This window comes from Streptomyces sp. NBC_00727, from assembly GCF_045161745.1.
Taxonomy (GTDB): Bacteria; Actinomycetota; Actinomycetes; order Streptomycetales; family Streptomycetaceae; genus Streptomyces.
This window is the reverse complement of sequence record NZ_CP108981.1, coordinates 3,835,155-3,890,853: the sequence shown is the minus strand read 5'-3', so window position 1 is coordinate 3,890,853 and position 55,699 is coordinate 3,835,155. Positions and strand designations below refer to the sequence as shown.

The window sequence follows — 55,699 nt, the reverse complement described above, 5'->3', positions numbered from 1 at the left end:
CAGACCAGGACCAGCAGGGCGGAGAAGAATGCCTCAAGCACGGGGGGCTCCTCGAACGAGCGGTATGGCGGCATACAGGGCCGAGCCCCAGCGTAATGGGTGGGGACCGGCCCTGCCGTCCCGGGGCGTCCGGGGCGGGTCAGCCCAGGAGCTGGTTCTGCAGGATGACCGTCTGGTGGAACGGGATCCGGGGCGTGCTGCCGGCGCCCTCGCGGGACTGCGGTCGGGTGCGCGGCCATCCGCCAGAGCTAGGTGGGAACGGTGCGGTCCCGTCGGACGTGGTTTTCGTGTACGCACCCACTCCGGTGGATGGCCGTCGCGAGGTCGGCGAGCACCAGCACGACGGGCAGGGCCGCCAGGGTTCGCCCGCCGCACCCGGCCCTTCCCTGCGGGAGCGGGCTCAGAGGCGGCGGTGGGCTCGCGACCGTGGTCTCGGGCTCGATCATGTTGGCCTTGACCTGCGCTTTCTTTCGTTGTCAGTGAGGGCTGTTACGTTGCGAATCATGGCGACGAAAGCAGCGGCAGGGCAGAGGGCTGGGCATGCCCGGTACACCTACCGGCTGCGCGTGTCGTCAACTGCGCTCGCCCGGCTGGAGGGTGAGTGGGCGCGGTGTCGGTGGGTGTGGAACGAGTGCGTGGCGATGTCCCGCAAGGTTCACGGCCTTAACCACGATGCTGCCGAAAAGATCACGTGCGGTCCGGCAGAGCTCGACAGGTTACTGACCGAGGCCCGGGCGTCGATGGCGTGGTTGCGCGCGGGCGCTTCGGTGCCGCAGCAGCAGGTCATCCGTGACTTCGCCACGTCCCGGTCCAAGGCGGTCAAGGACATCAAGGCGAAGGTGCCGGTGCGGCGGCGGGCCGGGATGCCCCGGATCAAGCGCAAGCGGGATGCGCTGTCCACACTGAACTACACCCGGCGCGGGTTCCGTCTGAAGGACGGCCGTCTCCACCTGGCGGGCGGCATCGTCCTGACGGTCGTCTGGTCTCGCGACCTGCCGTCCGTACCCTCCAGCGTGCGCATCTACCGGGACAGTCTGGGGCACTGGTACGCGTCGTTCGTCGTCACCACCGAGATCCAGTCGCTCCCCGCCACAGGGCGCGTGCTGGGTGTGGACTGGGGTGTCAGGGAAACCGCCACCACCACATCCGACGCCCACGACTTACCCCACCCCGGCCATGGGAAGAGCGCGGCGCGGAAGCTGGGGCGTTATCAGCGGATGGTGGCCCGCCGCCGCCCCGCGCGCGGGCAGGCGGCATCCAAGGGCTACCGCAACGCCCGACGGCAGGCCGCGAAGGTGCACAAGAAGGTGGTCCGGCAGCGGCAGGACACCGCCCGCAAGTGGGCCAAGGCGGTGGTCCGCGACCACGACGCGATCGCCGTCGAGGACTTCCGCCCGAAGTTCCTGGCGAAGACCAGCATGGCCCGCAAAGCTGCTGACGCGGCGATCGGCGCCACCAAGACCGCCCTGATCGAGATGAGGCGTAAGCACGCACGGGATATTCGTCTCGTGCATCCCGCGCATACCACCATGGACTGCGCGTCGTGCGGAGCGAGAACCAAGCACGCACTTCCCCTTTCGGAACGTACCTACACCTGCACCGCATGCGGAGCCGTGTCCCCGAGGGACAAGAACTCCGCCCGCGTGATGCTGGTCCGGGCTGGTCTCAACCCGGCTGGTGCCGATCGTGTAAGAGCCGGCGGACCGCAGGTCCCCGGCCAACGTGAGCCAGGAATCCCCGCCCCTCGGGGCGGGGAGGATGTCAAAGGCGCTCCAGCTGTCGCTCGGCCGGCGTCCGGATGTCCTTCTTACTGATCGGCGCGCTGTCGTAGATGTGGATGTCGACCATGACGTCGCCCCGGCTGAAGATCGCCCTGGCCTGGTAGAGAGGCAGGTACCCGGCCTTGCGCTCGGCCGGGAAGAGGTAGTAGCGGCCCTCGGCGCTGCCCTTGATCGCGGCGCCCTCGTTGCCGGCACCACGTTTGTCGGGCATGTACGAGCGCTGGTCCTCCGCCTGCGCGGCGGCAGCGTCGCCCGAGCGGAACTGCACCAGGTACACGTCGGCCGCGCGGGACTCGCCCTTCTTCCAGGACGTGCCCGCGACCCGGCGCAGGCCCTGGTCGAGGAGGTCGCTGTACATGTACTCCTCGGATTCCGTTACCCGCGCACACAACTGACCCACAGGTTCGCGGTGGGGTTGTGCGGGCGCCGATTACAGTTCCGTATATGCCGAAGAAGCTCGTGATCAAGGTGACCGCAGGTGCCGACTCCGCCGAGCGCTGCTCCCAGGCGTTCACCGTGGCGGCGGTGGCCGTCGCCAGCGGGGTGGAGGTTTCGCTCTGGCTGACCGGGGAATCCGCTTGGTTCGCCCTGCCGGGGCGCGCCGCCGAGTTCGAACTGCCGCACGCCGCGCCGCTGCCCGATCTGATCGAGTCCATCCAGGCGGGCGGCCGGATCACGCTGTGCACGCAGTGCGCGGCCCGGCGCGACATCACGGAGGGGGACGTCCTGGACGGCGTCCGGATCGCCGGGGCGCAGGTCTTCGTCAGCGAGATCATGGCCGACGGTGTGCAGGCGCTCGTCTACTGAGAGGCCCCGGGGAGCGCCGTTCTCAGCCGCGCCGCTTCCGGCCGTCCAGCTCGTCCCACCACGCGTCGGACTCCGGATCGCCGGTGGCGCCACCGGCCTTGCCGGGCCGTCGCGTCTCACCGGCCGGGGGCTCCTGCCGCCCGCCGGGCTCGTCCCACCAGCGGTCCTCCGGCCCCTTGCGGTTGCCGACCATCGCGGCGACGGGCGGGATCACCATCGCGACCACACACATCGCGATGGCGGCGGGCATCGACCAGAGCCTCACGAAGGCCCAGGCCGATACGAAGAGGACGAGGCAGACGCCCATCAGTACGAAGTAGGCGCGCCGGCGTCGGCGGTACATGAGTCCAGCGTAGGCCCGATCGGCCCGCTCGGCCGTCCGGGAAAACGGAATCCTCGTCCGGGCAGCACGAAGGGCCGTACCCGCGCCAGGCAAGCGTCCAAACCCCCTGGGGTACGGCCCTTCGGCCGGTCGTCGGCTGTCGCCGACGGCGGTGCTAGGTGCCGCGACCGGCAATGTTTGCTCCGTGAGGAGCGTCGTCCAGTGCGTGCGATCGCAAGGCGGCCGAGAGTCCTTGGATGGGGTCTCCCCTGCTCGTCAAGAGCTTGGGGAAGGAGCTACCAGAACTCTCGGCCAACGCGGCGAGCGTGCGTGCTGGGCGGCGCGACGGGGCAAAGCTTGCCGGGAGGGGCGCTAGACGGCGATGGCCACCTCGGCCAGGCCGCCGGTCTGCGCGACGACCGTGCGGTCGGCGCTGCCGCCGGGGACGAGCGCGCGGACGGTCCAGGTGCCCTCGGCCGCGTAGAAGCGGAACTGGCCGGTCGCCGAGGTCGGGACCTCGGCGGTGAACTCGCCGGTCGAGTCCAGCAGACGGACGTAGCCGGTGACGGGCTCGCCGTCGCGGGTCACGCTGCCCTGGATGGTGGTCTCACCGGGCTTGATCGTCGAAGCGTCGGGGCCGCCGGCCTTTGCTCCACACATGGTGTTCAGTCCTTCTGGTCTGGGGTCGTGCCGGTCCGGGACGTACGGGTTACTTGTTGGCGCCGAGCTCGATCGGCACGCCGACGAGGGAGCCGTACTCGGTCCACGAACCGTCGTAGTTCTTGACGTTCTCCTGGCCGAGCAGCTGGTGCAGCACGAACCAGGTGAGCGCGGAGCGCTCGCCGATGCGGCAGTAGGCGATGGTGTCCTTCGCCAGGTCGACCTGCTCGGCCTCGTAGAGGGCGCGCAGCTCGTCGTCCGACTTGAAGGTGCCGTCGTCGTTGGCGTTCTTCGACCACGGGATGTTGCGGGCGCTCGGTACGTGGCCGGGGCGCTGCGACTGCTCCTGCGGGAGGTGGGCCGGGGCGAGCAGCTTGCCGCTGAACTCGTCGGGCGACCGCACGTCGACCAGGTTCTGGGTGCCGATGGCCTTCACGACGTCGTCGCGGTAGGCGCGGATCGACTCGTCCTGCGGCTGGGCCTGGTACTGCGTGGCCGGGCGGGACGGGATCTGGTCGCCGTCGACGAGGTCGCGGGAGTCGAGCTCCCACTTCTTGCGGCCGCCGTCGAGCAGGCGGACGTCCTGGTGGCCGTAGAGCTTGAAGTACCAGAAGGCGTAGGACGCGAACCAGTTGTTGTTGCCGCCGTAGAGGACGACCGTGGTGTCGTTGCCGATGCCCTTCGCGGACAGCAGCGCCTCGAAACCGGCCTGGTCGACGAAGTCGCGGCGGACCGGGTCCTGGAGGTCCTTGGTCCAGTCGATCCGGATCGCGTTCTTGATGTGGTTCTTCTCGTACGCGGAGGTGTCCTCGTCGACCTCGACGATGGCGACCTGCGGGTCGTCGATGTGGGCCTCGACCCAGTCGGCGTCTACCAGGACGTCACTGCGGCTCATTGTGTTTCTCCTCCGGGGCAGTCTGCGGCGAGATGGTGCACGGGTCGTGCGTGATGCGGATGTGCGGGACGCGGGCCGGGCCCACGAGCACGGGCGACATGCGGGACGGCCCCGACGTGCGGTCGAAGGGCCTGGGAACGCGGGAAACCGGACGTCCCGCTCAGACAGTGCGACAGAGCATGGCGGCGACGCGGCACAGGTCCACTGCCCGCCGCTTCGTGAGATCCGCCTGGCCACCCTGGGGGAGGCCGCTAATAGAGCACTGCATGGGTCCGATCGTAGGGACGTACGGGCGGACATGTCACCGTTGTGTCGCATCCTGAGACAGGATCGTCCGCATTCCGGGACGGGCGCCGCCGCAGGTAGAGCCCGGCGCAGTCGCGCGAGGCGTCGGAGCGGTCGGGCATCTGCGGACCGGACCGGCCCGTCTCACTATGTGGCGGGGCCGCCTGCTCCCTACCCGCTCACGGGCCCGGTCATCCCGCCAGGCGCACGTCGGTGCCGGTCACCGAGATCTCCAGGCCGTCGGCGGTCGGCTGGATCTTCTCCAGCTTCAGGCCGTTCGGCAGCCCGCCGACCTCGCGCTCGAAGTCGGTCTTCTCGCGGACCAGCTTCTCCAGGCCGGGGATGCCCTCGCCAGGGACCTTGTCCGCGTGGACGCGGACCGTGTGGCCGTCGACCAGGGTGACGGTGGACAGCACGCTGCGCGTGATCGGGCGCCCCAGGATGTCGACCGACCCGGTCACCTTCACCTTGCCCTTGCCGCCGTACTCGACCGCGACGCCGTCGCTGGCTGCCTTGGTCAGGTCCTCGTACGAGATGACGGCCGTCCCGGTGGCGCGGGTAGCGGTGGCGCCGGAGAAGCCGTCGGTGAGATGCACGTCGTGCAGTTCGGCGTCCATGGTGGAGATCCGCAGCGAGCGGCCGGCGGCGTGGGTCTCGATGCCGGTGATGCTCACGTCGACCTCGTCGAGCGACGATCCGGCGACCTGGGTGAGGAACGGGAAGCCCTTGATGGAGACGTCGGTGGAGCCGATCTGCGCGCCCGGGACCTTCACCCGGTCCTCGACCTGCGACTCGGCGACGTACACCGCCACCCGGTCCACGGCGACGAACACCGCCACCAGGATCGCCAAGACGACGGCCGATATTCGCAGTGCACGCATGCCTGTCCTTCCCCACCCTGCCGTCCGTACGGACCCCCGGGGCCCGCGGGCCTCCTGTCGGCCGCACGGCACGTCCCCGCGTGATCGACGCGCGAAAGCCCCCCAACGGTTCCCCGTGGAGGGCTTCGCCATGCGCATGGAACGGTACGGATCCGAGCGGTACGGGACTACGTCAGCACGCGCCCCAGCAGATAGACGGCCGGCGCGGCCGCGGTCAGCGGCAGGGCCACACCCGCCGTCATGTGGACGAAGCGTGACGGGTAGTCATAGCTCGCCACCCGCAGCCCGATCAGCGCGCAGACCCCGGTGGCGAGGCCGAGCAGCGCCCCCTTCCCACCCAGGTCGGTGGCGGCGCCCGCCAGCGCCCCCGCCCCCGCCGCGACGGCCAGTGCCGCCACGACGGAGACCGGCCCGGGCAGCGGCAGCGCCCGTACGAGCACGGCACCGGCCACGGCGAGCGCGCCCACCGTCACCGCGTCCGGGACGGCCGCGAGGTGTCCGGCCGCCAGCACCGCGAGCGCGGCGGAGGCGACGGTGGCCATCAGGCCCTGCATCCGCTCGTCGGCCCCGGCCCGGCTGCGCAGCTGGAGGACCACCGTCAGCAGCACCCAGACGCCGAGCGTGCCGATGATCGCGGCCGGACCGTGCTCCCGCCCAGCCGCGAGGAGCGCCACATCCGCGACCAGGCCGCCGGCGAAGGCCAGCGCGATGCCCTGCCGGGCCGGCCACATGCCGTTGAGCCGGAACCAGCCCGCCGCCGTCACCGCCTGGAGCAGCACCAGCGGCACGGCCAGCGCGTACGAACCGATCGCCGCGCCGAGGGCGAGCAGCAGCCCGAGCACCGCGGTGATCGCGGCCGGCTGGATTCCCGGCGCGATGACCGGGGAACGCCCCTCGGCCCGGGCGCGCTGCGCGTCGGTGATCCGGGCGTTGCCCAGGGTGGTGGGCGCGCTGTACCCGTCGTCACCGGCCGGAGCGACGGGCGCCGGGGCGGGCGCGGGCGCGGGCTCCGCGTGGACCTCGGGCGGCAGCGGGTACGAGCCGGTGCCGGGAGCGGCGCTGTGCTGCGGCACGGGGTGGTCCCCCTGCGGCGCGGGGTGGTCCCCCTGCGGCACGGGGTGGTCCCCCTGCGGCGCGGGCCCGTCCGTCCGCCGGACCGTCGGCTGGTACTGGGTGTCCCAGGTCTGGCCCTGCCAGGTCTGGGTGGCGCCCTGGTCCGGCTGCCCGGCCGAGGTGTCCGTGTACCCCTGCCCGCCGTACGCGGGGCCCCCGTGGGAGGGATCGCCGTACGCCTGCTGCTGCGGGTACGCGTCCTGCTGCGGGTAGCCGTACTGCTGCGGCTCCTGGCCCTGCGGGTACGGGTGCTGCTGCTGCGGGTCCTGGCCCTGCGGGTACGGGTGCTGCTGCTGCGGGTCCTGTCCGTACCCGTACTGCGGCTGCTGCTCCGGCCCCGGGTAGTACGGATGCTGCTGATCGTTGCTCATGTGCTGCGGTTCACCCTCCTGCGAACGGCGGGAGCACCTCGACCGTGCCGCCCTCGGCAAGGCGTACGGTCTCATGGCTCCGGGTCCCGACGGGGTCGCCGTCGATGAGGAACGAACACCTTCGCAGGACGCTGCTCAGCTCGCCGGGGTGCCGCTCGCGCACCGCGTCGAGCGCCTCCTTGAGGGTCGCGGCGGCGTACGGCTCCTCCGCGGTCCCGGCCGCGGCCTTGGCGGCTGCCCAGTAACGGATCGTTCCCGCAGGCATGGCGGCGCTCCTTTCGTTCCGTCCGGTCGGTGCCCGTTCGGGGGACACCGGCGGCCCATCATGGTTCACCGTCGCACCGCCCAGTCGGCGATGCGGGTGAGCAAGGTCTCGTCGGCCGCGTTCTCCGCGTGCCCCATTCCGCGCTCAAGCCACAGCTCCGCCGCGTCGCCCGCGGCGGCGGCCAGCATGCGGGGGTGGTCGAGCGGGAAGTACGGGTCCCGGTCGCCGTGCACGATCAGCAGGGGCGCCGGGGCGATCAGGGCGGCGGCCGCGACCGGGGGGAGCGGGACCGGGTCCCACGCCTCGCGGTGGATGCGGGTGCGGAAGCCGTAGCGCCCGACCAGCCGGCCCGTGGGGCGGGTCACCATCCAGTGCAGGCGGCGCATCGGAGCCGTACCGCGGTAGTACCAGCGCGCCGGGGCGCTCACGGACACCACCGCGTCCGCGTGCGCATCCGTACGCGCCCCTGTGCGCCCCCCGCGCTCCGCAACGCTCCCGGCGGCCCCGCCGTCCCCGGCGCCCGCTCCCCGGCCCCCGCACAGCGCGCCGTGCCGCAGCACCACCGAGCCGCCCATCGAGAAGCCGACCGTCACCACGCGCCGGTGCCCGAGCGAGCGCGCCCAGGCGACCGCCGCCGCCAGGTCCAGCACCTCGCGGTCGCCCACCGTGGACAGCCCGCCGGACCTGCCGTGACCACGGAAGGAGAAGGTCACCACCGCCGCGTACCGGGAGAACGTGCGCACCGCCCGCCGTACCGCCGGGCGGTCCACCGAACCGGTGAATCCGTGCGCGACGACGATCACCGTGTCCGCCGCGTCATCCGCCGTACACGGGTCGTACACCGCCTCGATCCAGGTCCCGTCATCCGCCCGCAACGCGGCCCGTACCGGACCCCTCGTGACGGAGCGAACAGAGGAATCCGGAATTCTCCCCTCGGACACAGAACTCATGTGGGCTATTCTCCTGTGAAGAGGATCCGGGCAAAGCAGCCCCCGGGTCCTTTTGTGCTTTCCGGACGTTGTTACGGCGACGTTTCGACAAGCTCAGCGGGACACCAATGTACGAAGCAGAGCCGCATACTCCCCCGGGTCCGGCCCGGGAGTGCCCCTCTCGCAGGGAACGAGGAGGACCGACGTCATGGGCGAGCCAACCGTGCACGATCACCGACCGACGAACCGGGCAGGTGGGCGGCGATGAGTTCCCTGCTGCTCCTGACGAATGCCCTCCAGCCGTCCACGGAGGTGCTTCCCGCGCTCGGCCTCCTGCTGCACAGCGTGCGCGTCGCACCCGCCGAGGGCCCCGCGCTCGTCGACACCCCCGGTGCCGACGTCATCCTCGTGGACGGGCGCCGCGACCTGCCCCAGGTCCGCTCCCTGTGCCAGCTGCTGCGGTCCACCGGGCCCGGCTGTCCGCTGATCCTCGTCGTCACGGAGGGCGGGCTCGCGGCCGTCACCGCGGACTGGGGCATCGACGACGTGCTGCTGGACACGGCGGGCCCCGCCGAGGTCGAGGCGCGGCTGCGGCTGGCGACCGGCCGGCAGCAGATCACCGCCGACGACTCCCCGATGGAGATCCGCAACGGTGACCTCTCCGTCGACGAGGCGACGTACAGCGCGAAACTCAAGGGCCGGATCCTGGACCTGACCTTCAAGGAATTCGAACTGCTCAAGTACCTGGCCCAGCACCCGGGCCGGGTCTTCACCCGCGCCCAGCTGCTCCAGGAGGTCTGGGGCTACGACTACTTCGGCGGTACGCGCACGGTCGACGTGCACGTACGGCGGCTGCGCGCCAAGCTCGGCCCCGAGCACGAGTCGCTGATCGGCACCGTGCGGAACGTGGGTTACCGCTTCGTCGCTCCGGAGAAGGTCGAGCGGGCGGCGGAGGAGGCCAAGGCGGCCGCGCGAGCGGTCCCCCGTTCGGAGCAGTCTCGCATCGTGGACGTTACGGAAGAAGCCCCGGTCCGGCCCGCCAAGAGGTAGTTCCATCCGCGTAGACTGCCGCGCGTGGCCAAGGTGACGCGGGACGATGTGGCGAGACTGGCGGGGACGTCGACCGCAGTGGTCAGTTACGTCATCAACAACGGACCCCGGCCGGTCGCCCCGGCCACGCGCGAGCGGGTGCTCGCCGCGATCAAGGAGCTGGGCTACCGGCCCGACCGGGTCGCCCAGGCGATGGCCTCGCGGCGGACCGATCTCATAGGGATGATCGTGCCGGACGCCCGGCAGCCGTTCTTCGCGGAGATGGCGCACGCGGTCGAACAGGCCGCCGCCGAGCGCGGGAAAATGGTCCTCGTCGGCAACTCCGACTACCGCGACGAGCGCGAGGTCCACTATCTGCGGGCCTTCCTCGGCATGCGGGTCTCCGGCCTGATCCTCGTCAGCCAGGGCCCCAGCGAGCGCGCGGCGGCGGAGATAGAGGCGTGGGACGCCCGGGTGGTGCTGCTGCACGAGCGGCCCGAGGCGATCGACGACGTCGCGGTCGTCACGGACGACATCGGCGGCGCCCAGCTCGCCACCCGCCACCTCCTTGAGCACGGCAACGCGTACGTGGCGTGCCTCGGCGGTACGGAGGAGACCCCGGCGGTCGGCGACCCGGTCGCGGACCACGTCGAGGGCTGGCGGCGCGCGATGCACGAGTCGGGCCGCTCGACGGAGGGCCGCCTCTTCCAGGCCCCCTACAACCGCTACGACGCCTACCAGGTGGCCCTGGAGCTGCTCTCGGGCCCCGACAGGCCGCCGGCCATCTTCTGCGCGACGGACGACCAGGCCATCGGCGTGCTGCGGGCCGCGCGCGAGCTGCGCATCGACGTGCCGGGCGAGCTGGCGGTCGCGGGCTTCGACGACGTCAAGGAAGCCGGGCTGACCGATCCGCCGCTCACCACGGTCTTCTCGGACCGCCCGGCGATGGCCCGGGCGGCGGTGGACCTGGTCCTCGACGACTCGCTGCGGGTGTCGGGGTCGCGGCGGGAGCGGCTGAAGCAGTTCCCGTCGGCGCTGGTGGTCCGCCGCTCGTGCGGCTGCGGCGAGCCCGCGGGGCGAACACTCTCGTAGGCTCCTTATATCGGGCATACGAGGTTCTGCCGGGCTTCTCAGGGCGCCCTCACGCTCCTCTCATCTTGGCCGGACAGTCTCACAGACATGACAGAGAGCCAGCGCCCGAGCGGCGAGTACCCGATGTACCCCTCGTACGGCAACGGCGACGCGGCCTACCCGCCGCCGCCGTCATACCAGCCCGTCCAGCCGGTCTTCCCGGCCCCGACGGACCCCGGGCCCGCCGCCGAGCCGCCCGCCGCCCGGCGCCGGGTCCGCAGGCCGGTCGCGCTCCTCGCGGCGGTGGCCATCGCGGCCGCGATCGTCGGCGGCGGCACCGCCACCGTTATCGGTCAGCTCACGGACGACGGCACCGCGACCACCGCCGGGGGCGGCGTCGTCCCGGGCACCACCGTCTCGCAGAGCAGCAAGGGCACGGTGGCCGGTGTGGCCGCGGCCCTCTCGCCCACCATCGTGGAGATCGGCGCGACCTCCACGGCCGGCCAGTCGACCGGGTCCGGGGTGGTCATCACGTCGGACGGCGAGATCGTCACCAACAACCACGTCGTCGCGGGCGCCTCCCAGATCAAGGTCACCCTGAGCACCGGCAAGACGTACACCGCCGACGTCGTCGGCACCGACGCCGACAAGGACCTCGCGCTGATCAAGCTCCAGGGCGCGAGCGGCCTGAAGACCGCGACCCTGGGCGACTCCTCCAAGGTCGCCGTCGGCGACGAGGTCGTCGCGATCGGCTCGCCCGAGGGCCTGACCGGCACCGTCACCAGCGGCATCGTCTCCGCGCTCGACCGGGACGTCACCGTCGCCAAGGACGGCGACAGCGGCCAGGAGCAGGAGCAGCAGGGCGGCGGCCGCCAGTGGCCCTTCGAGTTCGGCGGCCAGCAGTTCAACGGCGACACCGGCGAGTCCACCACCACGTACAAGGCCCTCCAGACCGACGCCTCGCTCAACCCGGGCAACTCCGGCGGCGCGCTGATCAACATGGACGGCGAGATCATCGGCATCAACTCGGCCATGTACTCGGCGAGCTCGGCGAGCGGTGGCAGCAGCTCCACCGCGGGCAGCGTCGGCCTCGGCTTCGCGATCCCGGTCAACACCCTGAAGGCCGACCTCGACACCCTGCGCGCCGGCAACGGCTCCTGAAGCGTGCCGGGCTGAGAAACTGGGGCCCGCCGCGCCCCGGCCCCGTACCGAATGAGAAGAGGACGAGACAGCGATGAGCCCCGCCGATGACGATCCGCAGCGCATCCTGATCGTCGACGACGAGCCCGCCGTGCGCGAGGCCCTGCAGCGCAGCCTCGCCTTCGAGGGGTACGGCACCGAGGTGGCCGTCGACGGACTCGACGCGCTCGCCAAGGCGGAGTCGTACGCCCCCGACCTCATCGTCCTGGACATCCAGATGCCCCGCATGGACGGCCTGACCGCCGCGCGCCGCATCCGCTCCACGGGCACCACCACGCCCATCCTGATGCTCACGGCCCGGGACACCGTCGGCGACCGCGTCACCGGACTCGACGCGGGCGCCGACGACTACCTGGTCAAGCCGTTCGAGCTGGACGAGCTGTTCGCCCGCATCCGCGCGCTGCTGCGCCGCAGCTCGTACGCGGCGGCCTCGGGCGGCCCCGTCCCCGACGACAACGTGCTCTCCTTCGCGGACCTGCGCATGGACCTGGCGACTCGCGAGGTCATGCGCGGCGACCGGCGCGTGGAGCTGACCCGTACCGAATTCACCCTCCTGGAGATGTTCCTCGCGCACCCGCGCCAGGTCCTGACCCGCGAGCAGATCCTCAAGGCCGTGTGGGGCTTCGACTTCGAGCCGAGCTCCAACTCCCTGGACGTCTACGTGATGTACCTGCGCCGCAAGACGGAGGCCGGCGGCGAACCGCGCCTCGTCCACACGGTCCGGGGCGTGGGGTACGCGCTGCGCGCGGGCGGGGGCGAGGGGTGACGGGGCCGCTGCACCGGTTCCGCGCGCTTGCGCTCCGCTCCCGGCTCGCGCTGCTGGTCGCCACGGCGGTGGCGGTGGCGGTGGCGGGGGTGGCGGTGGCTTGCTGGTTCGTGACGCGGGAGCAGTTGGAGGGCCGGCAGGACGAGGCGCTGCGCAACACGTCGGTCGACGAGCGCTACCTCACCAGCCTGTACGGATACTGCCTGGGAACCGGCCAGCAGCTCCCCCGCACCGATTCCGGTCTCACCGTCCAGCTCATCGATGCCCAGGGCACGGTCTGCATCGATCGGTCCTACGCGGCGCTTCCGGTGACCAAGGCGGACTTGGCGGTGGTCAACCGGGAGCAGCTCACGGCACTGCACTCCGCAACCACCAAGGGCGGGGTGAACATGCGCGTGTTCACCAAGCAGGCCGAGGTGAAACAGCCCGGTCGGCCGGCCCTGGAGCTCGGCGTCTCCTTCGCACGCCCCATGAGCGAGATCGACAAACCCCTCTCCACCCTCGCCTGGGTCCTCCTCCTCGTCTCCGGCATCGGCGTAATCGGCGCAGGCGCCGCCGGCCTCTGGGTCGCCCGTTCCGGCCTGCGCCCCGTCGACGAGCTCACCGAGGCCGTGGAGCACGTGGCCCGGACCGAGGACCTGACCGTCCGCATTCCCGTCGAGGGCGAGGACGAGATCGCCCGCCTGTCCCGGTCCTTCAACTCGATGACCGCCTCCCTCGCCACCTCCCGCGACCGGCAGGCGCAGCTCATCGCGGACGCGGGCCACGAGCTGCGCACCCCGCTCACCTCGCTGCGAACCAACATCGAGCTGCTGGCCCGCAGCGACGACACCGGCCGGGCCATCCCGCCGGACGACCGCAGGGCGCTGATGTCCTCGGTCAAGGCGCAGATGACGGAGCTGGCCGCGCTCATCGGCGACCTCCAGGAACTGGCCCGCCCGGACGCCGCCCAGCCGGGCCCGCTCCAGGTGGTGGCCCTGCACGACATCACCCGCGCCGCGCTCCACCGCGCCCGGCTGCGCGGCCCCGAGCTGACGATCACGGAGGACCTGGCCCCCTGGTACGTACGCACCGAACCGGCGGCCCTCGAACGGGCGATCGTCAACGTCCTGGACAACGCGGTGAAGTTCAGCCCGTCCGGCTCCACGATCGACGTGGTGCTGCACCGGGGCCGGCTCACGGTCCGGGACCACGGCCCCGGCATCCCCGCCGACGAACTCCCCCACGTCTTCGAACGCTTCTGGCGCTCCCCGTCCGCCCGCCAGCTCCCGGGCTCCGGCCTGGGCCTGTCCATCGTGGCCCGTACGGTCCAGCAGTCGGGCGGCGACATCACCCTGTCCCCGGCCCGGGGCGGCGGCACGGAGGCGGTGATCAACCTCCCGGGAGCACCGCAGCCGCCGCCGGACGGGGCGCAAGAGTAATCGGACTCCACAGCCTGCTCCGGTGACCACCCCTCCCGGGGCAGGTCGCGTGGAGATCCCGGCCGGTCACCGGTCAGCCCAGGTCATCGAACTCGCCCTCCTTCGCACCGCCGAGGAACGCGCGGAGCTTGGCCGGGGTCGTGCGGATGACCGTGTCCGGGTTGTCGCTCTCGCGGAGGAGTATCTCGCCGTCGTGGGCGGCGAGTTCGAGGCAGTTATTGCCGTCGGCTCCCGACGACTTCGATGACTTGCGCCACTGGATTTCCATGATCCTCACACCCTCACGCTCTGCGCGACTTCGCGGATGAAGTCCCGCGATTTCTCCGGATCGAGGGACAGCCTCTCGACCCGGTCCAGCGCGGCCCGGTAGTTCACGAGGCGGACCTCGGCGTCGATGAACGCGGGCCCCGTCGCCGTGTCGGTCTGCACGGTGTCGAGCTGCGGGACCGGGCCGTGGACGTATTGTGTCGAACTGCCGACCTCCGGGAAACCACCGGCCGCGAACGGGATCACCCGGACCATGACGTTGTCGCGCTCCGACTCCTGCAACAGGTGGCGGAGTTGCCCCAGCGCGACACCGGCTCCGCCGTACGTCATCCGCAACGCGGCCTCATGAACCAGGAACGTACACGTCGGCGCCCCCACACCGTCCAGCACATCGCGGCGCCTCAGTCGGTGCGAAAGCAGGCAACGGAGGCGTTCCGGATTCGGAGTCGGCACCGCCTCCGCGAACACAGCTCGGGCGTACTCCTCGTTCTGCAACAGCCCCGGCATATACATGATCTGCACCGAACGGATGGCCGTGGCGTGATGCTCCAACTCCGCCAAGTCCAGGGCGCCATCGGCCAGCTCACCGCGGTAGTGCTCCCACCATCCGCTCATACGTTCCGCAGCCATGGCAGCAAGGGCGTCGACGTACGCGGCGTCCGGGCACTCGTAGCTGTCGGCCCAGGCCCGCACGCGCTGAGGACTCACCCCGAAGCGTCCGGACTCGGAGTTACTGATGACGGTGCGGTCCGCTCCCACCCGCTCTGCAGCCTGAGCCAACGTCAGGCCTGCATGCTCCCTGATTCTGCGCAGCTCGGAGCCCAGGCGGCGCTTCCGCACCGTGAGCAACTTCCTTGGCGGCATCAAGCCCTCCCCGCAACGAGTCTCAGCGTTAACCGCACCCAAACGACCTGAGGCTCGTTAACGAAAATATCTGAGGCAGTACCACTAGTTATACGCCGAACGCCTTCGCGAGTCACCGCGTAGCGCCCCGACGACCTGAAGTACCCCTGTGTCAGCGTCCCTTGTGGGACGCACCCGAACTCCACGGACACCACCAGGGACAACGAGCAGCGCGCCGGTTCGAAGCGCACTATCCAGAGAGAACGCCATGACCAGCGCAAACGCCACCGCACCACACCCTCAAAACGGCGAGAGCTACCGGCTCTCCCTGCCCAACACCGCGCGCTCGGCCGCGATCGCCCGCGACTTCGCCACCTCGCTGCTCACCGGCAGCCCGCACGGCGGCATCGTCGACGACGCCCGGCTCTGCGTCACCGAGGTGGTGACCAACGCCCACCGCCACACCCGCACTTCGCTGATCGGCGTCCATGTGACCGTGGACCCGGAGCACGTGACCTTCGCCGTCTCCGACGACAGGCCCTGGACCGTGCCCCCGGGGGCCGGTCCACTCCGTGGGAGGCCGAGCGGCGGCGAGCGGGAGGGCGGGTGGGGGCTCTTCCTCCTGGAGGAGCTTGCCTCGGCATGGGGTTCCGACGTCTGCGGATGCTGCGACCCGCGCCACAAGACCGTGTGGTTCACGTTCGCCGCGCAGGCGGGTGTCTCCGCCTGACGCCCCTCCGCGCGCCGGGCTGAGACCGGCGCGCGGCAGTCCACGCCCCCCGACCCACCGGCAGGCCCGCCCGGCCCGCCCCGCTCCGACGGAACCTGATGCGCCGCACCACCGGCGCGGCCCCGCGCCGCGCTCCTTCGCCATGCCCGCAACCGGCGTGGACGCCCGTCCCCCGTAACGCGCAGGAGGTCGACACGACCGCTGCCCGGCATGCCCGGCCGCACGCGTGGCTGCCCGCCGTGACGTGGCTGATCAGCGCCGCTCTGCACCCCCGCGCGACCGCGACCACCCTGGCCGTGGCCCGGGATCTCGCGGCCCGGATGGACTACCGGCTGGGATTCGTGCTGTACGACCTCGAAGGCACGGCCGCCCGGTGCGGGGTGTCGACCGCGACGGTGAAGCGGCATGTCCGGGTCCTGCGTGAACTGGGCGCCCTGGCGTGGCGCCGACACGGCACGAAGCGGAACCTTCGGCTCCCGGGCCGCCGGTACACAGCCACGGCCACGATCTACGCGGCGACGGTCCCGGCCGCGTACGACGACGCGATGGGGCACCGGCTCGACGGCGCCGGGTACCGGGCCCGGGTGGCCGGAGTGACGGACGAGGGGCGAGCGCTCGCGGTGAAGGCCGCAGCCCGGCAGCATCCACAGTCTGTGGACAACGGGCGGCGGGGTAAGCGTAGTTGTGCCGGGCCTGCACCCCATTCTTCTGGGCGCCACCACGACGTACCTGTCTTGGATCCGGACGGGCGCTTCAACTACACCTCGCGCGTACCCGCACCGCGCGCGAGGGCGACCGCGCGCAGGAGGCCGGTGAGCGGCCGGGGGCCGGCACGACGGAGGCCGGCACAAGTGGCCCGTGACATCGCCCTCGCACGGCAGGTCCGGCCGCTCGTCGGCTGGGTTCAGCCGGAAGGACTGCGCCGTCTGGCGTTCGCGCTGCGCCCGCTGATCGACCGGGGCCTGGAGGCCCGCGACATCGCCGCCGAACTTCTCGGGATGGCGGTCACCTGGCGTCCCGGGCGACCGGCCGCGTACATCGCCGCCGCTCTCGCCCGGGACCGGGCCGCGCCCCCGGAGGACGAACCACGGGCCGACCCCGCCTCCCACCAGGAGTGGCAGCGGTGGCTGAACAGCCGCCGGACCGACACCCCGGCGCGTACGGACGACGACCGCCGCCACGCGCGGCTCTACGCGTGGGACCGGTGGTACGAGGTGGCCGCCCACTACACCGACGATCCCGACGACGCCCTGGACCTCTACGGGGCACGGCTGTGCGGCTACGCCGTCTCTCGTGCCGCACGCGCCACCGGCTCATCGGCATGACGCGGAAGGGGGCACGGCACGGGCAGGGTCTGTCAGGTGGCTCCCGGGCTCCGGCCTGGGCCTGTCCATCGCCACCCTCGCGTGATGTTCGACACAGGGAAATCGGTCGGCCCGAGGGCAACTGCACCCTTTCGCGATGTCTGTCCTCGCCCGGTGGGGGCGAGGCGGCCGACGCTGCGAACATATCTCCCGGCCGTGTCCGACCGGACTCATACGCTCTTCACAGCCGCACGCGTGAACAAACCGCTGTGGCCCGCACGTCCCCAGAACTTTTCGGTTCTCCGGAACGACACCAAGGGATCATGTGAAGATTCGCCGCGTACTCGCGACCGCCGTGGCCGTCGCCGTCACCACCCCCGCCGCGCTCCTCTCTGTCACCCCGGCCTTCGCCGACTCCAAGCCGGCTGCGGAGGCCCAGGCCAAGCCGACGATCGAGGAACTCGAGAAGGCCGCCGCCGAGGCGCAGAAGGCCTATGACAAGGCCGTCGCCGCGCAGAAGGCCGGTTACGAGGTGCTGGAGGCCGCCCTGTCCCCCGAGGCCCCCCTCGCCGCGGCGGCCACGGCCGCCCGTCAGAAGGCCAAGGACGCCGCTGCCGCCAAGACCGCCGCCGACCAGGCCGTCACCGACGCCAAGGCCGCGCTCGCCGCACTGCCCGACACCGCGACCGACGCCGAGCGGACCAAGGCCGAGAAGGCCGTCACCGACGCCGAGACCGCGGCCGCCACCGCGGCGACCGCGAAGGCCGACGCCGACACCAAGGCCACGGAGGCCGGCACCGCCTCCGACGACGCCCGCGTCGCCGCCGCCCGCGCCTACAGCGTGCTGCAGAAGGCCGTGGCCGACGCGCTCGCCGTCAAGACGGCCGCCGACGAGGCACTGGCCAAGGCCCGTGAGGAGGAGGGCGGTCCGGACTGCGTGCCCGCGAACCTCCGCGCCACCGTGACCGGCCTGCCCTCCTCGGTCGTCGCCGGCACGAGCGCCACCTTCTCGCTGAGCGTGAAGAACGGCACCACGCAGACGCTCGACGCGGTCACCACGTACGCGTACGTCCACACCACCGACGCGAGCGGCCTCAAGACCACCGACGGGTACATGCGTCTCCAGTGGTCCACCGCCGCGTCGCCGAAGTGGCACGCCGTCGCCAAGGACCACCGCATCGGCCTCGGTGCGCTGAAGGCGGGCGCGCAGACCGACGTCAAGCTCCGTCTCACCGCAGACGCCAAGGCTCCGGCCGGCAACGGCGTCGTCCTCACGTCGGCCGAGTACGTCAACAAGGACGGCTCCTGCGGCGGCGCCCCCGGCATGGACACGACCGCCTTCACGGTCAAGGCCGCGGGCTCGGGGACCGGCACGACCGGCGGCACCGGCACAGGCACAGGCACAGGCACAGGCACCGGAGGCTCCACCGGTGACGCGGGCTCCACCGGCACCTCCGGCACGACCGGGTCCACCGGGTCCACCGGCTCGACCGGCTCCTCCGGGCAGCAGGCGCAGGGCTCGGCGGCCGACGACGCGTCCACCGGCGGCGGGCTCGCCTCCACGGGCTCGTCCGACGCCACCGTCCCGCTCGGCATCGCGGGCGCCGCGGCTGTGGCGCTCGGCGGGGCGGCCGTGTTCGTCGTCCGCCGCCGCCGGGCCGGCGCGGAGGCCTGAGCAAGCGTGTAGGCAGCAGAAGGGGGAGGGGCTGCGGACCGGTTCGACCGGTCCGCGGCCCCTCCCCCTTCTGCTGCGCTGCTATCGCTACCGCACGACCGTGATCCGGTCCGTCGCCGGCGGGGCCAGCGGCGCCGAGGCCGTGGAGTGCGCGGCCAGGTAGGCGTTGAACAGGTCCAGGTCGGAGGCGCCGACCAGCTTGTTGGTGCCCGCGCCGAGCGCCGCGAAGCCGTCACCGCCGCCCGCCAGGAACTCGTTCATCGCGACGCGGTACGTCTTGCCCGGGTCGATCGCCTCGCCGTTCAGCGCAATCGTGTCCGTGACGACACGGGCCGCGCCGGACTTCGTCATGTCCAGCGTGTAGGTGAGGCCCTTCGAGACCTGGAGGATCTTCGGGCTGGCCTCGTTGGAGCCGCTGACCTGCTGCTGAAGGGCGCTGACGAGCTGCGCGCCGGTCAGGTCGACGACGTTCATCATGTTGGTGAACGGCTGCACGGTGAACGCCTCGCCGTACGTGACGACGCCGTCGCCCTCACTGCCGGACGCCTTGTGCACCAGGTCCGCGCGGATGCCGCCCGGGTTCATGAAGGCGACGACCGCCCCGCCCTTGTCCGCCGGGGCCAGGCCCTCCAGCTGGGCGTCGGCGATCAGGTCGCCGAGCGGCTTCTCCAGGGCCGTGGAGCCGCGGCCGTTGATGTCCGCCGAGATGTAGCCCTGCGGCCGGTTCGAGATCGGCGCCGCGAGGGTGTTCCAGCGGGCGATCAGGTCCGTCATGTCCTTGGCCGGCGTCTGGTCCCGGCTGACGAGGTGGTTCGCGGAGACCGGGTTCGAGGGGGTGGAGCCGTGGTGCTTGGAACCCTTCTTGCTGCTCCCCTTCACCGCCGTACGCACGATGTCGCCGGTGCGGCGGTCGTACGTGAGCGTCGTGTCCGTGTACAGCCGGCCGAACGAGGCGGCCGACGTGACCAGGCGCGGGTTGCCCGCCGGGTCCGGGATGGTGCAGACGTACGCCTGGTGGGTGTGGCCCGTGACCAGCGCGTCGACCTTCGGCGTGATGCCCTTGGCGATGTCCGTGATCGGCCCGGAGATGCCGTCACCGGCGCCGGGGCTGTCGCAGTCGTAGTTGTACGACGCCGAGGCGGGCGCGCCGCCCTCGTGGATGAGCGCGACGATCGACTTCACGCCCTGGCGGTCCAGCTCCTTGGCGTACTTGTTGATCGTCTCGACCTCGTCGTGGAACTTCAGTCCCTTGACGCCGTTGGCCGTCACGATGTTCGGCGTGCCCTCCAGGGTCACCCCGATGAAGCCGATCTTGACGCCGTTCTTCTTCCACACCGTGTACGGCTTGAGGATCGGCTTCCCGGTCTTCTCGGCCGTCACATTCGCCGCGAGGTACGGGAAGTCGGCGCCCTCGAACTTCTTGCCCTTCTCGTAGCACCCCTCGACCGGGTGGCAGCCGCCGTTCTGGAGGCGGGCCAGCTCGACGGCGCCCTCGTCGAACTCGTGGTTGCCGACGCTCGTCACGTCGAGGTCGATCTTGTTGAGCGCCTCGATGGTCGGCTCGTCGTGGAAGAGCCCCGACAGCAGCGGGCTCGCGCCGACCATGTCGCCGCCGGCCGCGGTGATCGAGTACGGGTGGCCCTTGCGGGCGGTGCGCAGCGAGGAGGCGAGGTACTCGACGCCTCCGGCCGGGATCGCCTTCGTCGTGCCGTCGGCCTGCGTCTCGGTGACCGTACCGGCCGAACCGGCCGGCGGCTCCAGGTTGCCGTGCAGGTCGTTGAAGGACAGCAGCTGTACGTCGACGGTACGGGCCGGCGTGTGGTGCCCGTGGCCGTGGTCGTGCCCGTGGCCACGCCCGTGGGCGCCGGAGGGCACGGCGGCGACCAGCGCGCCCACGGTGGCGAGACCGGCCGCGGCGGCGAGCACCCGCCGGGACGCGCGGTTCTTCTGCGGAGTCGCTGACATCGGTCCCCTTGTGAATTCAGCGGGTGAAGTACGAGCCGCAGCCTAGAGTCAACGCGCGTAGCGCGACAGATGTACGGGGTTACGAACTGGTTGCCAACCGGTGCGGGCCGGAGACGCTTACGCTCGGACACATGACGACAGACGTACCCCTCCCCGCCCCCGGACGCGAGATCCAGACGCTCGACACCCTCTCCCCCGACCAGGCCGCGGCCGTCTCCGACCTGCTCGCCGAGGCCGCGCGGTCCGACGGCCGGCAGGCCGTATCGGAGCAGGGCCGTCTGCAGCTGCGGGGCGGACAGCGGGACGGCGTACGGCACTTCCTGCTGTCCACCGGAGGCGTGCTCGCCGGGTACGCGCAGCTGGAGGACACCGACCCCGTGGAGGCGCCGGCCGCCGAGCTGGTCGTCCACCCATCGCACCGGGGCCACGGCCACGGCCGCGCGCTCGGGGCCGCCCTGCTCGCCGCCACCGGGAAGCGGCTGCGGGTGTGGGCGCACGGCGGGAAGGCCGCGGCGCGCCACCTCGCCCAGGTCCTCGGCCTCTCCCTGTTCCGGGAACTGCGCCAGCTGCGCCGCCCGTTGAACCCGCTGAACCTCGCCGAGCCGGTCCTCCCCCCGGGCGTCACCGTCCGCGCCTTCGTCCCGGGCGAGGACGACGCCGCCTGGCTCGCGGTGAACCGCGCGGCCTTCGCCCACCACCCCGAGCAGGGCTCGCTGACCCAGCGCGACCTGGACGACCGCAAGGCGGAGCCCTGGTTCGACCCGAAGGGCTTCTTCCTGGCCGAGCGGGAGGACGGCGCGGGCGGCACGGAGCTGATCGGCTTCCACTGGACGAAGGTGCACGCCCAGGAGCAGCTCGGCGAGGTGTACGTGGTCGGCATCCGGCCCGACGCGCAGGGCGGCGGCCTCGGCAAGGCCCTCACCGCGATCGGCCTGCGCCACCTGGCCGCCGAGGGGCTGCCGACGGCGATGCTCTACGTCGACGCGGACAACCCGGCGGCCCTCGCCGTGTACGAGCGCATGGGCTTCGTGACGCACGAGGTCGACCTGATGTACCGCACGGAGTCCTGACCCCTCCTCAACTCCATCCGGGGCGGCGCCGCTTGACGCCGCCCCGTTCTTACGTCACCCTTTCACTACTCAATTAGTGAAAGGGTGAAGATGGCAGAGTCCGCGGCAGTCGAGTTCCGCATCGACCGGCGCAGCGGCGTCGCCACGTACCTCCAGATCGTCCAGCAGACCAAACAGGCCCTGCGCCTGGGACTGCTGGAGCCCGGCGACCGGCTGCCCACCGCCCGCGAGGTGGTCGAGGCCACCGCGATCAACCCGAACACCGTGCTCAAGGCGTACCGCGAGCTGGAACGCGAAGGGCTCGTCGAGGGCCGCCGCGGGCTCGGCACCTTCGTCACCGGGACGCTCGGCGGCGCGGCGGCCGCCGACGACTCCCCGCTGCGCGCCGAACTCACCGCCTGGGCGGGCAGGGCACGGGCCGCCGGTCTCGACCGGGACGACGTGAGCGCGCTCTTCACCGCCGTACTGGACAGCACATTCGAGGGGGACCAGGACCGATGACAGGAACAGCGCTGGAGGCCGACGGCCTCGGCATGAGATACCGGGGCAGGCGGGGCGGCTGGGCGCTGCGCGGCTGCGCGTTCCGGCTCCCGGCCGGCGCGGTCTGCGCGCTCGTCGGCCCCAACGGCGCCGGCAAGTCCACCCTGCTCGCCCTGGCGGCCGGCTTCCTGCGGCCGGCCGAGGGAACGATCCGGGTGCTGGGAACGACGCCCGGCGAAGCCCGTGCCCGGATGGCGTACGTGGCCCAGGACAAGCCGCTCTACCCGCAGTTGACGGTCACCGAGACGCTCTGGGCGGGCGCCGAACTGAACCCCGGCCGCTGGGACCAGGACGCGGCCGGCCGCGTCGCCGAGCCGCTGCCTGCGAACGCCAAGGTCCGCGAGCTGTCCGGCGGCCAGCGCACCCGCCTCGCCCTCGCCCTCGCACTGGGCAAACGGGCCGAACTCCTGCTCCTCGACGAGCCGATGGCCGACCTCGACCCCCTCGCCCGCCACCAGCTGATGGGCGTCCTGATGGCCGAGGCCGCAGAGCACCGGACCACCATCGTGATGTCCTCGCACATCCTCGGCGAACTGGAGGGCGCCTGCGACTACCTGCTCCTCGTCGACGGCGGCCGCGTCCGCCTCGGCGGCGAGACGGATGACCTGCTCGCCGCCCACGCCCTGCTCACGGGCCCCGTCCGCGACCTGGCCCCGCACACGGTGGTGGAGTCCCGCACCGCGGGCCGCGCGCTCACGGCGCTGGTCCGCCCGGAAGGCGCGGTGGACCCCGCCTGGGACACGGCCGAGCCCTCCCTGGAGGAACTGCTGCTCGCCCACCTGCGCTCCCCGGAGGCCCCCGCGCTGCTCACCCCGAGCGCGACGATCCGCGAGGCGGTGGCGGCATGAGCGCGCTGAGTCTGCGGAGCCCGGAGCGGGTCGTCGTACGGATGCAGCGGCGTTCCCTGTGGGCGGGCGGCGCACTCGTGGTCCTGGGTATCGCCTTCGTCATCGGGCTACGGATATGGGTCGCCTCCTCGCCAGAGAACTGCGCCGACGGCGACACCACGCGCTGCGGCGACGGCACCTACCTGCCCACCTACGCCCGCACCGCGACCCAGACCTATCTGTCGGGCGGGGGGACCGCCCTCCTGGTGCTCTCCGTGCTCATCGGAGTCTTCGTCGCGGGCCCGCTGATCGCCCGCGAGCTGGAGAGCGGCGCGTTCCGCTTCGCCTGGGCCCAATCGGTTTCCCCCGCCCGCTGGCTCGCGGCCCGGCTCGTCCTGCCGGCGCTCCTGGCGACCGCCGGCACGGCCGTCCTGGTGCTCGTCTACCGGTGGGCCCGGTCGGGCGTCCTCGGTGAGGCGCCCACCGAGCTCGGCTGGTCCGAGAACGGTGTCTACCCCGCCCTCGGCCCTGTATCCCTCGCCTACGCCCTGTTCGCCGTGGCCGTCGGCGCCCTGTGCGCCGTCCTCGTACGCCGCACGCTCCCGGCCATGGCCCTCACGGCCGTCGTCCTGGGCACGGTCATGTACGGCTTCGGCAAGCGCCGCTACGAGCTCTGGCCCACGGTTCGCGGCCTCGGCGACACCCCCTGGCCGGGCGGCAGCGCCTGGAACATCGAGTCGGGCATGCTCACCTCCTCCGGCAAGGAGCTGTACTGGAAGGACTGCTTCACGCGGGACACCGTGGGTCCGGACTGCCTGCGGGACCAGGGCGGGGTCACCGGCTTCGTCGACTACCACCCCACCTCCCATTTCTGGCCCCTCCAGCTCGCCGAAACCGGCATCCTGCTCCTCCTCGCCGCAGCCGCAACCGCCCTCGCCTTCCGGGTCCTGCGCCGCTACCACGCCTGAGGCGTTCCAAACCCGCCCGGGGCCCCGGCCCCGGGCGGGACCGCCACACACGGTCACCCACCGCTTCCCGCACGTCATGTCGTCGTAACCGGGCATTCAGACGGCCTTGCGACCCTCGCAGGATGCAGCCAGCTGTGCCGACCCCCCGCAACGGCCGAGATCCAGGCAGGACGCGCCCCGACCGCGCCGCCTCCGCGATCTCGTCCACCTCCGACGCGCCTACAAAGCGCTCCGCGCGGAACAATGGGTCCATGAGCCAGCAGCCCAGCTCCGAGGTCCCGGTCCAGCCCGCCGCCCAGCCCTCCGTCGGCACCCTCGCCGCACACCGGCCGCACGCCGTCGCCTCCGCCTCCTCACGGGAAGCCGGTCTGTCCACCGCCGCCGACTTCGACCCCGACATCGACGCCGACGCCGACGCCTACGAACCCGAGGCCGACGGGGACGAGCTGCCACAGGGCCGCTTCCTCGACCGGGAACGCAGCTGGCTCGCGTTCAACGAACGGGTGCTCGAACTCGCCGAGGACCCCACGACGCCCCTGCTGGAGCGGGCCAACTTCCTGGCGATCTTCGCGTCCAACCTGGACGAGTTCTTCATGGTCCGGGTCGCCGGCCTGAAGCGCCGCATCGCGACCGGGGTCGCCACCCGGTCCGCGTCCGGCCTCCAGCCCCGCGAGGTGCTGGACCTGATCTGGACCCGCTCGCGCGAACTCATGGCCCGGCACGCGGCCTGCTACCAGCAGGACGTCGCCCCCGCCCTGTCCGACGAGGGCATCCAGCTGATCCGCTGGCCGGAGCTGACCGAGAAGGAACAGGCCCGCCTGTTCACCTTCTTCCGCCAGCGCGTCTTCCCCGTCCTCACCCCCCTCGCCGTGGACCCGGCGCACCCCTTCCCGTACATCTCCGGCCTCTCGCTGAACCTCGCCGTCGTCGTACGCAACCCGGTCAGCGGCCACCGCCACTTCGCCCGGGTCAAGGTGCCGCCGCTGCTGACCCGCTTCCTGGAGGCGTCGCCGCAGCGCTACGTCCCCATAGAGGACGTCATCGCGGCCCACCTGGAGGAGCTGTTCCCGGGGATGGAGGTGCTGGCGCACCACATGTTCCGGGTCACCAGGAACGAGGACCTGGAGGTCGAGGAGGACGACGCCGAGAACCTCCTGAAGGCCCTGGAGAAGGAGCTCATGCGGCGCCGCTTCGGCCCGCCGGTCCGCCTGGAGGTCGAGGAGTCCATCGACCCGTACGTGCTGGACCTGCTGGTCCGCGAGCTGAAGGTGTCCGACGCCGAGGTCTACCCGCTGCCCGGGCCGCTCGACCTCACCGGGCTGTTCGGCATAGCGTCGCTGGACCGGCCCGAGCTGAAATACCCCAAGTTCATCGCCGGCACCCACCGCGACCTCGCCGAGGTGGAGTCCGCGTCCGCGCCGGACATCTTCGCCGCGGTGCGCGAGCGGGACGTCCTGCTGCACCACCCGTACGACTCCTTCTCCACTTCCGTCCAGGCCTTCCTGGAACAGGCGGCGGGTGACCCGGACGTCCTCGCGATCAAGCAGACGCTGTACCGGACCTCCGGCGACTCCCCGATAGTGGACGCCCTGATCGACGCCGCCGAATCCGGCAAACAGGTACTCGTGCTCGTCGAGATCAAGGCCCGCTTCGACGAGCAGGCCAACATCAAGTGGGCGCGCAAGCTGGAGGAGGCGGGCTGCCACGTCGTCTACGGGCTCGTCGGCCTGAAGACCCACTGCAAGCTCTCCCTCGTCGTCCGCCAGGAGGGCGACACCCTGCGCCGCTACTCGCACGTCGGCACCGGCAACTACCACCCGAAGACGGCCCGGCTCTACGAGGACCTCGGCCTGCTCACCGCCGACCCCCAGGTCGGCGCGGACCTCTCCGACCTCTTCAACCGGCTCTCCGGCTACTCCCGCCGCGAGACCTACCGCCGCCTGCTCGTCGCCCCCAAGTCGCTGCGCGACGGCCTGGTCGCCCGCATCACCAAGGAAGTCACGCACCACCGGGCCGGCCGCCCCGCCTACGTGCGGATCAAGGTCAACTCGATGGTCGACGAGGCGATCATCGACGCCTGCTACCGGGCCGCCCAGGCCGGCGTCCCCGTCGACATCTGGGTCCGCGGCATCTGCGCGATCCGCCCCGGCGTCACCGGCCTCTCCGAGAACATCCGGGTCCGCTCGGTCCTCGGCCGCTTCCTCGAACACTCCCGGGTCTTCGCCTTCGGCAACGGCGGCGAACCCGAAGTCTGGTTCGGCAGCGCCGACATGATGCACCGCAACCTCGACCGCCGCATCGAGGCCCTGGTCCGGGTCACCGACCCCGCCCACCGCGCCGCGCTCAGCCGCCTCCTGGAGACCGGCATGTCCGACACCACCTCCTCCTGGCACCTGGGCCCCGACGGCGAGTGGACCCGGCACTCCGTGGACGCGGACGGCAAACCCCTGCGGCACGTACAGGAAATGCTCATTGACGCCCGGAGGCGCCGGCGTGCGACGCCCTGACCAGCAGACCCAGGCCGCCGCCCCGGCCCACGCGCCCGGCACCACCGGCGTGAGCGCGGCGGCGGTACTCGGCCCCTACCTGCGCACCCAGGCCGCGGACTTCCTGCGCAGCCTGCGCCTGCACCGCGAGAGCACCGCTCCCACGAACGCCGGCTCCCGCGCCGCCGACCAGGCCGCCACCGCGCTGCGCCGCTCCTCCCGCCGGATCGGCTCCGCCCTGCGCACCTTCCGCACCGCGCTCGACCCGCTCTGGGCCGAGCAGCTGCGCACCGAACTGACCTGGCTGTCCGGCACCCTGGCCCGCGAGCACGCGTACGCGGACCGGCTGGCCCGCCTCCTCGAAGCGCTGCACGGCCTGTCCGGCGACCCCGTGCTCCCCGCCGCCCGCGCCTCCGGCGACTCCGCGGGACAGGGCCGCCCCGTCCTCGGCGTCGGCGCCGCCCGGGCCGGCGCCCTGCTGGAACGGCAGCTCACCCTCGCCCGGACCCGCGCCCACTCCGCCGCCCTCCAGGCCCTCGGCTCCGCCCGCTTCCACGCGGTCGCCGACTCCGTCGCGCTGCTCGCCTCCGAGGTCCCGCTCTCGCCCGCCGCGGCCGGCCCCGCCCGCGAACTCCTCGGCGAACCCGCGGACCGGGCGGAACAGCGGCTGCTCGGGGCGGTCGCCGCGCTGCCCCCGGACGAGTCGGCGGAGCCGTACAACGAGGCGCACGACGCGCCCTGGCACCAGACCCGGCTGCTGCTGCGGCTGCACCGGTACGCCCACGAGGTGGTGCACGGCGCCCCCGACCCGGTCCTGGCCGCCCCGGTCCACGCCCTCGACCTGCACCGGGACGCGGCGGAGGCGGCCGGCGCGGCGGCCGCGGCCGCCCGCACCCCGAGGATCGCCCCGGCGACCGCGTACGCCCTGGGCGTGCTCCACGCCGACCAGCGCCACGAGGTCGAGGCGGCGCGCGCGGTGTTCCGCGAGAGCTGGGCCTGCGCGACGACGGGCGCGGCCCGGTCATGAGCGGCACGGTGCGGGCGGCGGGCTGCGTGCTGTGGCGCCGGCCGCCCGCGTCCACCGGGGGCGTGGAGCTCTGCCTCGTACACCGGCCGCGTTACGACGACTGGTCCTTCCCCAAGGGCAAGCTGAAGCGCGGCGAGTCCCCGCGGGACGCGGCGCTCCGCGAGGTCCTGGAGGAGACGGGCCACCACTGTGTGCCGGGGGCCGTGCTGCCCATGGTCCGGTACGTCGCCAACGGCCGCCCGAAGGAGGTCACGTACTGGTGCGCCGAGGCCACGACGGGCTCCTTCACCCCGAACGACGAGGTGGACGCGGTGCTGTGGCTGCCGCCGGACACCGCCCGTGCACGGCTGACGCAGCCGCGCGACCGCGAGGTGCTGGACGCGGCGCTGAAGACGCTGCCGGAGGCGTAGGACCCGGAACCCAAGGGCCCGCCACGGTTCACCCCCCGTTCACCCACCCCCGTCAACCACGTCACCTGTTCTGCCTAATTTCAGACCTACCGGGTGCAGCGATCAGCCACTGCACCGCCCGCGTCGCACGCCGCCCGCAAGCAGCCGCGGCGGCTTCTGGAAGGAACACCCGAAAGTGAAGCTTCAGCGCAAGAACCGGCTTCGTGCCACCGCGCTCGGTGCCCTCGCCGTCTCCGGCGCCCTGGTCCTCACGGCGTGCGGTTCGGACGACAACAGCGGCGAGACCTCCGCCACCGGCGGCAACAAGACGAAGGCCGCGTCCAACGTCAAGTGCGACGGCGCCAAGGGCCAGCTGCGCGCCTCCGGCTCCAGCGCGCAGAAGAACGCCATGGACCTCTGGGTCAAGGAGTACATGGCCGCCTGCTCCGGCGTGGAGATCAACTACAACTCCTCCTCGTCCGGCGAGGGCATCGTCGCCTTCAACCAGGGCACCGTCGGCTTCGCCGGCTCCGACTCGGCGCTGAAGCCCGAGGAGGTCGCCGACTCCAAGAAGATCTGCAAGACCGGCCAGGGCATCAACCTCCCGATGGTCGGCGGCCCGATCGCGGTCGGCTTCCACCTCGAAGGCGTCGACAGCCTGACCCTGGACGCCCCGACCCTCGCCAAGATCTTCGACACGAAGATCAAGAAGTGGAACGACGAGGCGATCGCCAAGCTCAACCCCGACGCCGAGCTGCCGGACAAGGCGATCCAGCCCTTCCACCGCTCCGAGGACTCCGGCACCACGCAGAACCTCGGCAAGTACCTCGGCGCCGCCGCTCCGCAGGACTGGAAGTACGAGGCCGAGAAGAAGTGGCCCGCCCCCGGCGGCCAGGCCGCGTCCGGCTCCTCCGGCGTCGCCTCCTCGGTCAAGCAGGTCGACGGCTCCATCGGCTATTTCGAGCTGTCCTACGCCACCTCTCAGCAGCTCTCCACGGTCGACATCGACACCGGCGGCTCCGCCCCGGTCAAGGCGTCCTCCGAGAACGCCTCCAAGGCCATCGCCGCCGCCAAGGTCAAGGGCACCGGCAAGGACCTCGCGCTCGACCTCGACTACACCACCAAGGCCGACGGCGCCTACCCGCTGGTCCTCGTCACGTACGAGGTCGTCTGCGACACCGGCAACAAGGCCGACACCCTCGGCACCGTCAAGTCCTTCCTGACCTACACCGCCTCGGCGGACGGCCAGAAGCTCCTCACCGAGGCCGGCTACGCGCCGATCCCCGAGGAGATCAACGCCAAGGTCCGCGAGACCGTCGCCGGCCTCTCGTAACCAGCGGTACGACACACGACGCAACCGGCGGCCGGTCCGGAACACCCCTCCGGACCGGCCGCCACCGCCCCTCCGGTGCACCGCCGCCAGGGGAGCCCCGGCTCCCCCACACAGACCGGAAAGACCATGGCTTCCACCACACCACAGATACAGACCCCACCGGCAGGGCGCTCCCGCCCCCGGTCCACGGGCCGTGCCGGCGACCGGATCTTCCTCGGCCTCTCCCGCGGCTCGGGCATCCTGCTCCTGGTGATCATGGCGTCGATCGCCGTGTTCCTCAGCTACCGCGCCGCGGTCGCCATCTCCGAGGACGAGGGCAACTTCCTCACCACCTTCGACTGGAACCCGGCCGGTGACCCGCCCGTCTTCGGCATCGCCGTCCTGCTCTTCGGGACCGTCGTCAGCTCCGTCATCGCGATGGTCATCGCGGTCCCGGTTGCCGTCGGCATCGCCCTCTTCATCTCGCACTACGCCCCGCGCAAGCTGGCCGGCGCGATCGCGTACGTCATCGACCTGCTCGCCGCGGTCCCCAGCATCGTCTACGGCATCTGGGGCGCCCTCGTCCTCGTGCCGTACCTGGAGGGGCTGAACCTCTGGCTCGACCAGTTCTTCGGCTGGACCTACGTCTTCGAGAAGACCGAGATCGGCGTCGCCCGCTCGCTCTTCACCGTCGGCATCCTGCTCGCGGTCATGATCCTGCCGATCGTGACCAGCGTCAGCCGCGAGGTCTTCCTCCAGGTCCCCCGGACGAACGAGGAGGCCGCGCTCGCCCTCGGCGCCACGCGGTGGGAGGTCATCCGCCTCTCCGTGCTGCCCTTCGGCCGCTCCGGCGTGATCTCCGCGTCGATGCTGGGCCTCGGCCGCGCGCTCGGCGAGACGATGGCCGTCGCCACCGTCCTGTCGCCGAACTTCCTGATCTCGCTGCACGTGCTCAACCCGGGCGGCGGGACGTTCGCCCAGAACATCGCCGCGAAGTTCGGCGAGGCCGACGCGTTCGGGCGGGACGCCCTGATCGCCTCCGGCCTGGTCCTCTTCGTCCTCACCCTGCTGGTCAACGGCGCCGCGCGGCTCATCATCGCCCGCCGCAAGGAGTACTCGGGGGCCAACGCATGAGCCACGCCACCACCGTCCAGGACATCCCGACGCCCGCACCGGCCGCGCCGAAGCCAGGCCTCAGCACCCGGTCCCTGCCCCGCCTCGCCCCGCTCGGCTTCGCCGTCGCCGCGATCGCCCTGGGCGTCGGCCTCAGCCTCGCCGCCGGCTGGCAGAGCCGTGTGCAGTGGGGCCTGATCTCCGCGCTGCTCTTCCTGGTGATCTCGTACGTCACCACCAGCGTCGTCGAGAACCGGCGCCAGGCCCGGGACCGCCTGGCCACCAGCCTGGTCTGGGTCTGCTTCCTGCTCGCCGTCGTCCCGCTCGCCTCGCTGCTCTGGACCACCATCAGCCGCGGCTCCGAGCGACTCGACGGCTACTTCCTGACCCACTCGATGGCCGGTGTCCTCGGGCCCGAGGCCAGCGGCGGCGTCTACCACGCCCTGATCGGCACCCTGGAACAGGTCGGCATCGCCACCCTGATCTCCGCCCCGCTCGGCCTGCTCACCGCCGTCTACCTGGTGGAGTACGGCAAGGGCGCGCTGGCCAGGGCCGTCACCTTCTTCGTCGACGTGATGACCGGCATCCCGTCCATCGTGGCCGGCCTCTTCATCCTCTCGATCATGCTGATCGCCGGCCTGGAGCCGTCCGGCCTCATGGGCGCGCTGGCTCTGTCGATCCTGATGATCCCGGTCGTGGTCCGCTCCACCGAGGAGATGCTCAAGCTCGTACCGAACGAGCTCCGCGAGGCCTCCCTCGCCCTCGGCATCCCGAAGTGGCGCACCATCCTGAAGGTGGTCCTGCCGACCGCGATCGGCGGCATCGCGACGGGCGTCATGCTCGCCATCGCCCGCATCGCCGGGGAGACCGCGCCGATCATCCTGCTGGTCTTCGGCAGTCAGCTGATCAACACCAACCCCTTCGAAGGCGCCCAGTCGTCACTGCCGTTCTACATCTACGAGCAGTACAAGATCGGTGAGGCCGCGTCCTACGACCGCGCCTGGGCAGCGGCCCTGGTCCTGATCGCCTTCGTCATGATCCTCAATCTGGTGGCCCGCGGCATCGCCCGCTGGAAGGCCCCGAAGACGGGCCGTTAGGTCCGGGAAGCAGCAGTGATTCAGATGGCCAAGCGCATAGACGTCAGCGGACTGTCGGCCTACTACGGCAGCCACAAGGCGATCGACGACATCTCCATGACCGTGGAACCCCGCTCGGTGACCGCCTTCATCGGCCCCTCCGGCTGCGGCAAGTCCACCTTCCTGCGCACCCTGAACCGGATGCACGAGGTCACCCCCGGCGGCCGCGTCGAGGGCAAGGTGCTCCTGGACGACGAGAACCTGTACGGGGCCGGCGTCGACCCGGTCACCGTGCGCCGCACGGTCGGCATGGTCTTCCAGCGCCCGAACCCGTTCCCCACCATGTCGATCTTCGACAACGTGGCGGCCGGCCTGCGCCTCAACGGCTCGTACCGCAAGAGCGCCCTCAACGACATCGTCGAGAAGTCGCTGCGCGGGGCGAACCTGTGGAACGAGGTCAAGGACCGGCTGAACAAGCCCGGCTCCGGCCTCTCCGGCGGCCAGCAGCAGCGCCTGTGCATCGCCCGCGCCATCGCGGTCGAGCCGGACGTGCTGCTGATGGACGAGCCGTGCTCCGCCCTCGACCCGATCTCCACCCTCGCCATCGAGGACCTGGTCGGCGAGCTGAAGGAGCGGTTCACGATCGTCATCGTGACGCACAACATGCAGCAGGCGGCCCGCGTCTCGGACCGGACGGCCTTCTTCAACCTGGCGGCGGTCGGCAAGCCCGGCAAGCTCATCGAGATCGACGAGACGGAGCGCATCTTCTCCAACCCGTCGGTCCAGGCCACCGAGGACTACATCTCCGGCCGCTTCGGCTGATCCGCCCGGTCCCCCCGTACGGCCTTGGGGTGCTGCATGGCGGTGCCACCACAAGGCGAAAAGGGTCCGCCCCGCACTCCCGAGGGAGCGCGGGGCGGACCCACGAAATCAAGCCTGTCCGGCTAGCCGAACATCAGGTAGACGACCCCGTAACTCGCGGCGGCGACGAGCGCCGCGGCCGGCATCGTGATGAACCACCCGAGGATGATGTTCTTCGCGACACCCCACCGCACCGCGTTCACCCGCTTCGTGGCGCCCACACCCATGATCGCCGAGGTGATCACGTGCGTGGTCGAGATCGGCGCGTGGAAGAGGAACGCCGAGCCGAACATGATCGACGCACCCGTGGTCTCCGCGGCGAAGCCCTGCGGCGGGTCCAGCTCGATGATCTTCCGGCCGAGCGTACGCATGATGCGCCAGCCGCCCGCGTACGTACCCAGCGACAGCATCAGCGCGCAGACGAGCTTCACCCAGACCGGGATCGGATCGCTCGGGGACTCCACGTCGGCGATGACCAGGGCCATCACCACGATGCCCATCGTCTTCTGCGCGTCCTGCAGACCGTGCCCGAGCGCCATGCCCGCGGCCGAGACCGTCTGCGCGATACGGAAACCGCGCTTGGCCTTGTGCGGGTTGGCCTTCCGGAACATCCACATGATGGCGACCATCACCAGATAACCGACCACCAGGCCGATCACCGGGGACACGAACATCGGGATGACGACCTTGTCCAGCACCCCGTCCCAGTGCACCATCGTGCCGCCGGCCAGCGCCGCGCCGACCATGCCGCCGAACAGCGCGTGCGAGGACGACGAGGGCAGCCCGAAGTACCAGGTGATCAGGTTCCAGATGACGGCGCCGACGAGCGCGGCGAAGAGGATGCCCATCCCCTTGTTGCCCTCGGGCGTCGCGATCAGGCCCTCACTGACGGTCTTGGCGACCCCGCTGCCGAGGAACGCGCCCGCGAGGTTCATCACCGCCGCCATCGCCAGCGCCGCACGCGGCGTCAGCGCCCGCGTCGAGACCGACGTGGCGATCGCGTTCGCCGAGTCGTGGAAGCCGTTGGTGTACGTGAAGCCGAGCGCGACACCGATGGTCACGATCAGTACGAAGGTGTCCACGTGGTTCAGGACTCCTTGACCGCGATGGTCTCCACCGTGTTCGCGACGTGCTCGAACGCGTCGGCAGCCTCTTCCAGCACGTCCACGATCTGCTTCAGCTTCAGCACCTCTATGGCGTCGTACTTGCCGTTGAAGAGGTGGGCGAGCAGCTTGCGGTGGATCTGGTCGGCCTGGTTCTCCAGACGGTTGACCTCGATCCAGTACTCGGTGAGGTTGTCCATCGTGCGCAGACCCGGCATGGCCTCGGCGGTCAGCTCGGCCGCCCGTGCCAGCACCTCGACCTGCTGCTCCACACCCTTCGGGAGCTGGTCGATCTGGTACAGCACGACCAGGTCGACGGCCTCCTCCATGAAGTCCATGATGTCGTCGAGCGACGACGCGAGGTTGTAAATGTCCTCACGGTCGAACGGCGTAATGAAGGAGGAGTTCAGCTGGTGGAAGATCGCGTGGGTGGCATCGTCCCCCGCGTGCTCCGCTGCCCGCATACGCTCCGCGATCTCGACTCGGGAGGCAGAATCCGCCCCGAGCAGTTCCATCAGGAGTTTCGAGCCCGTGACGATGTTGTCCGCGGATGCGGAGAACATGTCGTAGAAGCTCGTCTCCCTGGGGGTCAGACGAAAGCGCACGTGGGGTCCTCGGGGTGCTTTGGATTCGGTCAGGCTGATGCTAGGCGCATCATCCGGCCACGGCTAACCGGCATTCTTCAGTGTCGCGCATCAGGCACAGTGATCAGCACGGGACCCCGGTCACGTTTCAGCTGAATTCGTTAGGATATACCCACCAGGGGTATTCAAACGGCAGGGTAAAGGGAAAACGGGAGGCAGCAATGACGACCACCGAGGCCACGGGTACGCAACCCGCGCCGGACGCGGCGCCCGGCGCGGCCCCCGTCGAAGCCGTCGTGACCGACCACGACCGCGGGATACACGGCTACCACCACCAGAAGACCGAGCACCTCAAGCGCCTGCGCCGCGTCGAGGGCCAGATCCGCGGCCTCCAGCGCATGGTCGACGAGGACGTCTACTGCATCGACATACTCACCCAGGTCTCGGCGTCCACCAAGGCCCTCCAGTCCTTCGCGCTCCAGCTCCTGGAGGAGCACCTGCGCCACTGCGTCGCCGACGCGGCCCTCAAGGGCGGCGAGGAGGTCGACGCCAAGGTCGAGGAGGCCACCAAGGCCATCGCCCGCCTGCTGCGCACCTGATCCCGCCCCGTCAGCCCTGGTGGTGGCCCTGCCGGGGGACGGTGGTGCGGTCGGTGCTCACCTTCACATCGAGCACCTCGTCGATACGGTCCGCGCTGAGCCGTTCCCCGATCGCCGCCGACGCCGCGATCATCAGTTCCCCGCACAGCTCGATCTCGGCGAGCGCCACATGGTCCGATACGGCCGGGGCCCCGAGCGTCACCACGTCACTCACCTCTCACTGCCGTCACCGGCTTTCCAGGGTAGAGAGCCCGATACGCGCCGCGCATGGCACGGACGGACCATTTCGCCGCCACCGGGGGGCTAGACCGTCTCCCGCGACGTCCGTGCGATTCATCTCACGCCCGCCCCTGCTCGATCTCACCGGTGTAGATGTCCCGCTCCGCCGGCAGCCGTACGGTCACCGGCGCCCCGAACCCGTACAGCAGCGTCGTCGAGACCACCTCCGCCGCCGGGCCCTCGTTGGCGAAGCTGAACCGGTGGCGCACCTTGCGCAGCCGGCCCTCCTCGTCCAGATACGCGTCGAACGGCACGGTCCGCGTGCGGAACCCTGTCGCCGCCGCCGCCAGCGACGCCCGCGAGCCCGGAGCCGCCAGCCGCGCCGCCCGGCCGATGTCGACCGTCCCCCGGTAGTGCCGCACGGTCACCCCGGCCAGGTCCGTCTCGCCCATGTACGTCACGGCCCCCGCGCCGCGCAGCAGTTCGGCGGCGGCCAGCGGATCGGTCACCCCGCCGGTGACGAGGTTGCCGTCCTCCAGCGTCGTCGTGTCGATCCGCACCCACTTGCCGGCGGGCACCCCTGCGCCCCGGTTCATCATGTACAGCGCGCCCGGGGCCAGCAGCTCGGTGATCGGCCGGTGCTCCTCCTCGCCCGCCGCGTCCGGCGGCAGCACGACCTTCAGCCGCCCCGCCCCGGCCCGGAAGTCGTACGCCCCCGTGCCCCTGATCGTGACCCGGGTGCCACCGGCCGCCGTCTCCATCGACGTACTCACCTCGGCGCTCGCGACCCCCGCACCGGCGAGCACCGACGCCGCCCGCCGCACCACCTCGACGGCCCCGTCCCGGGCGTCCGCCGCGGCGGCGGCGCGGTCCACGCCCCCGTCACCCGCGCACCCGGCGGCCGCCGCCACCACGCCCGCCACGGCGAGGGCACGCACGGCGCGCACCCCGCCTCCGGCCCTGTGCTGCTGCACCACCATCGCCTGCCATCCCCAACGACGTACCGCTTGCCCGAGGCCCCACCCGCTTCGCATAACGACAACCCCTGGCGCCTGTAACGTCCTGGGCCCCGATTGCCGTCACGCGGTGGGCCGAGGGGGCGCCCTGCCGGCCGGGGCCGGGCCCGCGACGCCCGGCGCGTAACCCCCCGGTGGCCCGTTCCGCGGACCCCTCCCGGCCGGGCCGCCCCGCCCAGTACCGTGGTCGCGTGTACGACCAACACGCCGCCGAGGCCGCGCCGGCCCGGCCCGCCCATGAACCCACCACCGTCGAACGCGGCTCGTTCTGCACCGCCCGCTGCGCCTGCGGCTGGTCCGGGCCCGCCCGCCGGTCCCGCGACCGGGCCCGCGCGGACGCCGAGGAACACCGCAGCACGGCCTGAGCACCGGCCCTCCCCTCCCCCTCTCCCCCACCCCGGAGGTCCGATGACCCTGCCGAACCGGCGCACCCTCCTCGCGGCAGGCGCCGCCGCCGTCCTCACCGGTGCCACGACGACCGCCTGCGAGGGCGCCGACCCGGCGGACCCGGCCCCCGGCGACACCCCGGCCCCCACCGGATCCGCCTCGCCCCCGGCCCCCTCGAAGTCCGCCCCCTCCGGCCCCGCGGACTGGCCCGCACTGGCCAAGAGCCTCGACGGCCCCGTGATCCGCCCCGGCGACACCGCGTACCCGACGGCCCGCCAGCTCTACAACACCCGCTTCGACGGCCAGAGACCGGCCGGCATCGCCTACGTCCGGCACGAGGACGACATCCGCGAGTGCCTCGCCTTCGCCCGCCGAACCTCCGTACCGGTCTCGATCCGCAACGGCGGCCACTCCTACGCCGGCTGGTCGAGCGGCAACGGACGCCTGGTCATTGACGTCTCGTCACTCTCCCGCGTGGAGGGGAACGGCACGATCGGCGCGGGCGCCAAGCTCCTCGACGTCTACGAGGGCCTCGCCGCGCACGGCGTCACGATCCCCGGCGGCTCCTGCCCCACGGTCGGCATCTCCGGCCTCACCCTCGGCGGCGGCCACGGAGTCGCCGCCCGCGCCTACGGCCTGACCTGCGACAACCTCACCTCCGCCACCCTCGTCACGGCCGACGGCCACACGGTGACCGCCGACGCCACACACAATCCCGACCTCTTCTGGGCGCTGCGCGGCGCGGGCAACGGCAACTTCGGCGTCGTCACGGGGCTCCGCTTCCGTACGCACTCCGCCCCGCAGACCGTCACCGCGTACATGTCCTGGCCGTGGTCGCGCGCCCGGGACGTCGTCACCGCCTGGCAGGAGTGGGGCCCGGACCAGCCCGACGAGATCTGGTCCGCCGCACACCTCGCGGCCGGCCCCGGCGGCAGCAACCCGACGGTCTCGGTCTCGGCGTTCAGCCTCGGCACGTACGGGGACCTGCAGAACGCCGTCGACCGCCTCGCCGACCGCATCGGCGCCTCCGCCACCTCGGTCTCGCTGCGCCGCCGCGGCTACCGGGAGGCGATGCTCGTGTACGCGGGCTGCTCGGGCATCACCGACGCGCAGTGCCACCTCCCGGGCACCACGCCGGGCCGCACCGCACAGGGCACCCTCCAGCGCGAGACGTACGCCGCCGCCTCCGACTTCTACGACCGCTCACTGCCCCCGGCGGGCGTGTCGGCCCTGCTCTCCGCGGTCCAGGCGTTCACCCGGCTCTCCCCCGGCCAGGGCGGTGGCGGTTCGGTCGCGCTCACCGCGCTGGGCGGGGCGGTCAACCGGGTCGCCCCGCAGGCCACGGCGTTCGTCCACCGCCGCTCCCGGATGCTCGCCCAGTACATCGGTGCCTGGCGCCCCGGCATCCCGGGCACCGCCCAGCAGAACTGGCTGAAAGACACCCACGCGGCGATGCGCCCGTACGCCTCCGGAGCGGCGTACCAGAACTACACGGACCCGTCCCTGACCGACTGGCGCGAGGCGTACTACGGCTCGGGGACGACGCGCCTGGCCCAGGTGAAGAAGCGGTACGACCCGGAGGGGCTGTTCTCGTACCCGCAGGGGGTGTAGGGCCCCGGGAAACACCGGCGCCCCGGAGGCCGACGCCTTCCGGGGCACCTGGGGCTGCCGGTCTCAGGCCGCGAGGCCCTTCTCACCGTCGGAGCCGCCGCCGCGCGAGCCGGGCCGCGGCTCGGGAATCCCGAGCGCGTCGTCCTCGCCGGAGGCCACCGCGCGGGGCCGGCGCGAACGGACGAGCGGGCCGAGGCGGGGCGACCGGGAGACGGCCGCCACCAGCGGCGTCAGCAGCATCATGGCCAGCGGGGCAAGGAGCAGCGCGACGGCCGTACCGAGGGCGAAGCCGCCGATGACGTCGGTCGGGTAGTGGACGCCCATGTAGACCCGGCAGAAGCCCTCCAGCAGCGCGAGCCCGATGGCCGCGATGCCGAACTTCCGGTGCGCCACGAAGAGCCCGACGCCGAGCGCCATCGCCATCGTGGCGTGGTCGCTGACGAACGAGAAGTCGTTCTTGCCGTCGACCAGGACGTCGAGGCCGGAGTGGTCCTTGAACGGCCGCGGCCGTTCGACGAAACCGCGGATCGGGATGTTGATGAGCAACGCGATGCCGGCCGCGAGCGGGGCCCAGACGAGCCCGGCCACCGCCGACACCGACTGCTCCGCCGTGCCGCGCCGGCGGACGCTCCACCAGCACCACAGGACCACGAGGACCATGCTGAGCATGATCCCGTACTCTCCGACGAACTCCATGACCCGGTCGAACCAGGTGGGAGCGGACTTGGCGAGCCCGTTGATGTCGTAGAGCAGGCTGACGTCGGGGTTCGACCCATCCAGTGCGAGTCCAGCCATCTGCTGCGGCCCCTTGCCTTGTCTGCTGCTGCGGCACACGTCCCTGTGCACCGCGATTCACGAACCCCCGTGTTATTCGGTTCGTCCACGTCGATCACTCACACGTCCACCAGAGAACGACGTGCGCCGCGTGTACGTTCCACTCTCCACCGAATGATCACCATGACGTTATCGAAGAGTGACACAACGTCGCAGCTCAGGGCCCGGGCTTCACGGAGAGTTCCGGCCACCGGCACGCGCGAGTCAGGCCGCGGGCCGCGTGGTCGGCAGAGCCGCGGCACCGTCCTTGGTCACGCGTGTGGCGCCGAAGTAATCGGGCGTGTCGATCTTGTCGAACCGGATGACCGCCCCAGTGTACGGAGCGTTGATCATGTACCCGCCTCCGACATAGAGGCCGACGTGATGAATGGCACGTGAATTGGTCAGATCGTCGGAGAAGAACACCAGGTCGCCGGGGAGCAGTTCGTCGCGCGAGGGGTGCGGCCCGGCGTTGTACTGGTCGTTCGCCACGCGGGGCAGCTCGATGTCGACGGAGCGGTACGCGGCCTGGGTCAGCCCGGAACAGTCGAACCGCCCGCCCTGCTCGGCCGTACCGTTGCCACCCCACAGGTACTTGGTGCCGAGCTTCTTCTGCGCGAAGTAGATCGCCCCGGCCGCCTGCTGCGAGGGCTGCACCCGCCCGACGGGCCGCGCGAAGCTCTTCTCCAGGGACCGGATGATCTTGACGTAGTTCTTGGTCTCGGCGATGCCCGGAACCCCGCCGGACTTGATCACGCGGTACGCCCCCGCGTTGTACGCGGCGAGCATGTTGTCCGTGGGGTCGCCGGGCACCTTCTTCACGTACCCGGCGAGCTCGCAGTCGTAGGACGCGGCGGAGGGGATGGCGTCGGCCGGGTCCCACACGTCCCGGTCCCCGTCCCCGTCCCCGTCGATGCCGTGCCCGGCCCACGTCCCGGGGATGAACTGAGCGATGCCCTGCGCGGCGGCGGAGCTCTCGGCGCGGGGGTTCCAGCCGCTCTCCTGGTAGAGCTGCGCGGCGAGCAGTGCGGGGTTGATGGCGGAACAGAGGTTCCCCCACTTCTGCACGGCCCCCTGGTACTTGGCCGGCACCGCCCCCTTGGCCAACGCGACGGCCCCCCCACCGCCGCCCCCCACGAGCCCGGCGGCAGCGGAGTAGGTCCCGACGACAAGCAACGCCACAAAACACGCGGCGGCCCCCACGCCGACCCCTGCGGCCAACCAGAATCTACGCACCCGTCAACCATCCCTCATCCGGGGAGGTTTCGGGGGGCGCTTTCGACGGTGTGTACGAGTCAGCGGGGCGCGCGGATGGCGCTCAGGGAGCGCCATCGGACCAGAAGTCGTCGCGGACGTTGGGGCGGGGCAACGGGTAGACCCCGTCGTAGGAGGGCCCGTTGGGCGGAGTCGTGGACTCCGCCACCTCGGACTCCTCCACGCAGGGACTATCCACCTCAAAGAAGGCCTGGCCCTTCCCTCCAACGCTCAAGGTGACGCCGAAACCATCGCTGGTTTGCGCATAAATGGCGGGCAGATCGACGTCCTTGTTGACCGCCTTGATCCTGTATCCATTCTTCCGCCAGAACCGGTCAACCACTCCCAGTAGACTACCCCGACGCTCTTCGGAAACAACGGTCATAACGACCCTCATCCGCGATACGTCGCAACGCCCGGTACTGGTGGGCCCATGAGCCCATTGAACCGCCGGCTTGATCTCTCTCATAACCTGATCCAAGATTTCGTCGGCTCGATCTGCCGCGCCTTGCATGTCCATGCCGACACGTCCCCCCTCAGCAACTCGATCGCTGCCTCCACAGCCCGGCAGGTAAAGAAAAATCAGCAGCGCAGCACCCAGCCTCAACGCCCGCCGCATCACCGCGCCTCCTCTACCTTGACCTTGTCAGCCTTCCCAGCTGCAATAAGAGCAATACTGTCGGCCGACACCGCGTCCCGTTCTGGGTCAACATCGAAATAGCCAGAGTGGGCATCGATCGACAGTCCACCAAGTCCAACGGGACGAGGTCCTGGCGCTACCGGGAAACGTCTGGCGCCAAACGCTTCACTCGCCGGATCCTTCCCGAACCACAGGTCATCGTCGCCTTGATCCGCAGCATCGCCGAACAGGTACGCAGCGACGGGTCCCCCGGGCATGGCGTAGAGACCGGCAGCTGCCTGCCGACGTGACGGCATTTTGGTCACGATGTCATTCTCAGCTGCACCTACGAAGACGTGGTTCTTACCCACCCCAAGATCCTCCGCTCGATCCACGCCAACCCCTGGGCTTCCAACCAACACGATGTCGTCGACCCCCGGAATTCCGCCGCCCTGCTGTGTAGCGGCCCCCACTGTGCGCGATCCGTACGAGTGTCCAATTGCCGTCATATGAGGATCCTCGTGAGCATTCGTAGCCGCCAGGCCGGCCATAAATTGATTGAACGCACCCCCACCCTTGACAGCCCTGTCGTCCCCCGCCACGGCGAAGCTACTCAGTCCGTCCGGAAATTGCGGCGCGTCATAGCCGAGCCAAACCATCGATGCACTCGAGTGGTCGTACTTGATAGCGGCCCTCGCAGTGTCCCTCGCCCGCTTAACGTCCCCCGTAGCAAAGTCCTTATCCAACGACGTATTCAACCCCGGCACATATGCCGAAACATTCCGCGCCGTATCCGGGTTCCCGAACGACACAATCGCCCTGCCGTTTCCCTCGTCGCCGATGCCGAGGAGGTACATCGGCGGCTGGCCGCCCTCGTTCAGTTGCCGTTGGATCTCCCGCAACCCCGCCAACCGCACCCCGGACGTCTCGTCCGACCGTCCCTCCAGCTTGCCGATCAGGAGCTGGAGGTTGTCCCGGTTCGCGGTGTCGCGGACAAGGGACGGGATGCCGTCCAGGTTGCCGATCTGGTCCGGGTACACCGCGAGGTACTCCTCGCGCTGTTCGTCCGTCAGGTGCTCCCACCACTCGCGCCTCGCCGCAGGCGACGCGTCACGCGGGATGCGGGACTTCAGGTAGCCGCGCGCAGCCTCCCGTACCGCCGCCGCGTCCCCCGCCGCATCGGTCCACGTGCGGTCCGGGACCTTCAGGCCCTCCTCCGCCTTGAGCCTGCGCAGCACGCGCGCGAAGCGCCAGTCGATCTGCGAGGCCGTCCGGACCGCCCTGTCGACCCGGTCCGCGATGTCCTGCGCCTTCGCGGCGTGCGGGTTCGCACCGGTCAGGCCCGAGGGCGGGTACAGGCCGGGCATCGCCCCCACCGTGCCGCCCGGCGTCCCCTCAAGCGGACTCGCGCCCACGGCCGGATACGTCACCGAGCCATCCGGGTGCACGGTGTACTTCAGCGACTCCGCATCGTCCAGCGCCCGCCGCAGCGCGGTCTGCTGCACCCGCAGGTCGTGCGCGAGGCTGTTCAGCGCGGTGCGGACCAGACCGCACTCGGTGTACACGTACTGCAGGTTGCGGCCGAGCCGCCGCAGCCGCCCGACCGCCGCGTCGGCCGCCGCACCGTGCTGGTTCTCGCGCAGGCCGGCCAGCAGTTGCTTCTCGATGCGGTCCCGCCCGGCATCCGCGCGGTTGCTGGCCTTGCCCCAGCCGTCGGCCGCGCTCTCCAGCTCGGCGCATTTGATGTCACGCAGCTGGGCCCACGTCAGCGTGGAGTCCAGCACTGTCATCGCTCGACCCCACGGGTCCGGCGCGCGACGGGCGAGAAGGACGACCGCACGGACTCGTTGGTCTCAGCCTGCGCCCGCGCCACGGCGCGAAGGCTGCCCGCCAGGGCCCCGCACTCGTGGCGGGCGGACTCGAACCGCCGGACCCAGGATTCCTGTACGACGCCCAGCTCGGCGAGGGCCCTCAGGCCTGCGGTCCCGGCGGCCAGCCCCTCGTGGGCGGTCGTCAGTTCCACGCGTACGGGACCGAGATGGGCACCCATCCCCTCCGCGCCCCCGGCGGCCCGCAACCACGCGCCCCCGCTGTGCCGCAGCTCGTCCCCAACGGAGGAGCCGCCCCCCACGGAGGAGCCGCCCCCCGTCCCGCCACCCGCCAGATCGCTCAGCCTCAACCGCGCACCACTCACCGCTCGCCCCGTTCTTGATCGTGAAGATCGTGGAGCGGCACTGTGCCAAACCCGGCAACCGCGACACGCCGGACACCCGGCCGCTGGGAAGCGGGTATCGCCCCGCTCCCCGGACCTGCCAACGCCTCGCCCCCACCGACGGATCACCCGAACGGTGGACCGGCGCTAACGCCCGTACGTCCTCGGATCCTCCGCGGCCAGCCGGGCCAACGCGGCCGCCGCCCGGTCCTGCGGCGGGGCGCCGTCATCGGGGATGCTCCAGAGGAGCTGGCGCGGGGAGCCGTCCTCGGAGTCGTACCGGAGGCTGATCACCGTCTCGTCGGGGTCCCGGAAGGCCGTCCCGGTCCAGCCGAGCCGGACGTTCCAACGGGTGAGGAGGTCCGGCCGGCCACGCAGTCCGGCGACGATCAGCCGGGCGGTCCGGCGGGCCGGCCACGCCCGGCCGTCGTCGCTCTCCGCGCGGGCGACCTCGGTGTCGTACGCGGCGGCGTCGAAACGGAGTTCGGGCAACTCGCGTTTGCCGGCCGGCGGAACCGGGCAGCGCCACCCGGACCACACGACCTGGTCCCCGTCCCGCCGCACGGTGACGTACAACGCACCGCAGCAGCCCTCGGTGCAGTACGCCTCGGCGAGCTGCACCTCGTGGGGCTCGTCCGTGGCCCGCAGGAGGCCGGTGCCTAGCAGCTCCTCGGGCGCGTTGGCGGGCCCCCGGCCGAAGTAGTCCGGCACGAGCGGGCGCCCGTCGACGAGGATGCGCGCCTCGACCGTGGCGGGGTCGTCGGGGTCGCGGTGGTGGACCTCGATGCGCAACGGCGCGGGAGGGGCGCACGGGGAACGCAACGCCCGCGCCCGCGTACGCCGCATCCACGCGAACCGCCTCCGCGCGCCGGGCCCGTCCCCCTCCTGGTCCGCCACCGCCTGCCACTCCGGCCGGCTCAGGACGGCCGTGAGCTGCGACTGCGCCGCCTCCCGCCGCCCGGGACCCCAGTCGTGCAGGATGACGGGCCCGGTGCGCAACTCCTGGACGGCGGAGAGCAGGAGGGCGTGATGGTCCGGGGTGGCCGGGAGGAGACCGGCGTACCGCGCGAGTTCCTCGTACACACGAGGGGCGTCCGGGTAGGAGAGGATCTCGGGCCGGTAGTCGCGCAGGGTCGTCATGCGGAACAGCAGCCGCCCCGCCTGGGCGACCAGTTCGCCCCTCTCCGCGAGCGGCAGGTCATCGGCGCCCGTCAGCAGATCGGCCAGCCGGGACGCCTCCGCGACCCTCCGCACCACCTCGGGCGACACGTCTCCCGACAGCGCGACGACCCGTTCCCGTACGGCGGCACGGTCGCCGGAGTCGAGCGCGGCGAGCAGCGGCTGCAGCTCCGGCGCCCCGTTGGGGTTGCGCAGGTCGAGCACGGCGGCGGCCGGCCGGTCCAGGGCGTCGAGCGCGTGGACGACGGGCCGTACGAGGGTGCGCAGCACGCCGAGGGTACGGAGATACGGCACGTCCTCCGGCTCGCCCAGCTCGCTCAGGAGGGCGATGCCGGTGCAGACGGCCGGGTAGCTGACGCCGGTACGCACCAGGACGCGCGCCGGGGCCCGCGCCCGTTCCTCGTTCTCCACCAGCAGCCCGGCGACGAGAAGGCGCAGGGTGCGGTGCCGGACGGGCGGATCCATGGCCGCCAGCCGCCGGTGCGCCTCCTCCGCCGCCTCGACGGCGTCCGGGGCAACCAGCAACGGCCCGAGCAGGCGAGCCACTTCGTCCCTGGTCCGGGTGAAGTCACGGCTCGCCCGGTTGGACGGGACGAGGCGGGGTACGGGTGGTGCCGCGTCGGCCCGGGACCACGGTCCCTCGGGCTCGGCCTGCTGGACCCGCAGCGCGCACGCGTAGAGGGACGAGGGCCGGGAAGGGAGCGCTCCGCGCTCTTCCGGGGCGCTCAACGGGCGGGGCGGTTCTCGATTCCATAGGTCATGGACGGGAGTGTGACAGGGCCGCCCGCAGACGTGCCATTGCTTTTCCCACGCACCGGCCCCCCTACACACCGAAACCCGGGCGCGGCCCGCTCCGCCCTGCCCCGCCCAGCCGGAAGAATGCGCCCCCATGAGCTCATCGTCCCCCTCCCCCAGCTTCTGGCACCGGCCGATGGTGGCCCGCCGCGCCGACGAGCAGCACCGCGCATCCACGATGCTGGAGCTGTTCTTCGACCTCTGCTTCGTCGCCGCCGTAGCCCAGGCCGCCTCCGCGTTCGAACACGAACTCGCCGCCGGCCGCATCGGCCACGGCGTACTCGGCTACGCGATGGTGTTCTTCGCGATCTGGTGGGCGTGGATGAACTTCACGTGGTTCGCCTCCGCGTACGACACCGACGACGTCCCGTACCGGCTCCTGACGCTCGTACAGATCACCGGCGCGCTCGTCCTCGCGGCGGGCGCGGCCGAGGCGCTGGAGCACGAGGACTTCACCGTCATCACCTGGGGCTACGTGGTCATGCGGCTCGCCATGGTCACCCAGTGGCTGCGCGCCGCCCGCTCGGACCCGGAACGGCGCCGCACCTGCCTGGGGTACGCCGCAGGGATCTTCCTGGTGCAGATCGGCTGGGTCGTACGGCTGGCCCTTCCCGACGACACCGGGCTCGTCACCTTCGCGATCCTCGTACTGGCGGAGATCGCCGTTCCCGCACTGGCGGAACGCAAAACCACCACCACCTGGCACCCGCACCACATCGCCGAGCGGTACGGCCTGTTCACGCTGATCGTGCTGGGCGAATCCATCACCGCCGCCACCGGAGCCGTACGCACCGCCCTGGACACCCACGCGGCGCTCGGCGACCTCGCCGCCCTGGTCGCGGGCGGCCTGCTGACCGTGTTCGCCCTGTGGTGGCTCTACTTCGCGCAGAGCGCGCCCCGGCTGCTGACCAGTCTGCGTACGGCGCTGCTGTGGGGCTACGGCCACTACCTGGTCTTCGCGTCGGCGGCGGCCGTCGGCGCCGGGCTGGCGCTCAACGTCGCGCACACCGAGGGCCACGGCCACATCTCCGACCGCACGGCGGCGGCCGTCTACACCGTCCCGGTCGCCGTGTTCATCACCCTCGTGTGGCTGCTTCACCACCGCACCGCCGGCCTGCGCCGCGCGGCCGACGTCCTCCACCCGGTGGCGGTGCTCGCGGTCCTGGCGGCCACGTTCGCACCGTCACCCATCCTGACGACGGGCATCGTCACCGCACTCCTCATCGCCGCGACCCTGCTCCTGGCGTCCCGGAAGCGATGACGCGCGCTCAGCGGCCGCCCCGTGCCACCTGCCCCGGCAGGACGATCCCCTGCGCGTGGGCGGTCTTCCCCGGCCGCAGGGTCCACGGCACCGGGGGTGTGGAGGTCAGCCAGCCCTCGTCGATGAGCGTGCGCACGATGATGCCGCGCAGTTCCCGGGACAGCTTCCGCCACCCCAGGCCCTTGCACAGCTGCCCGTACGACGGCCCGTGGCCGTGCCCCGTACGGAACGCCACGGTGAACTGGGCGGCCTCGCGCCCGCTCTCCGGGTGGGCGGCCCGCCAGGTGTCGTAGGCGTCGAGGGCCGACCGGGGCATGGGCAGCGGGGAGGGCGGGGTCATGAACCCATTCGCGACGCGGATGAAGGCGAGACGGCAGAGCCGGCAGTTCTCGACGGCCTCCACGTGTCGCAGCAGCGCGGGGCTGACGTCCGCCTTCCACGCCGCCCAGCTCTCCGGTGTGGCCTCGGCGGCGGCCGCCGCTTCCCGGGCCGCCAGCCGTTCCTCCTCCTCCCGCGCGAGTGCGGCAAGCTCCTCCGGGGTACGGAAGAGGCCGGCGAGGTGCCCCACCGTCGGGCCTAGCCGGTACGTCTGCCCCCTCACCTCGGCGAGGAACCCCTTCTCCAGGAGCGTGGGCACCGCCCCGTAACAGGCGACGGGCAGCTCGGCCGGAGCCTGGCCGACCAGCTCGGCGGAGGAGTGGGCCGCCAGGAACAGCGCCGCCAGCCGGACCCCCGACGCGCCCTTGCGTACGGGCTTGGCCACCCGCGTACGCATGGACCAGCCCGACACCCGCGACCGCGCCTCCTTGCCCAGGGGCAGTACATGGCCGGGTCCGGGGGCCATGCCCGGCACGACGATGCCGACCGGCTTGTCCGGGTCACCGCCGATCAGCTCACCGGGCACCTGCCAACCGGCCGCGGCCAGTTCGGCCACGGCAGCCTCCGGGTCCTCCAGCCGCAACGACCGCAGATCGGTCCCCGTGAGGTTTCCGGTCCCCGTCCGGGCGGCCCGGATCCCCACGACGACCGCGAGGAGCTGTGCGTCGACGGAGTTCAGCGGCAGGGCGGCCACGTACGACAGGAGCGCGCGGGCGGCCTCCCCCTGGCGCGGCGTGAGCAGGAAGGGCGGCGGGGCGGCGGCACCGCCCTCGACGGAAGCGGTCGTCACGGGCGGCACGGCGGACACGACAGGCTTGGGCACATCACATCTAACGGTGATCGCACCACCGAAGTCACGCGCGCGGACCGAATCCTTCCAGAACGGCCCCGGGTCATGCCTGCCCGGGTGGCCCGAAGGGCGCCCGGAGCCCGCACGGAGCCCGCCCGAAGGGGCGTCAGCGGGACGTCAGGGAGGCGTTAGCAGAACATGAGCGGCGGGCGGGAGTCTTCTTGTGTCAGAAGGCCCGGAGGGGGAGCGGTTCGCCGCAGGTCCCGGGCTCTGGCCGCACCGACCGATCATCCGACCGCCACACACTTCGGGGAACTCCATGCGTACGAACCGCAAGCACACCGCCGCCCTCGGCACCGCCGTCACCGCCGTGCTCGCCCTCGCCCTCACCGCCTGTGGCGGCGACGGCGGCGGCACCAAGTCGGCCGGCCCGGCGGACAACTCCGCGTCCGCCGAGGCCACGGTGGTCGCCAAGGACAATGCCAAGGACGACGCACAGGGCGGCACGGCCTCCGACGGCGCGACGACGGGCGGCTCCACGGACGCGGTCTCTTCCAGCACCGGCAAGTCCAAGGGCGGCGCCGCGAACACGGGCGGCTCGACGAGCGGGGCCACCAGCGGCAACACCAGCGACGACTACGCCTACAAGCACCCCTGCAAGAGCTCGGACCTGTCGGTGCGCGTGTACGCCCGCGAGGGCTCGGCCACCCAGCACGTGATCGAGGTCAACAACACCGGCACGAACTCCTGCGGCCTGAGCTACTTCCCGCGCGTCAGCCTGGGCGCCTCGAACGCCAAGGACCACAGCGGCGACATCCTCCCGCTGGTCCCGGGCGGCCTGGGCGGCGCCCCCGCGTACCCGGTCAAGCCGAAGACCGCCGCGATCGCGGTGATCGACCTCAACCCGGGCGGCGGAAACGGCGTGACCTGGGTCAACGAGCTGAACGTGCTCGCCGACGGCGACAACATGGCCAACGCCGAGCAGCTCAACTTCCCGCTCGGCCCGGACGTGAAGGTCGGCACCCCGAAGCTGGGCCTGTACCGCAGCACGATCGCGGACGCGGTGGCCTCCATGAAGCAGGCGAACACGAAGTCCTGACCCGGACGGGCCGTGACGGACGGCGACGAAGCACCTGGGCCCTCGGGCGGACCATGGCGGTCTGTCCGAGGGCACCGTTACGATCCCGGCATGCCTGCCTTCCGCGATTTCAACTTCAAGCTCCTCGTCATCGAGAAGCTCATGTACGACGACGAGACACTCACCCCGGCGTTCCGCATAGCCGACTGCCTGAAGGCGAAGGGCATCGACGACCCGCAGACCTACGCCTACGACAACGACCTCGCCTTCACCGTCCTCGACGAGGCCCGCACCCACTTCGAGGCGCTGGAGATCAGCCCGGAACTGCTGGCGACCGTGGAGACGCTGGACCTCGACGGCGGGCTTCAGGTGTACCAGGAGTGCTCCCCGGTCTGGGACGGCGAGGACGACCTCTACGACGTGGGCTCGCTCGACGACTTGGACCTGCTGCCCAACCTGCGGCTGATCACGGGGGTGGACGACTGCGGCATGGGCGCCGCGTTCGACTCCGACGTCCTCGCGAGCCGGGGTATCGCCACTGACTGACGGGCCGTGAGACGGCCCCGCGCGGGCCCATCGCCCGTAAGTGTCCGCGGTGCGCGCGGCGGGCATGATCAAAAGCATGAAAGAGGACAAGAGGGACACCGCAAGCAGCACTCCGGGTCAGATCCTGCACTGGAACTTCTTCATAGGCGGCCACCTCGGCGCCTCCGTGCCCGTGCGCCTCGTCGAACGCACGGACGCGGGACAGCTTGTGTGGATGAAATCGGGCACTCCGATGTGGCACACCGTCCTGCCGCGCGGCATCACCCACCTGCGGGACATCGACCCGCACGAACGTCCGGCCGAGGGCTTCCCCGTGGTCGCGGGCCGCTGGCCGATGGGCGACGCCCTCTTCTACCAGCCGACGGGAGCCGCGCACTCGGTGCTCTGGCTCTTCGGCCGCAGACACAAGTTCCGCGGCTGGTACGTCAATCTCGAACGGCGCGTCCATCACGGCGCCGACATCGACATCAGCGACCACGAGCTGGACATCAACGTCGCGCCGGACCGTACGTGGACCTGGAAGGACGAGCGGTCCTTCGCGGAGAAGACCGGCCACCCCGCGTACTGGACGGCCGAGGAAGCCCACGCGATCCGGTCCGAAGGAACGACGGTCGCACAGCTCGCCGAGGCCGGAACCTTTCCCTTCGACGGCTCCTGGTGCGATTTCCGGCCACCGTCCCGGTGGAAGACCCCACCCCGCCCGCCTACCCCCCGCCACCCGCTCCTCCGCCCGACAGGCACTCAGACCTGGCGCCCCGCGTCCTGAACAGCGCGCCACGACCGCTTCGGGGCATCTCGGCCGGTCTGGCGTGATGACGATCATTGCCCGGCGTCACTCTCCGTGATACACAGAGTAACCATATGCATTTCGTCCATACACCGATTCGATCCGCAGGTCAGGGCGGTCAGACCGGTCAAATGTGCGAGATCCGGGTAAAGAGAGCCATGAAGCCGTCGTACGAATCCAGTTTCATCAGCGAAGATAGAGAGTGACTCGTGCCGTGCGGTACGGGCGCCGAACTACCCAACAGGGGCGGTGACTTACATGATCCTGGCAGCTGAGAAGGGCGACATCACCACCATCATCGGCGGAATCGCCCCGAACTGGGGGCCGTTCGGGACCCTTGGCAACGAGGCCCGCGTGATGATCGAGGTGGTGATGGCGATCGCCATCCTGCTGTGCCTCGGCATCGCGGTCTGGGGAGCGGCCAAGCAGCGGATCGGCGCCACGGCTCTGCGCGACACGTTCAGCGCGGAACAGGGCAAGGGACTGATCGTGGCCGGTCTGACCGGTGTGTTCATCATCGGATCGCTCGGGACCCTGTTCACCATTGTGTATGGGATGGCGGTCTGACCGGGCGTCACCCCTGACCGGGGCCGTCGTCCACCCGTCCGCCCCACCCCCCCATCCGTCCGTCGTGCCCACCGGCAGAGGTTGCGTACCCCTGATGTCGAGTCACCACACCGCCTCCGCGCGGAGAGCAGCACGGCTACCGTCGTACTACGACACGGTCCGAGCCACGGTTGAGGGGGCGTACGCGGCATGAGTCTCGGCGACGAGGACGGCTACGGGAGCGACGCGGGACGCGGGAGCGACGCCTACAGCACGATCGGCGGCACCCGCCAGACCCGCACCCGCCTGCCCGAAGGCCCGGCCGGCGACGCCTACGGCCCCCGCCGCCCGGCCCGCAACTCCCGCTCCCTCATCACCTTCTTCGGCGTGGTGGTCCTCCTCCTGGGCGCCATCGCCTTCGCCAACATGGGCGGCGACGACGACTCCGGCGGCAAGTCGGGATCCAGCGCCACCGACAAGACCGGCGCCGCGCCGACGGCGGCGACGGGGACGAAGCCGGTATCGGGCAAGAACGGCCCGATCCCCTCGGGCTTCGCCCACGACCAGCAGGGGGCGGAGAGCGCGGCGGCGAACTACGCGGTGGCGCTCGGGTCCGCCGGTATGTTCGACGGCGACCAACGACGAGCCATCGCAGGTGCGGTGTACGCACCAGCGGTCGCCGCTGCACGCGAGGATGCCCTGGACAAGGTCTACTCCGATGCCGACTTCCTCGCGAACATCGGTCTCACTCCTGAGGGCACCGCACCAGCTGGGCAGACGTTCATCTCACGCTCCAACCCTGTCGGCACCAAGGTCGTAAAGTTCGGCGGAGACACCGCCAGCGTCGCCGTCTGGTACTCGGCGTTGTTCGGGCTGGCCGGCGACGGATCGAAGAACCCCGTGTCCGAAAGCTGGTTCACCAATACCTTCGAGCTCAAATGGACCGGCGGCGACTGGAAGGTCACCGACTTCACGCAGAAGGACGGCCCGGCTCCGGTCGGCCGGGACCAGGCTGCCTCCTCTGCTGAAGAGATGGCCGATGCGGTCGAGCAGTTCGGAGGGTTCACGTATGCCCGCTAGTCGCCTCTTCCGTGGCCTTTCGCTGGCGGCAATCGCGAGTTCCATCCAGGTCTTCATCGTCCTGACGGCCAGTCGTGCGTTCGCCGCACCGTCCCCGGCGCCCAGCGAGGACAGCAGCGCATGCGATCTCATTCGCGGCCCCGCCAAGGACTACTGCGAAGGCGGCAGCGCCAGCTCCCCTAAGTCCACCCCGCCCAACAGCACCGACCCCGCCCTCGACCCCCTGACCTCCCTCGGCCGTGGCTGCGCCGACGCCGCCGCGTGGATCGTGGGCAAGCTCAGCGACGCGGTCAAGGACACCGCCAACGTCGACTTCACGAACACCCGCTTCCTCCAGCAGTACGCGATCGTCTTCGCCGCCTCCACCGTCCTGACGCTCGTCCTCTGGCTCCTCGCCGTTGCCAAGCGCGCGATCCGCGGCGTACCGCTCACCACCGCGATCTCCGAGGCCATCGGCTTCCTCTGGCTCACCGTCCTCGCCTCCGCGTTCACCCCGCTCATCCTCTACACGGTCGTCTCCGCGACCGACGGCGTCACCGAGGTCATCGCCTCCTCGTCCGGCGGCCAGACCGACGTCTTCTTCGGGTCGTTCGCCGAAGCGCTCAAGAAGGACACCGACATCGGCGGCGGCCCGATCATGCTGATCGTCGTCTCGCTCGTGTCGATCCTCGCCGCCGGGATCCTCTGGCTGGAGCTCGTCATCCGCGCCGCCCTGCTCTACGTCGGCGCCCTCCTCGGAACCGCCGTGTACGCCGGGCTCGTCGACAAGAACATGTGGGGCCACGTCCGCCGCTGGGCGGGCATCATGATCGCGGTGATCATGGTCAAACCGGTCATCGTCATCGTCCTCGGCCTCGCCGGCGCACTGTCCTCCGACGACGGCCCCGACGCGTTCTCCGCCGTGGTCTCCGGCCTCGCGATCATCCTCCTGGCCATCTTCGCCTCGGGCATGATCTACCGCTTCGTCCCCGGCTTCGGCGACGAGATCCAGGGCGCCCGTACCAACCGTAAACAGGCCACCGACGGCTCCCAGGCCGCCGCCATGATCAGCTCACCCGCCGCACTCGTCTCCCAGGGCATCAAGACCCACAGCAGCCGCGGCGGCCAGAACAGCGGCGACACCGGCAGCGGCGGCGGCCGGCCCGCCAACCCGGTCAGCGGCGGAGTCGCCGCACACAGCTCCCGCAACAGCGGGAGCGGAGTCGGCGGCGGATCTGTCCCCTCCGCCGCACCTCCGCCCCGCAGCGGCGCGGGCCCCACCTCCGGCACCCCCCACAGCAGCCGCGGAACACGCGGCGGTTCAGGCAACACAGGTAACAACCGCACAGGAGGTGGCGGGCGTTGAGCACACAGTCCCATCCGATCACGCCCCGCCGTACGTATCTCATCGGCCGGGCCCGGCCGAACGCGATCGTCGGCAAGAACCGTGAGACGGGCGAGATCGCCCTGATCATCGCCGGCGCGTTCCTCGGCATGATGAGCGGCCTGCTCGTCCCCGTCCTCTCCCTGCGCATCGTGCTGCTCACCGGCTTCCCGCTCCTCGCCATCGCCATGGTGTACGTCCCGTACCGGCACCGGACCTTCTACAAGTGGTTCGAGATCAACCGCAGCTACAAGCGCTCCCTGCGCCGCGGCACCGCCTACCGCTCCTCCGCCATGGAGGCCGGCATCCGCGCCGACGGCCGCGAGGTCGAGATCGGCCCGCCCCCCGGCATCGGACGGATCAACTGGCTCGCCGCCCCCTTCGGCCCCGACGAGATCGCGGTCCTCCTCCACGCCGACCGGCGCACCGTCACCGCCGCCATCGAGATCGAGGGCCCCGGCGTCGGCCTGCGCGACAGCGAGGACCAGGAAGCCCTCGTCGACCGGTTCGGCACCCTCCTCAAACACGTCGCCAACGGGGACGGCTTCGTCACGCGCCTCCAGATGCTGGCCCGTACGCTCCCCGCCGACCCCGACGCCCACGCCAAGGACGTCGCCCAGCGCGGTGACAAGGCCTCCCCCCGCTGGCTCCAGGACTCCTACGAGCAGCTCCAGTCCATGGTCTCCACCTCCAGCGAGCAGCACCGCGCCTACCTCGTCGCCTGCATGCACTTCAACCGCGAGCTCGCCGCCGAGGCCAACGCCATGGCCCGCGCCGCCCGCCCGCACGACGGCCGCAAGCTCGACCGCGACGCCGGCCTCGCCGTCGTCATGGCCCGCGAGCTCACCGACATCTGCGCCCGCCTCGCCGAGGCCGACATCCGGGTCCGCCAGCCCCTCGGCCAGAGCCGGCTCGCCTCCCTCGTGCACTCCATGTACGACCCGGACCACCCCATCGACCACATCCAGGCCATGACCAAGCGCAACGCCTGGCCCGCCGAACTCGACGCCGTCGAACCGACCTACCTCCAGGCCAAGACCCGTGAATCGACCACCCGCGCCCCCTGGTGCCACTCCACGGCCTGGGTGAAGGAATGGCCGATGACCCCCGTCGGCGTCAACTTCCTGGCCCCCCTCCTCGTCCACACCCCCGACGTCATCCGCACGGTCGCCGTCTGCATGGACCTGGAACCCACCGAGATCGCCATCGAGCGCATGCTCACCGAGAAGACCAACGACGACGCCGAGGCCAGCCGCCAGGCCAAGATGAACCGCACCATCGACCCCCGCGACATCGCCGCCCACGGCCGGCTCGACCAGCGGGGTGAAGATCTCGCCAGCGGCGCCGCCGGCGTCAACCTCGTGGGGTACATCACCGTGTCGTCCCGCTCCCCCGAGGCCCTCGCCCGCGACAAGCGGACCATCCGGGCCTCCGCCGGCAAGTCGTACCTGAAGCTGGAGTGGTGCGACCGCGAGCACCACCGCGCCTTCGTCAACACCCTGCCGTTCGCCACCGGCATCCGCCACTAACGCCAGTCCGCGACACCGAGAGGGAGGCCAGTCACCGCCATGCGAGATCCGCTGTCCGCGTTGTCGGACGCCTTTACCGCCTTCCTCTTCGGGAAGGTGGAGACCACCCGGCTGCCCGTCCGCACCTCGACCGGCCAGGCCCAGGCCGTCTACCTGCCCACCGCCGCCCCCGGCCTCGGCGACTCCGGTGTGATCATCGGCCGCGAGGTGTACTCCGGCAAGGGCTACATCTACGACCCCTTCCAGCTCTACGGACAGCAGCTCCCCGCCCCGCACTGGCTGGTCCTCGGCGAGTCCGGCAACGGCAAGTCCGCGCTGGAGAAGACGTACGTGCTCCGCCAGCTCCGCTTCCGCGACCGCCAGGTCGTCGTCCTCGACGCCCAGGGCGAGGACGGCGTCGGCGAGTGGAACCTCATCGCGGAGGAACTGGGCCTCACGCCCATCCGCCTCGACCCCACCTCCGCCCTCAACGGCGGCATCCGGCTCAACCCGCTCGACCCCGCGATCACCACCACCGGCCAGCTCGCCCTGCTGCGCACCATCATCGAAGTCGCCATGGGCCACGGCCTCGACGAACGCTCCGGCTTCGCGCTCAAGGTCGCCCACGCCTACGTCAACGCGACGACGACCGACCGCCAGCCCGTCCTCACCGACATCGTCGAGCAGCTGCGCCACCCCGAACCGGAATCCGCCCAGGCGATGAACGTCGACATAGACGACGTACGCGCCTGGGGCCTGGACGTCGCCCTCGTCCTCGACCGGCTCGTCGACGGCGACCTGCGCGGCATGTTCGACGGCCCGACGTCCTTCGGCATCGACCTGGACGCGCCGCTGATCGTCTTCGACCTCTCGCACATCGACCGCAACTCCATCGCCATGCCCATCCTGATGGCGATCGTCGGCGTCTGGCTCGAACACACCTGGATCAGGCCCGACCGCAAGAAGCGCATCTTCCTGGTCGAAGAGGCCTGGCACATCATCAACTCACCTTTCGTCGCCCAGCTCTTCCAGCGCCTGCTGAAGTTCGGCCGCCGGCTCGGCCTCTCGTTCGTCGCCGTCGTCCACCACCTCAGCGACGTGGTCGACGGCGCCGCCGCACGGGAAGCAGCGGCCATCCTGAAGATGGCGTCGACCCGCACGATCTACGCCCAGAAGGCCGACGAGGCCAGAGCCACCGGACGGGTCATCGGCCTGCCCCGGTGGGCGGTCGAGATCATCCCCACCCTCACCCCGGGCATCGCGGTCTGGGACGTCAACGGCAACGTACAGGTCGTCAAACACCTGATCACCGAAGCCGAACGCCCCCTCGTCTTCACCGACCGCGCCATGACCGAGTCGTCCGCGAGCGACCTCCTCCCCGACGACGTACGGGCCGCCGACCTCGAAGCGGAGGAACGCGCGGCCAGAATCGAGACCCAGCAACGGCTGAACGAGTCGTCCGAGTCAACGGTGGCGTGACATGGCAGGGAGCGGCGGCGGGGCACGGCCCGGCGACGGCAAGGGGGGCGGCATCCCCGACGGCCTGCTCGTAGGGCTGTTCGCCTTCCTCCTAGGGGTGACCCTGATGGCCTGGACGGCCACCGGCTTCGCCGGCCTCCTCGCCCATGGCGCCTGGCCCGACGGCGTCACCCTGGCCGAGACACCCCTGGCCCTGCGCCGGCTGCTCGCGGCCCCGCACGACCTCCCCGCCGCCTGGCCGAA

General features: G+C 71.2%; 57 protein-coding genes (1 of these 57 running past the window's edge). 34 read left to right on the top strand and 23 right to left on the bottom strand.

The window, feature by feature from the left end; all coding sequences use genetic code 11:
* Nucleotides 1-503: 503 nt before the first annotated feature.
* Nucleotides 504-1,814, top strand: coding sequence for an RNA-guided endonuclease InsQ/TnpB family protein (locus OG242_RS17370; protein WP_405899033.1), 1,311 nt, complete (start codon nt 504-506; stop codon nt 1,812-1,814).
* Here OG242_RS17370 and OG242_RS17365 read toward each other — a convergent pair.
* Nucleotides 1,762-2,139, bottom strand: a complete 378-nt coding sequence (locus tag OG242_RS17365) for a hypothetical protein (protein ID WP_405899032.1) — start codon at nt 2,137-2,139, stop codon at nt 1,762-1,764. The genes OG242_RS17370 and OG242_RS17365 overlap by 53 nt on opposite strands.
* 86 nt (nt 2,140-2,225) lie before the next feature.
* Between OG242_RS17365 and OG242_RS17360 the strand changes: the two genes are divergently transcribed.
* Nucleotides 2,226-2,588, top strand: coding sequence for a DsrE family protein (locus tag OG242_RS17360; protein ID WP_405899031.1), 363 nt, complete (start codon nt 2,226-2,228; stop codon nt 2,586-2,588).
* Between the two features lie 22 nt (nt 2,589-2,610).
* Here the strand turns inward: OG242_RS17360 and OG242_RS17355 are convergent, their stop codons facing one another.
* From OG242_RS17355 to OG242_RS17320, 8 genes are all read right to left on the bottom strand, one after another.
* Nucleotides 2,611-2,931, bottom strand: a complete 321-nt coding sequence (locus OG242_RS17355) for a DUF3099 domain-containing protein (RefSeq protein ID WP_405899030.1) — start codon at nt 2,929-2,931, stop codon at nt 2,611-2,613.
* Nucleotides 2,932-3,282: 351 nt separating this feature from the next.
* On the bottom strand, nt 3,283-3,570 hold the full coding sequence (locus tag OG242_RS17350) for a DUF1416 domain-containing protein (RefSeq protein ID WP_018519671.1): 288 nt from the start codon (nt 3,568-3,570) through the stop codon (nt 3,283-3,285).
* A gap of 49 nt (nt 3,571-3,619) precedes the next feature.
* Nucleotides 3,620-4,465: a sulfurtransferase gene (locus OG242_RS17345; protein ID WP_405899029.1), complete on the bottom strand. Its 846-nt coding sequence runs from the start codon at nt 4,463-4,465 to the stop codon at nt 3,620-3,622.
* Nucleotides 4,466-4,625: 160 nt separating this feature from the next.
* Nucleotides 4,626-4,733 (bottom strand): putative leader peptide, encoded by a 108-nt coding sequence (locus OG242_RS17340; RefSeq protein ID WP_353961620.1) that lies wholly within the window; start codon nt 4,731-4,733, stop codon nt 4,626-4,628.
* A 208-nt stretch (nt 4,734-4,941) separates the two neighbouring features.
* Nucleotides 4,942-5,631: a DUF2993 domain-containing protein gene (locus OG242_RS17335; RefSeq protein ID WP_405899028.1), complete on the bottom strand. Its 690-nt coding sequence runs from the start codon at nt 5,629-5,631 to the stop codon at nt 4,942-4,944.
* A gap of 167 nt (nt 5,632-5,798) precedes the next feature.
* Complete coding sequence (locus OG242_RS17330) at nt 5,799-7,115, bottom strand: hypothetical protein (protein ID WP_405899027.1); 1,317 nt, start codon at nt 7,113-7,115, stop codon at nt 5,799-5,801.
* Nucleotides 7,116-7,125: 10 nt separating this feature from the next.
* Complete coding sequence (locus OG242_RS17325; protein ID WP_018101657.1) at nt 7,126-7,380, bottom strand: MoaD/ThiS family protein; 255 nt, start codon at nt 7,378-7,380, stop codon at nt 7,126-7,128.
* A gap of 65 nt (nt 7,381-7,445) precedes the next feature.
* Nucleotides 7,446-8,330, bottom strand: coding sequence for an alpha/beta fold hydrolase (locus tag OG242_RS17320; RefSeq protein ID WP_405899026.1), 885 nt, complete (start codon nt 8,328-8,330; stop codon nt 7,446-7,448).
* A 243-nt stretch (nt 8,331-8,573) separates the two neighbouring features.
* On the opposite strand from OG242_RS17320, the gene OG242_RS17315 reads away from it, so the two are divergent.
* The 5 genes from OG242_RS17315 to OG242_RS17295 all read left to right on the top strand — a co-directional run bounded on the left by OG242_RS17315 (nt 8,574) and on the right by OG242_RS17295 (nt 13,796).
* Nucleotides 8,574-9,359, top strand: coding sequence for a response regulator transcription factor (locus OG242_RS17315; protein WP_405899025.1), 786 nt, complete (start codon nt 8,574-8,576; stop codon nt 9,357-9,359).
* Nucleotides 9,360-9,383: 24 nt separating this feature from the next.
* The gene (locus tag OG242_RS17310) at nt 9,384-10,430 is read left to right on the top strand and encodes a LacI family DNA-binding transcriptional regulator (protein WP_405899024.1); all 1,047 of its coding nucleotides are present in this window, start codon (nt 9,384-9,386) and stop codon (nt 10,428-10,430) included.
* A gap of 87 nt (nt 10,431-10,517) precedes the next feature.
* Nucleotides 10,518-11,570: a S1C family serine protease gene (locus tag OG242_RS17305; protein ID WP_405899023.1), complete on the top strand. Its 1,053-nt coding sequence runs from the start codon at nt 10,518-10,520 to the stop codon at nt 11,568-11,570.
* 73 nt (nt 11,571-11,643) lie between these two features.
* Nucleotides 11,644-12,375: a response regulator transcription factor gene (locus OG242_RS17300; RefSeq protein WP_405899022.1), complete on the top strand. Its 732-nt coding sequence runs from the start codon at nt 11,644-11,646 to the stop codon at nt 12,373-12,375.
* Entirely contained in the window at nt 12,372-13,796 is a 1,425-nt protein-coding gene (locus OG242_RS17295) for an ATP-binding protein (protein WP_405899021.1), read from the top strand. The genes OG242_RS17300 and OG242_RS17295 overlap by 4 nt, the downstream gene beginning before the upstream one ends.
* A gap of 73 nt (nt 13,797-13,869) precedes the next feature.
* On the opposite strand, the gene OG242_RS17290 is transcribed toward OG242_RS17295, so the two are convergent.
* Both OG242_RS17290 and OG242_RS17285 read right to left on the bottom strand, forming a co-directional pair.
* Complete coding sequence (locus OG242_RS17290; RefSeq protein ID WP_405899020.1) at nt 13,870-14,064, bottom strand: DUF397 domain-containing protein; 195 nt, start codon at nt 14,062-14,064, stop codon at nt 13,870-13,872.
* 5 nt (nt 14,065-14,069) lie between these two features.
* Nucleotides 14,070-14,927: a helix-turn-helix domain-containing protein gene (locus OG242_RS17285; RefSeq protein ID WP_405901638.1), complete on the bottom strand. Its 858-nt coding sequence runs from the start codon at nt 14,925-14,927 to the stop codon at nt 14,070-14,072.
* A 247-nt stretch (nt 14,928-15,174) separates the two neighbouring features.
* Between OG242_RS17285 and OG242_RS17280 the strand changes: the two genes are divergently transcribed.
* The 3 genes from OG242_RS17280 (at nt 15,175) to OG242_RS17270 (ending at nt 18,615) form a co-directional block, all read left to right on the top strand.
* Nucleotides 15,175-15,636, top strand: coding sequence for an ATP-binding protein (locus OG242_RS17280; protein WP_405899019.1), 462 nt, complete (start codon nt 15,175-15,177; stop codon nt 15,634-15,636).
* Between the two features lie 239 nt (nt 15,637-15,875).
* Entirely contained in the window at nt 15,876-16,961 is a 1,086-nt protein-coding gene (locus tag OG242_RS17275; protein ID WP_405899018.1) for a cell wall protein, read from the top strand.
* A gap of 304 nt (nt 16,962-17,265) precedes the next feature.
* On the top strand, nt 17,266-18,615 hold the full coding sequence (locus OG242_RS17270; protein ID WP_405899017.1) for an LPXTG cell wall anchor domain-containing protein: 1,350 nt from the start codon (nt 17,266-17,268) through the stop codon (nt 18,613-18,615).
* A gap of 87 nt (nt 18,616-18,702) precedes the next feature.
* Here the strand turns inward: OG242_RS17270 and OG242_RS17265 are convergent, their stop codons facing one another.
* Nucleotides 18,703-20,580 carry a bifunctional metallophosphatase/5'-nucleotidase gene (locus OG242_RS17265; RefSeq protein WP_405899016.1) on the bottom strand — a complete coding sequence of 626 codons (1,878 nt, stop codon included), beginning with the start codon at nt 20,578-20,580 and terminating at the stop codon, nt 18,703-18,705.
* Nucleotides 20,581-20,711: 131 nt separating this feature from the next.
* Between OG242_RS17265 and mshD the strand changes: the two genes are divergently transcribed.
* The 11 genes from mshD to pstB all read left to right on the top strand — a co-directional run bounded on the left by mshD (nt 20,712) and on the right by pstB (nt 32,210).
* Complete coding sequence (gene mshD / locus OG242_RS17260; RefSeq protein ID WP_405899015.1) at nt 20,712-21,650, top strand: mycothiol synthase; 939 nt, start codon at nt 20,712-20,714, stop codon at nt 21,648-21,650.
* A 90-nt stretch (nt 21,651-21,740) separates the two neighbouring features.
* Nucleotides 21,741-22,151, top strand: coding sequence for a GntR family transcriptional regulator (locus OG242_RS17255; RefSeq protein ID WP_405899014.1), 411 nt, complete (start codon nt 21,741-21,743; stop codon nt 22,149-22,151).
* A complete protein-coding gene (locus tag OG242_RS17250) occupies nt 22,148-23,038 on the top strand; it encodes an ABC transporter ATP-binding protein (RefSeq protein ID WP_405899013.1) in 891 nt (296 codons plus the stop codon). Before OG242_RS17255 ends, OG242_RS17250 begins: the two co-directional genes overlap by 4 nt.
* Complete coding sequence (locus OG242_RS17245) at nt 23,035-23,985, top strand: ABC transporter permease (protein WP_405899012.1); 951 nt, start codon at nt 23,035-23,037, stop codon at nt 23,983-23,985. The genes OG242_RS17250 and OG242_RS17245 overlap by 4 nt, the downstream gene beginning before the upstream one ends.
* Before the next feature lie 251 nt (nt 23,986-24,236).
* Complete coding sequence (locus OG242_RS17240; protein ID WP_405899011.1) at nt 24,237-26,492, top strand: RNA degradosome polyphosphate kinase; 2,256 nt, start codon at nt 24,237-24,239, stop codon at nt 26,490-26,492.
* Nucleotides 26,458-27,498 (top strand): CHAD domain-containing protein, encoded by a 1,041-nt coding sequence (locus tag OG242_RS17235; protein WP_405899010.1) that lies wholly within the window; start codon nt 26,458-26,460, stop codon nt 27,496-27,498. The genes OG242_RS17240 and OG242_RS17235 overlap by 35 nt, the downstream gene beginning before the upstream one ends.
* The gene (locus OG242_RS17230) at nt 27,495-27,908 is read left to right on the top strand and encodes an NUDIX hydrolase (protein ID WP_405899009.1); all 414 of its coding nucleotides are present in this window, start codon (nt 27,495-27,497) and stop codon (nt 27,906-27,908) included. Before OG242_RS17235 ends, OG242_RS17230 begins: the two co-directional genes overlap by 4 nt.
* A 175-nt stretch (nt 27,909-28,083) precedes the next feature.
* Nucleotides 28,084-29,220, top strand: coding sequence for a phosphate ABC transporter substrate-binding protein PstS (pstS, locus tag OG242_RS17225; protein ID WP_405899008.1), 1,137 nt, complete (start codon nt 28,084-28,086; stop codon nt 29,218-29,220).
* Between the two features lie 126 nt (nt 29,221-29,346).
* Nucleotides 29,347-30,333 carry a phosphate ABC transporter permease subunit PstC gene (pstC, locus tag OG242_RS17220; RefSeq protein ID WP_405899007.1) on the top strand — a complete coding sequence of 329 codons (987 nt, stop codon included), beginning with the start codon at nt 29,347-29,349 and terminating at the stop codon, nt 30,331-30,333.
* Nucleotides 30,330-31,409, top strand: a complete 1,080-nt coding sequence (pstA, locus tag OG242_RS17215) for a phosphate ABC transporter permease PstA (RefSeq protein WP_405899006.1) — start codon at nt 30,330-30,332, stop codon at nt 31,407-31,409. Before pstC ends, pstA begins: the two co-directional genes overlap by 4 nt.
* A gap of 24 nt (nt 31,410-31,433) precedes the next feature.
* Complete coding sequence (gene pstB, locus OG242_RS17210; RefSeq protein WP_405899005.1) at nt 31,434-32,210, top strand: phosphate ABC transporter ATP-binding protein PstB; 777 nt, start codon at nt 31,434-31,436, stop codon at nt 32,208-32,210.
* 122 nt (nt 32,211-32,332) lie between these two features.
* Here pstB and OG242_RS17205 read toward each other — a convergent pair whose 3' ends face one another.
* On the bottom strand, nt 32,333-33,331 hold the full coding sequence (locus tag OG242_RS17205; protein ID WP_405899004.1) for an anion permease: 999 nt from the start codon (nt 33,329-33,331) through the stop codon (nt 32,333-32,335).
* Between the two features lie 5 nt (nt 33,332-33,336).
* Nucleotides 33,337-33,957 (bottom strand): DUF47 domain-containing protein, encoded by a 621-nt coding sequence (locus OG242_RS17200; protein WP_026242618.1) that lies wholly within the window; start codon nt 33,955-33,957, stop codon nt 33,337-33,339.
* Between the two features lie 200 nt (nt 33,958-34,157).
* On the opposite strand from OG242_RS17200, the gene OG242_RS17195 reads away from it, so the two are divergent.
* Nucleotides 34,158-34,535 carry a metal-sensitive transcriptional regulator gene (locus tag OG242_RS17195; RefSeq protein WP_405899003.1) on the top strand — a complete coding sequence of 126 codons (378 nt, stop codon included), beginning with the start codon at nt 34,158-34,160 and terminating at the stop codon, nt 34,533-34,535.
* Nucleotides 34,536-34,545: 10 nt separating this feature from the next.
* On the opposite strand, the gene OG242_RS17190 is transcribed toward OG242_RS17195, so the two are convergent.
* Together OG242_RS17190 and OG242_RS17185 are read right to left on the bottom strand one after the other, a co-directional pair.
* Nucleotides 34,546-34,740 (bottom strand): hypothetical protein, encoded by a 195-nt coding sequence (locus OG242_RS17190; RefSeq protein WP_405899002.1) that lies wholly within the window; start codon nt 34,738-34,740, stop codon nt 34,546-34,548.
* Nucleotides 34,741-34,873: 133 nt separating this feature from the next.
* On the bottom strand, nt 34,874-35,734 hold the full coding sequence (locus tag OG242_RS17185; protein WP_405899001.1) for a hypothetical protein: 861 nt from the start codon (nt 35,732-35,734) through the stop codon (nt 34,874-34,876).
* A 227-nt stretch (nt 35,735-35,961) separates the two neighbouring features.
* On the opposite strand from OG242_RS17185, the gene OG242_RS17180 reads away from it, so the two are divergent.
* Nucleotides 35,962-36,135 carry a hypothetical protein gene (locus OG242_RS17180; RefSeq protein WP_405899000.1) on the top strand — a complete coding sequence of 58 codons (174 nt, stop codon included), beginning with the start codon at nt 35,962-35,964 and terminating at the stop codon, nt 36,133-36,135.
* Between the two features lie 43 nt (nt 36,136-36,178).
* On the top strand, nt 36,179-37,768 hold the full coding sequence (locus tag OG242_RS17175) for an FAD-binding oxidoreductase (protein ID WP_405898999.1): 1,590 nt from the start codon (nt 36,179-36,181) through the stop codon (nt 37,766-37,768).
* 63 nt (nt 37,769-37,831) lie between these two features.
* Here the strand turns inward: OG242_RS17175 and OG242_RS17170 are convergent, their stop codons facing one another.
* From OG242_RS17170 to OG242_RS17145, 6 genes are all read right to left on the bottom strand, one after another.
* A complete protein-coding gene (locus OG242_RS17170; RefSeq protein ID WP_405898998.1) occupies nt 37,832-38,563 on the bottom strand; it encodes a phosphatase PAP2 family protein in 732 nt (243 codons plus the stop codon).
* 243 nt (nt 38,564-38,806) lie between these two features.
* Nucleotides 38,807-39,817: an NlpC/P60 family protein gene (locus OG242_RS17165; RefSeq protein ID WP_405898997.1), complete on the bottom strand. Its 1,011-nt coding sequence runs from the start codon at nt 39,815-39,817 to the stop codon at nt 38,807-38,809.
* An 82-nt stretch (nt 39,818-39,899) separates the two neighbouring features.
* Nucleotides 39,900-40,454, bottom strand: coding sequence for a hypothetical protein (locus OG242_RS17160; RefSeq protein WP_405901637.1), 555 nt, complete (start codon nt 40,452-40,454; stop codon nt 39,900-39,902).
* Nucleotides 40,454-42,244 (bottom strand): alpha/beta hydrolase, encoded by a 1,791-nt coding sequence (locus OG242_RS17155; RefSeq protein WP_405898996.1) that lies wholly within the window; start codon nt 42,242-42,244, stop codon nt 40,454-40,456. The genes OG242_RS17160 and OG242_RS17155 overlap by 1 nt, the downstream gene beginning before the upstream one ends.
* On the bottom strand, nt 42,241-42,504 hold the full coding sequence (locus OG242_RS17150) for a hypothetical protein (protein ID WP_405898995.1): 264 nt from the start codon (nt 42,502-42,504) through the stop codon (nt 42,241-42,243). The genes OG242_RS17155 and OG242_RS17150 overlap by 4 nt, the downstream gene beginning before the upstream one ends.
* A 309-nt stretch (nt 42,505-42,813) precedes the next feature.
* Nucleotides 42,814-44,574 (bottom strand): hypothetical protein, encoded by a 1,761-nt coding sequence (locus OG242_RS17145; protein WP_405898994.1) that lies wholly within the window; start codon nt 44,572-44,574, stop codon nt 42,814-42,816.
* 160 nt (nt 44,575-44,734) lie between these two features.
* Here OG242_RS17145 and OG242_RS17140 point away from each other — a divergent pair, with 160 nt between their 5' ends.
* On the top strand, nt 44,735-45,901 hold the full coding sequence (locus OG242_RS17140; RefSeq protein WP_405898993.1) for a low temperature requirement protein A: 1,167 nt from the start codon (nt 44,735-44,737) through the stop codon (nt 45,899-45,901).
* Nucleotides 45,902-45,908: 7 nt separating this feature from the next.
* Here the strand turns inward: OG242_RS17140 and OG242_RS17135 are convergent, their stop codons facing one another.
* The gene (locus tag OG242_RS17135; protein ID WP_405898992.1) at nt 45,909-47,069 is read right to left on the bottom strand and encodes a hypothetical protein; all 1,161 of its coding nucleotides are present in this window, start codon (nt 47,067-47,069) and stop codon (nt 45,909-45,911) included.
* Nucleotides 47,070-47,388: 319 nt separating this feature from the next.
* Here OG242_RS17135 and OG242_RS17130 point away from each other — a divergent pair, with 319 nt between their 5' ends.
* The 9 genes from OG242_RS17130 to OG242_RS17090 form a co-directional block, all read left to right on the top strand.
* Nucleotides 47,389-48,168, top strand: a complete 780-nt coding sequence (locus OG242_RS17130; RefSeq protein ID WP_405898991.1) for a DUF4232 domain-containing protein — start codon at nt 47,389-47,391, stop codon at nt 48,166-48,168.
* 90 nt (nt 48,169-48,258) lie between these two features.
* Nucleotides 48,259-48,693 (top strand): DUF6892 domain-containing protein, encoded by a 435-nt coding sequence (locus tag OG242_RS17125; RefSeq protein WP_405898990.1) that lies wholly within the window; start codon nt 48,259-48,261, stop codon nt 48,691-48,693.
* 76 nt (nt 48,694-48,769) lie between these two features.
* Nucleotides 48,770-49,459, top strand: coding sequence for a DUF402 domain-containing protein (locus OG242_RS17120; protein WP_405898989.1), 690 nt, complete (start codon nt 48,770-48,772; stop codon nt 49,457-49,459).
* Between the two features lie 279 nt (nt 49,460-49,738).
* Nucleotides 49,739-50,047 (top strand): hypothetical protein, encoded by a 309-nt coding sequence (locus tag OG242_RS17115; RefSeq protein ID WP_018101695.1) that lies wholly within the window; start codon nt 49,739-49,741, stop codon nt 50,045-50,047.
* A gap of 189 nt (nt 50,048-50,236) precedes the next feature.
* The gene (locus OG242_RS17110; RefSeq protein WP_405898988.1) at nt 50,237-51,106 is read left to right on the top strand and encodes a hypothetical protein; all 870 of its coding nucleotides are present in this window, start codon (nt 50,237-50,239) and stop codon (nt 51,104-51,106) included.
* A complete protein-coding gene (locus tag OG242_RS17105) occupies nt 51,096-52,451 on the top strand; it encodes a hypothetical protein (RefSeq protein WP_405898987.1) in 1,356 nt (451 codons plus the stop codon). The genes OG242_RS17110 and OG242_RS17105 overlap by 11 nt, the downstream gene beginning before the upstream one ends.
* Nucleotides 52,448-53,998 (top strand): SCO6880 family protein, encoded by a 1,551-nt coding sequence (locus OG242_RS17100; RefSeq protein ID WP_405898986.1) that lies wholly within the window; start codon nt 52,448-52,450, stop codon nt 53,996-53,998. Before OG242_RS17105 ends, OG242_RS17100 begins: the two co-directional genes overlap by 4 nt.
* A 39-nt stretch (nt 53,999-54,037) precedes the next feature.
* Nucleotides 54,038-55,456, top strand: coding sequence for an ATP-binding protein (locus OG242_RS17095; protein ID WP_405898985.1), 1,419 nt, complete (start codon nt 54,038-54,040; stop codon nt 55,454-55,456).
* Nucleotide 55,457: 1 nt separating this feature from the next.
* On the top strand, nt 55,458-55,699 hold the 5' end (the start) of the coding sequence (locus OG242_RS17090) for a type VI secretion protein (protein ID WP_405898984.1). The gene runs 1,384 nt beyond the window's last position; only the first 242 of its 1,626 coding nucleotides appear in the window; it begins with the start codon at nt 55,458-55,460; its stop codon lies off the right edge, out of view.

Bases quoted from the DNA above. Each gene is read 5' to 3' on its own strand.
- mshD (WP_405899015.1), top strand. From the start codon at position 20,712: ATGACGACAGACGTACCCCTCCCCGCCCCCGGACGCGAGATCCAGACG.
- OG242_RS17290 (WP_405899020.1), bottom strand. From the start codon at position 14,064: ATGGAAATCCAGTGGCGCAAGTCATCGAAGTCGTCGGGAGCCGACGGC.
- OG242_RS17105 (WP_405898987.1), top strand. From the start codon at position 51,096: ATGCCCGCTAGTCGCCTCTTCCGTGGCCTTTCGCTGGCGGCAATCGCG.
- OG242_RS17140 (WP_405898993.1), top strand. From the start codon at position 44,735: ATGAGCTCATCGTCCCCCTCCCCCAGCTTCTGGCACCGGCCGATGGTG.
- OG242_RS17320 (WP_405899026.1), bottom strand. From the start codon at position 8,330: ATGAGTTCTGTGTCCGAGGGGAGAATTCCGGATTCCTCTGTTCGCTCC.
- OG242_RS17305 (WP_405899023.1), top strand. From the start codon at position 10,518: ATGACAGAGAGCCAGCGCCCGAGCGGCGAGTACCCGATGTACCCCTCG.
- OG242_RS17250 (WP_405899013.1), top strand. From the start codon at position 22,148: ATGACAGGAACAGCGCTGGAGGCCGACGGCCTCGGCATGAGATACCGG.
- OG242_RS17325 (WP_018101657.1), bottom strand. From the start codon at position 7,380: ATGCCTGCGGGAACGATCCGTTACTGGGCAGCCGCCAAGGCCGCGGCC.
- OG242_RS17350 (WP_018519671.1), bottom strand. From the start codon at position 3,570: ATGTGTGGAGCAAAGGCCGGCGGCCCCGACGCTTCGACGATCAAGCCC.
- OG242_RS17330 (WP_405899027.1), bottom strand. From the start codon at position 7,115: ATGAGCAACGATCAGCAGCATCCGTACTACCCGGGGCCGGAGCAGCAG.
- OG242_RS17115 (WP_018101695.1), top strand. From the start codon at position 49,739: ATGATCCTGGCAGCTGAGAAGGGCGACATCACCACCATCATCGGCGGA.
- OG242_RS17365 (WP_405899032.1), bottom strand. From the start codon at position 2,139: ATGTACAGCGACCTCCTCGACCAGGGCCTGCGCCGGGTCGCGGGCACG.
- OG242_RS17280 (WP_405899019.1), top strand. From the start codon at position 15,175: ATGACCAGCGCAAACGCCACCGCACCACACCCTCAAAACGGCGAGAGC.
- OG242_RS17160 (WP_405901637.1), bottom strand. From the start codon at position 40,454: ATGCGGCGGGCGTTGAGGCTGGGTGCTGCGCTGCTGATTTTTCTTTAC.
- OG242_RS17340 (WP_353961620.1), bottom strand. From the start codon at position 4,733: ATGCAGTGCTCTATTAGCGGCCTCCCCCAGGGTGGCCAGGCGGATCTC.
- OG242_RS17255 (WP_405899014.1), top strand. From the start codon at position 21,741: ATGGCAGAGTCCGCGGCAGTCGAGTTCCGCATCGACCGGCGCAGCGGC.
- pstC (WP_405899007.1), top strand. From the start codon at position 29,347: ATGGCTTCCACCACACCACAGATACAGACCCCACCGGCAGGGCGCTCC.
- OG242_RS17230 (WP_405899009.1), top strand. From the start codon at position 27,495: ATGAGCGGCACGGTGCGGGCGGCGGGCTGCGTGCTGTGGCGCCGGCCG.
- OG242_RS17245 (WP_405899012.1), top strand. From the start codon at position 23,035: ATGAGCGCGCTGAGTCTGCGGAGCCCGGAGCGGGTCGTCGTACGGATG.
- OG242_RS17170 (WP_405898998.1), bottom strand. From the start codon at position 38,563: ATGGCTGGACTCGCACTGGATGGGTCGAACCCCGACGTCAGCCTGCTC.
- OG242_RS17125 (WP_405898990.1), top strand. From the start codon at position 48,259: ATGCCTGCCTTCCGCGATTTCAACTTCAAGCTCCTCGTCATCGAGAAG.
- OG242_RS17120 (WP_405898989.1), top strand. From the start codon at position 48,770: ATGAAAGAGGACAAGAGGGACACCGCAAGCAGCACTCCGGGTCAGATC.
- OG242_RS17175 (WP_405898999.1), top strand. From the start codon at position 36,179: ATGACCCTGCCGAACCGGCGCACCCTCCTCGCGGCAGGCGCCGCCGCC.
- OG242_RS17155 (WP_405898996.1), bottom strand. From the start codon at position 42,244: ATGACAGTGCTGGACTCCACGCTGACGTGGGCCCAGCTGCGTGACATC.
- OG242_RS17335 (WP_405899028.1), bottom strand. From the start codon at position 5,631: ATGCGTGCACTGCGAATATCGGCCGTCGTCTTGGCGATCCTGGTGGCG.
- OG242_RS17185 (WP_405899001.1), bottom strand. From the start codon at position 35,734: ATGGTGGTGCAGCAGCACAGGGCCGGAGGCGGGGTGCGCGCCGTGCGT.
- OG242_RS17265 (WP_405899016.1), bottom strand. From the start codon at position 20,580: ATGTCAGCGACTCCGCAGAAGAACCGCGCGTCCCGGCGGGTGCTCGCC.
- OG242_RS17095 (WP_405898985.1), top strand. From the start codon at position 54,038: ATGCGAGATCCGCTGTCCGCGTTGTCGGACGCCTTTACCGCCTTCCTC.
- OG242_RS17370 (WP_405899033.1), top strand. From the start codon at position 504: ATGGCGACGAAAGCAGCGGCAGGGCAGAGGGCTGGGCATGCCCGGTAC.
- OG242_RS17110 (WP_405898988.1), top strand. From the start codon at position 50,237: ATGAGTCTCGGCGACGAGGACGGCTACGGGAGCGACGCGGGACGCGGG.
- OG242_RS17360 (WP_405899031.1), top strand. From the start codon at position 2,226: ATGCCGAAGAAGCTCGTGATCAAGGTGACCGCAGGTGCCGACTCCGCC.
- OG242_RS17240 (WP_405899011.1), top strand. From the start codon at position 24,237: ATGAGCCAGCAGCCCAGCTCCGAGGTCCCGGTCCAGCCCGCCGCCCAG.
- OG242_RS17315 (WP_405899025.1), top strand. From the start codon at position 8,574: ATGAGTTCCCTGCTGCTCCTGACGAATGCCCTCCAGCCGTCCACGGAG.
- OG242_RS17130 (WP_405898991.1), top strand. From the start codon at position 47,389: ATGCGTACGAACCGCAAGCACACCGCCGCCCTCGGCACCGCCGTCACC.
- OG242_RS17300 (WP_405899022.1), top strand. From the start codon at position 11,644: ATGAGCCCCGCCGATGACGATCCGCAGCGCATCCTGATCGTCGACGAC.
- OG242_RS17355 (WP_405899030.1), bottom strand. From the start codon at position 2,931: ATGTACCGCCGACGCCGGCGCGCCTACTTCGTACTGATGGGCGTCTGC.
- pstA (WP_405899006.1), top strand. From the start codon at position 30,330: ATGAGCCACGCCACCACCGTCCAGGACATCCCGACGCCCGCACCGGCC.
- OG242_RS17195 (WP_405899003.1), top strand. From the start codon at position 34,158: ATGACGACCACCGAGGCCACGGGTACGCAACCCGCGCCGGACGCGGCG.
- OG242_RS17285 (WP_405901638.1), bottom strand. From the start codon at position 14,927: ATGCCGCCAAGGAAGTTGCTCACGGTGCGGAAGCGCCGCCTGGGCTCC.
- OG242_RS17345 (WP_405899029.1), bottom strand. From the start codon at position 4,465: ATGAGCCGCAGTGACGTCCTGGTAGACGCCGACTGGGTCGAGGCCCAC.
- pstB (WP_405899005.1), top strand. From the start codon at position 31,434: ATGGCCAAGCGCATAGACGTCAGCGGACTGTCGGCCTACTACGGCAGC.
- OG242_RS17150 (WP_405898995.1), bottom strand. From the start codon at position 42,504: ATGGGTGCCCATCTCGGTCCCGTACGCGTGGAACTGACGACCGCCCAC.